The organism is Verrucomicrobiota bacterium (assembly GCA_034440155.1).
In the GTDB taxonomy this organism is placed as follows: Bacteria; Verrucomicrobiota; Verrucomicrobiia; order JAWXBN01; family JAWXBN01; genus JAWXBN01.
In genome coordinates, this window is the sequence record JAWXBN010000097.1 from 1 (window position 1) to 41,035 (window position 41,035).

Annotated in this window: 40 protein-coding genes; 13 read left to right on the forward strand and 27 right to left on the reverse strand. The window is 47.9% G+C overall.

What is annotated here, in order from left to right; genetic code table 11:
- From SGI98_10065 to SGI98_10080, 4 genes are all read left to right on the forward strand, one after another.
- Window positions 1-335, forward strand: a 335-nt coding sequence (locus SGI98_10065; GenBank protein MDZ4743747.1) for a peptidylprolyl isomerase, incomplete at its 5' end; no start/stop codon positions are given.
- 85 nt (window positions 336-420) lie between these two features.
- Window positions 421-999 carry a prepilin-type N-terminal cleavage/methylation domain-containing protein gene (locus tag SGI98_10070; GenBank protein ID MDZ4743748.1) on the forward strand — a complete coding sequence of 193 codons (579 nt, stop codon included), beginning with the start codon at window positions 421-423 and terminating at the stop codon, window positions 997-999.
- 4 nt (window positions 1,000-1,003) lie between these two features.
- Complete coding sequence (locus SGI98_10075) at window positions 1,004-1,867, forward strand: prepilin-type N-terminal cleavage/methylation domain-containing protein (protein ID MDZ4743749.1); 864 nt, start codon at window positions 1,004-1,006, stop codon at window positions 1,865-1,867.
- A gap of 167 nt (window positions 1,868-2,034) precedes the next feature.
- Window positions 2,035-4,179: a hypothetical protein gene (locus SGI98_10080; protein ID MDZ4743750.1), complete on the forward strand. Its 2,145-nt coding sequence runs from the start codon at window positions 2,035-2,037 to the stop codon at window positions 4,177-4,179.
- A 30-nt stretch (window positions 4,180-4,209) separates the two neighbouring features.
- Here the strand turns inward: SGI98_10080 and SGI98_10085 are convergent, their stop codons facing one another.
- The 4 genes from SGI98_10085 to ilvE form a co-directional block, all read right to left on the reverse strand.
- Entirely contained in the window at window positions 4,210-6,042 is a 1,833-nt protein-coding gene (locus SGI98_10085) for a bifunctional homocysteine S-methyltransferase/methylenetetrahydrofolate reductase (protein MDZ4743751.1), read from the reverse strand.
- 86 nt (window positions 6,043-6,128) lie between these two features.
- The gene (locus SGI98_10090) at window positions 6,129-8,627 is read right to left on the reverse strand and encodes an ATP-dependent Clp protease ATP-binding subunit (GenBank protein ID MDZ4743752.1); all 2,499 of its coding nucleotides are present in this window, start codon (window positions 8,625-8,627) and stop codon (window positions 6,129-6,131) included.
- Window positions 8,627-9,736, reverse strand: a complete 1,110-nt coding sequence (locus SGI98_10095) for a protein arginine kinase (GenBank protein ID MDZ4743753.1) — start codon at window positions 9,734-9,736, stop codon at window positions 8,627-8,629. The genes SGI98_10090 and SGI98_10095 overlap by 1 nt, the downstream gene beginning before the upstream one ends.
- Window positions 9,737-9,864: 128 nt before the next feature.
- Entirely contained in the window at window positions 9,865-10,734 is an 870-nt protein-coding gene (ilvE, locus tag SGI98_10100) for a branched-chain-amino-acid transaminase (GenBank protein MDZ4743754.1), read from the reverse strand.
- Window positions 10,735-10,863: 129 nt separating this feature from the next.
- Here ilvE and SGI98_10105 point away from each other — a divergent pair, with 129 nt between their 5' ends.
- The gene (locus SGI98_10105) at window positions 10,864-11,109 is read left to right on the forward strand and encodes a hypothetical protein (GenBank protein ID MDZ4743755.1); all 246 of its coding nucleotides are present in this window, start codon (window positions 10,864-10,866) and stop codon (window positions 11,107-11,109) included.
- On the opposite strand, the gene SGI98_10110 is transcribed toward SGI98_10105, so the two are convergent.
- Genes SGI98_10110 through SGI98_10120 form a run of 3 tightly spaced genes read right to left on the reverse strand, consistent with a single transcriptional unit; the run spans window position 11,106 to window position 13,447 of the window.
- Window positions 11,106-11,759 (reverse strand): ABC transporter ATP-binding protein, encoded by a 654-nt coding sequence (locus SGI98_10110; GenBank protein ID MDZ4743756.1) that lies wholly within the window; start codon window positions 11,757-11,759, stop codon window positions 11,106-11,108. The genes SGI98_10105 and SGI98_10110 overlap by 4 nt on opposite strands.
- A gap of 9 nt (window positions 11,760-11,768) precedes the next feature.
- Entirely contained in the window at window positions 11,769-12,659 is an 891-nt protein-coding gene (pdxA, locus tag SGI98_10115) for a 4-hydroxythreonine-4-phosphate dehydrogenase PdxA (protein MDZ4743757.1), read from the reverse strand.
- 8 nt (window positions 12,660-12,667) lie between these two features.
- The gene (locus SGI98_10120) at window positions 12,668-13,447 is read right to left on the reverse strand and encodes a phosphatase PAP2 family protein (protein MDZ4743758.1); all 780 of its coding nucleotides are present in this window, start codon (window positions 13,445-13,447) and stop codon (window positions 12,668-12,670) included.
- A 391-nt stretch (window positions 13,448-13,838) separates the two neighbouring features.
- On the opposite strand from SGI98_10120, the gene SGI98_10125 reads away from it, so the two are divergent.
- Together SGI98_10125 and SGI98_10130 are read left to right on the forward strand one after the other, a co-directional pair.
- Window positions 13,839-14,531: a GNAT family acetyltransferase gene (locus tag SGI98_10125; GenBank protein MDZ4743759.1), complete on the forward strand. Its 693-nt coding sequence runs from the start codon at window positions 13,839-13,841 to the stop codon at window positions 14,529-14,531.
- Window positions 14,524-15,282, forward strand: a complete 759-nt coding sequence (locus SGI98_10130; GenBank protein ID MDZ4743760.1) for a polysaccharide deacetylase family protein — start codon at window positions 14,524-14,526, stop codon at window positions 15,280-15,282. Before SGI98_10125 ends, SGI98_10130 begins: the two co-directional genes overlap by 8 nt.
- 64 nt (window positions 15,283-15,346) lie before the next feature.
- On the opposite strand, the gene ybeY is transcribed toward SGI98_10130, so the two are convergent.
- The 20 genes from ybeY to SGI98_10230 form a co-directional block, all read right to left on the reverse strand.
- Window positions 15,347-15,763 carry an rRNA maturation RNase YbeY gene (gene ybeY, locus SGI98_10135; GenBank protein MDZ4743761.1) on the reverse strand — a complete coding sequence of 139 codons (417 nt, stop codon included), beginning with the start codon at window positions 15,761-15,763 and terminating at the stop codon, window positions 15,347-15,349.
- On the reverse strand, window positions 15,699-17,339 hold the full coding sequence (locus SGI98_10140; protein ID MDZ4743762.1) for an HDIG domain-containing protein: 1,641 nt from the start codon (window positions 17,337-17,339) through the stop codon (window positions 15,699-15,701). Before SGI98_10140 ends, ybeY begins: the two co-directional genes overlap by 65 nt.
- A gap of 66 nt (window positions 17,340-17,405) precedes the next feature.
- On the reverse strand, window positions 17,406-18,176 hold the full coding sequence (locus SGI98_10145) for a menaquinone biosynthesis protein (protein MDZ4743763.1): 771 nt from the start codon (window positions 18,174-18,176) through the stop codon (window positions 17,406-17,408).
- Between the two features lie 96 nt (window positions 18,177-18,272).
- The gene (gene mqnE, locus SGI98_10150) at window positions 18,273-19,379 is read right to left on the reverse strand and encodes an aminofutalosine synthase MqnE (protein ID MDZ4743764.1); all 1,107 of its coding nucleotides are present in this window, start codon (window positions 19,377-19,379) and stop codon (window positions 18,273-18,275) included.
- Window positions 19,376-20,281 carry a UbiA-like polyprenyltransferase gene (locus tag SGI98_10155; GenBank protein MDZ4743765.1) on the reverse strand — a complete coding sequence of 302 codons (906 nt, stop codon included), beginning with the start codon at window positions 20,279-20,281 and terminating at the stop codon, window positions 19,376-19,378. Before SGI98_10155 ends, mqnE begins: the two co-directional genes overlap by 4 nt.
- 172 nt (window positions 20,282-20,453) lie before the next feature.
- On the reverse strand, window positions 20,454-21,044 hold the full coding sequence (locus SGI98_10160; GenBank protein ID MDZ4743766.1) for a Maf family protein: 591 nt from the start codon (window positions 21,042-21,044) through the stop codon (window positions 20,454-20,456).
- Between the two features lie 175 nt (window positions 21,045-21,219).
- Window positions 21,220-21,666, reverse strand: a complete 447-nt coding sequence (locus SGI98_10165) for a GatB/YqeY domain-containing protein (GenBank protein MDZ4743767.1) — start codon at window positions 21,664-21,666, stop codon at window positions 21,220-21,222.
- 54 nt (window positions 21,667-21,720) lie between these two features.
- Window positions 21,721-22,170, reverse strand: coding sequence for a hypothetical protein (locus tag SGI98_10170; protein MDZ4743768.1), 450 nt, complete (start codon window positions 22,168-22,170; stop codon window positions 21,721-21,723).
- 16 nt (window positions 22,171-22,186) lie between these two features.
- Complete coding sequence (locus SGI98_10175; GenBank protein MDZ4743769.1) at window positions 22,187-22,693, reverse strand: hypothetical protein; 507 nt, start codon at window positions 22,691-22,693, stop codon at window positions 22,187-22,189.
- Window positions 22,690-23,295 carry a sigma-70 family RNA polymerase sigma factor gene (locus SGI98_10180; protein ID MDZ4743770.1) on the reverse strand — a complete coding sequence of 202 codons (606 nt, stop codon included), beginning with the start codon at window positions 23,293-23,295 and terminating at the stop codon, window positions 22,690-22,692. Before SGI98_10180 ends, SGI98_10175 begins: the two co-directional genes overlap by 4 nt.
- Window positions 23,296-23,398: 103 nt before the next feature.
- On the reverse strand, window positions 23,399-25,168 hold the full coding sequence (locus SGI98_10185) for a tetratricopeptide repeat protein (GenBank protein MDZ4743771.1): 1,770 nt from the start codon (window positions 25,166-25,168) through the stop codon (window positions 23,399-23,401).
- 1 nt (window position 25,169) lies between these two features.
- Complete coding sequence (rlmN, locus tag SGI98_10190; protein MDZ4743772.1) at window positions 25,170-26,222, reverse strand: 23S rRNA (adenine(2503)-C(2))-methyltransferase RlmN; 1,053 nt, start codon at window positions 26,220-26,222, stop codon at window positions 25,170-25,172.
- Window positions 26,223-26,271: 49 nt separating this feature from the next.
- Complete coding sequence (locus SGI98_10195) at window positions 26,272-26,982, reverse strand: glutamine amidotransferase (GenBank protein MDZ4743773.1); 711 nt, start codon at window positions 26,980-26,982, stop codon at window positions 26,272-26,274.
- Between the two features lie 257 nt (window positions 26,983-27,239).
- Entirely contained in the window at window positions 27,240-27,473 is a 234-nt protein-coding gene (locus SGI98_10200; GenBank protein ID MDZ4743774.1) for a DUF2283 domain-containing protein, read from the reverse strand.
- Window positions 27,474-27,733: 260 nt separating this feature from the next.
- Window positions 27,734-30,439 (reverse strand): aconitate hydratase AcnA, encoded by a 2,706-nt coding sequence (gene acnA, locus SGI98_10205; protein ID MDZ4743775.1) that lies wholly within the window; start codon window positions 30,437-30,439, stop codon window positions 27,734-27,736.
- 125 nt (window positions 30,440-30,564) lie between these two features.
- On the reverse strand, window positions 30,565-31,695 hold the full coding sequence (locus SGI98_10210) for a PfkB family carbohydrate kinase (GenBank protein MDZ4743776.1): 1,131 nt from the start codon (window positions 31,693-31,695) through the stop codon (window positions 30,565-30,567).
- An 84-nt stretch (window positions 31,696-31,779) separates the two neighbouring features.
- Window positions 31,780-32,283 (reverse strand): hypothetical protein, encoded by a 504-nt coding sequence (locus tag SGI98_10215; GenBank protein MDZ4743777.1) that lies wholly within the window; start codon window positions 32,281-32,283, stop codon window positions 31,780-31,782.
- A 175-nt stretch (window positions 32,284-32,458) separates the two neighbouring features.
- The gene (locus SGI98_10220) at window positions 32,459-32,626 is read right to left on the reverse strand and encodes a hypothetical protein (GenBank protein MDZ4743778.1); all 168 of its coding nucleotides are present in this window, start codon (window positions 32,624-32,626) and stop codon (window positions 32,459-32,461) included.
- A 128-nt stretch (window positions 32,627-32,754) separates the two neighbouring features.
- Entirely contained in the window at window positions 32,755-32,883 is a 129-nt protein-coding gene (locus tag SGI98_10225) for a hypothetical protein (GenBank protein ID MDZ4743779.1), read from the reverse strand.
- Between the two features lie 47 nt (window positions 32,884-32,930).
- Window positions 32,931-33,131 (reverse strand): hypothetical protein, encoded by a 201-nt coding sequence (locus tag SGI98_10230; GenBank protein ID MDZ4743780.1) that lies wholly within the window; start codon window positions 33,129-33,131, stop codon window positions 32,931-32,933.
- A gap of 275 nt (window positions 33,132-33,406) precedes the next feature.
- On the opposite strand from SGI98_10230, the gene smc reads away from it, so the two are divergent.
- From smc to SGI98_10260, 6 genes are all read left to right on the forward strand, one after another.
- On the forward strand, window positions 33,407-37,132 hold the full coding sequence (gene smc / locus SGI98_10235) for a chromosome segregation protein SMC (GenBank protein MDZ4743781.1): 3,726 nt from the start codon (window positions 33,407-33,409) through the stop codon (window positions 37,130-37,132).
- 212 nt (window positions 37,133-37,344) lie between these two features.
- Complete coding sequence (locus SGI98_10240; GenBank protein MDZ4743782.1) at window positions 37,345-38,421, forward strand: hypothetical protein; 1,077 nt, start codon at window positions 37,345-37,347, stop codon at window positions 38,419-38,421.
- Between the two features lie 52 nt (window positions 38,422-38,473).
- Complete coding sequence (locus tag SGI98_10245; protein MDZ4743783.1) at window positions 38,474-39,220, forward strand: inositol monophosphatase family protein; 747 nt, start codon at window positions 38,474-38,476, stop codon at window positions 39,218-39,220.
- A 436-nt stretch (window positions 39,221-39,656) separates the two neighbouring features.
- Entirely contained in the window at window positions 39,657-39,890 is a 234-nt protein-coding gene (locus SGI98_10250; GenBank protein ID MDZ4743784.1) for a hypothetical protein, read from the forward strand.
- A 34-nt stretch (window positions 39,891-39,924) separates the two neighbouring features.
- A complete protein-coding gene (locus SGI98_10255) occupies window positions 39,925-40,299 on the forward strand; it encodes a PIN domain-containing protein (protein ID MDZ4743785.1) in 375 nt (124 codons plus the stop codon).
- 102 nt (window positions 40,300-40,401) lie between these two features.
- On the forward strand, window positions 40,402-41,035 hold a 634-nt coding region (locus tag SGI98_10260; protein MDZ4743786.1), incomplete at its 3' end, for a M20/M25/M40 family metallo-hydrolase.

Genomic DNA, 41,035 nt, shown 5'->3' on the forward strand with positions numbered 1-41,035 from the left:
ATACAGGCTCTGATTTTGCCAGCTTAGCCCAAGCTTATTCAGAAGATTCAAAAAAAGACCAAGGGGGAGATTGGGGCTGGGTGGACAGGAATACCCTCCGGAAAGAAATCTCTGATGTAGCTTTCCGCCTCCGCCCCGGCGAGATTAGCCACGTGATTATACTCGATGAAGGATATTACATCATCCAGATCGAAGGTTTCAAAAAAGGCGGTACCCAATCCCTCGAAGAAGTGCGTGCTCAGATCGAAGGACAAATTCTCCAAGAACAACGTCTCGAACAACAAAGAAAATGGATCGACCGCCTGAAACAAAAAGCATTTATCAAGATGTTTTAAGGAGATAATCCATCCCCTAAACACGAGTAAATATTTTTAAAAAGTATTTCTTGACTTTTGTATGAAAATTATAGAGGGTATATACATGAAGGCCTCAAAGAAAAATTTAGACAAGGTTTTTGATACCTTACCACTTAGTGATCATTCAGGCTTTACCCTAATCGAAGTAGTCATCTCGATTACTATTATGGCTATTGCTGCCATAAGTGTGACTGCAGGATTTATTTACACTCAAAAATCAGCGGTAAATGATGCCTACAATACGGGTGCTGTAAGAGTTCTTCAAATGCACGTAGAAAGAATCATGGCTATGTCTGTAGCAGATCTTGTAGCGCAAGAAATTATTACTTATAACTATAGCGGTCTGAGGGTTACGTCACTTTCCTCCACTGATGCCCAAAATCAACTCACAAATGCGACATTAAAGCCATTTATAATCTATTCAGGTTCACCCGCGGTAGCTTCTACCCTTTATGCTACAGAAGATGCGGTAATTGCTTATTCGACCCTGATAACCGTGGCTGTTGTGCCTGTTACCGGTACTTTTAATGGGGCTAGTTATACAAAAAACTTCAAAAAGGCTACTGTTACTACTTATTGGCAAAATATGCGCGGACAAACCATGTCAAGTTCAAATGTTATCATGAGGTCGGATGGAAAATAATATTATGAAACAATCATCATCCAAAGCCTTTACCTTGATTGAGGTGATTACCTCTCTGAGTATTTTCTCGATCTGTATGGCTATGGCAATGAGTGCATTTTTCGCCACTTCTAAAATATTCTATTTTACGCGGGTTCTGGATCTGGCCCATAACCAAGTACGAGGTGCAGCAGATAAAATATCGACATTAAACCGTCAATCAGTTTATTACCCCACTATTTACTCGAATACATCATCCTCCTACAATCCTGGTCTTGCTATTTCTAGTAATATAATAAATGAGATACATACTTCAGGAGGTCTACAAATCACAAATGTGCTCCGTTTCGGTAATGAAGTGCGCATCATGTATGAGGGGTATGGGTTGACTCTTTCCGGAGATGTCGCCATCGGGGCAACCCAAATCACCATTTCAAATACCGGCACCTTGGTATCTGTAGCCTCGGTTCCCACTGTGTTTTCTACAATAACAGCTTCTAATTCCGTGAGTAATCCAGATAATAATCTACGTCTCACACCTTCAACCATCAACAATGCCGGGTATGATTCGTGTTATATTGTCATGAATAACTCCCTTGCAAATGCTGCTATTACGAACGTTATCTCGACTAACCCAAATGTAACGATTTTTCAATTAGGTGCTCCTTTTACAAACTCCGCAAATGCTCCTGCACCATCGGGTGCCCAAATTTACGTTGGGAAAACTGGCCGGTTTATTGTATTAAATCAAGAACTCCGTTTTTACCCTGCTTTAAACAGTTCTCAATATGACACTCTCATGGTAAATGTGACCAGTGGAAGACCATTTACGTCACTCAAGGATCTGATACGACTTCTGCTACGACTCTCAATAGAGGACCTCTCCTGACCATTGATTTGGCTTATTCATCACCGGGGGATATTACCGGAAAAGGCGTTTACCGTATTGTTACTCGTTCATGCATGAGGACTGATCCTTCATCAAAAAACAGTAATACGATCGCAGCAGGTGGAATAAATTCTGAAGCGGATAACAATGACAATTAAGGAGGCGTTATGAAACAAATAAACTCGAATAATACTCATGGCTCAACACTAATCATTGTAATGGGAGCAGTCGTGTTACTCGCTGCGTTATTAGGAACTGCGGCTTCCCTGAACCAAAATTCAAAACTATTGGCAAGTCGTTCTACAGAAGTGATTGATACCACACTGGCTGCCGATACAGGAATGCAACGCATGTTTGGCGAAATGGATGCGCTATTATCAATTCCTGGTAGCTTACCTGATAATGTGACATTCACGACATTATACAATAAATTCAGCGCAACTAATGTTCCCCTCGATATCTTTCCTGTATCACAATATAGAGTACTTAATTATAATGTTATTCCATTAACAACTAATGGAATTCCAGCAAACATCCCTGATAGTAATATTGTTGATGGCAAGTCGTACCGGTTTTTAGGTGTTGTCTGGGTACAAAGTATAAAAAATCCCGCAGTTATATCTAAAATCCAGCAAGAAATGCAATTTATCTTCCGTCCACTGTACCAATATGCCATCTTTTATAATCCTGATTTAGAAATGTTTAACGGCCCAGCCATGGTCATAAGTGGAAAAGTACATGCAAACGGTGGAATCAATCAATTTAACTCTGGACAACTCACATTTAATGGAGGCGTTACCTCCGTGAATAGTGTAACGAATAGAGGACTTCCCTCTACGAGAGGTGCATCTAGAACGACCGCGGCCACTACTCGGACATATAATAGCGGTCCTCCAAGTTTAACAACAAATAAAAAGCTACCAGGAACAGATGTACCGACAAATAGTGCATTTATGGGAGTGAACCCAAATATGAGCACAAATGGGGCAATAGAGTTGATCCAAAGACCGATATTAGGAAGTGTTAACGGCACAAACTTTACTCGTTATGGGGCATTAACAAATGCTGCTGAAGCGACTGATGACCCGTATGCTCCTATACTTGGGGTGCCGTTAACCGATGAATCCCAAGTAAATACAAGGTTATTTTATAAAGCTGATCTCAGGATACTTGTGGATAATGCGAGAATCCCTCAGTTTTATACGGGTGAGGTTACTGAAAGTAATCCTAATGGCTCGCAAATCCCTATGCTCCTGACAAATACAGTCGTCTCGACTAATGGCGTCACTAATTTGGTTGTTCTCACAAATCAAACCTATTTGACACTCCTAAACTCTGTCACTACCACCAATAGAATCAGTGATTTCCGTTGGGCTGGAGGTATGACTTCAAACACGGGCTCTGCTGGGATTACAAATATTCGAACAACTGAGTTTGATATTTCACGGATAGTACATACAAATAATGGAAGTGTTCACTCAAATCTCACGAGTTATAATACAACGAACATATTAGGTACGACTATTGTTACGAATACCACTCCCATCCCAGAATTTAACGGCCTAGTATATATATCTAATACAGAAGGGAGTTCAACAAATAAACAGGGTGTCGTACTGAGGAATGGTACTTATCTACCAGATAAAGTGATTAATAACGGGGTTACAAATATTAACAGGATTAATCTTGGACTTTCTGTCGTAACTGATAATCCCTTATATATTATTGGTGATTATAATACCGGAAGGACTGGGACTCTTGTTGGATCAAACAATAATCCTAATAATAAGGACACCACATTTAATCTGACTAATTCCACATCTGTTGGTTATACGAGACGTCCGGCATCTGTCATGGCCGATGCGGTCACTATTCTCTCCCAGAACTACATATCAAAAATGACTAATGCAAATTATAATACAAGAACAACTCCCGTAACTACTGTAAACACTGCCATTTTAGCCGGGTTTGTTCCCTCAACAATTAGCTCAAATAGTGTTGCCGATGGATTTCTCTCTGGAGGTGTCCATAATTTCCCAAGATTCCTAGAGAACTGGAATAATGTTAAATTAGTAATTAACGGCTCGCTTGTGAATATATATAATAGCGAACAGGGTACCTCCCCATTCTATTGTAATCCAGGTAGTAGTGAAACACCAACTAATATATCTGCATCTTCATTTGCACAATATTATAGTGCTCCCACACGCGTTTGGAATTTTGATGTTAACTATCTGGATCCCACTAAGCTCCCTCCAGGTACTCCTATGGTTCGGGATTTTACCTTAGGCCAATGGGCTAAGCTTCCGTAGCAGTAGTACTTTTCAAAAAAAGAAATTCTACTATTCTTGAGCTCTCACCCAACGTGAGAGCTCAGCTGTCATCTCATAACGCAAGAGAGGGGTGATCAGGTAGATTCCTTTGAAATAACTTAATATCTCAGAGGCGATCTCTGTGCAAAGTGCATGGCTCACAGGGAGGGCGGCATCACCTTCCTTCCCTTTCATCTGCTCACGTATCCCCTCTGGGATACTGATGCCGGGTACTTCATTATGGAGGAACTCAGCATTCCGGTATCCGATCAGGGGCATGACCCCGACGAGAATGGGTATGCCTAAGTGTTTTGTCTTTTCATAAGTAATTTTAACCAGTGCCGGATCAAAAACCGGTTGGGTCATAGCAAATTGCGCACCGGCCGCGATCTTTTGTTCGAGTTTACGGACCTGGGAGTCGATATTTTTGGCATTAGGATTAAAGGCACAGCCGATGGTAAACCGTGTCGGTTTCTTAATATCTTTTCCCGCGTGGTTAAAGCCTTCATTAAGCCTTTTAATCATCTGGATAAGGGCCACCGAGGCCACATCATAAACCGATGTCGCGCTGGGATGATCCCCGACTTTTGCTGGATCCCCTGTCAGGGCGAGGACATGGTGTATCCCGAGTGCAGACATCCCCATCAGCTCGGACTGGATCCCGAGGATATTCCTGTCACGACAAGCCAAGTGCAGCATAGGCATCACCCCTGCTTGCTGGGTCAGGACCCCCATGGCCAGATTACTAATCCTGAGGATCGCCAGGGAATTATCCGCCAATGTCACCGCATCGGTCCCTGCCTCTTTTAAAGCCTTTGCCCCATCGATAAACTTGCCTGTATTCATCGTCTTTGGAGGATCAAGCTCGGTGACGATCAATGTCCTTTTCTTGATAATGTCCAGGATCGTCTCATCCTCTTCCTGTACGCTTGCGGAAAGAGGCTCAATAATTGATTTCTTTTCCGTGAAAACCTTTTCGTGCACCGGCTCTTGTTTACCGATACCCGCGCGTAATGCCCTTATATGAGCTGGGGTCGTCCCACAACATCCACCGACGATCGACACTCCCTCCTCCAAAAAACGTTTGGCAATCGCTGCAAAATACTCCGGTGGGGTCTCATAATGGAACCGCCCATCATGGAATTCCGGTCGCCCTGCATTTGGATATACTGCTAATTTCCTCCCCGCATGGAGGGGCACTTGTTTTAGGATATTCGCCGCAGCCCGGGGTCCGGTCACACAGTTAAACCCGACGACATTTGCCCCCATTTTCTCGAGTTCGTCAAATAAACCGATTACAGGTTCCCCCGATGAAAAGCGCATGGACTCACCACAGGTGATCATACAAATGGACGGGATCACCGCACTCAGGCGGCGTAATGCCTCCAAGGCAATTTTGATCTCAGCAGGGTGAATAAATGTTTCGAGGATAATCACATCGACGCCACCATCAATAAGCGCGGCAATTTGCTCGGTAAATGTGGAACGCACCTCATCCACCTTGTCCTTGATAAAGACCTCCGTCATCCCCGTCGGGCCGACCGAGCCTGCGACAAAACCCTGCCCTGCAGCAATCACCGCCTGGCGCGCAATTTGCACCCCCGCTAGATTGATCGCCCTCACCTGCTCGTGGAGCCCATGTTTATAAAGACGAAAATAATTTGCACCAAAGGTATTCGTCTCAATCAACTGGGACCCTGCCTCCAAATACTCACCGTGAATACCCGTAATCAATTCATGTTTCGTCAGGTTTAACTCTTCCAAACAAGACTCATAGGATATCCCTTTTTCAAAAAGGTAAGTTCCCATCGCCCCGTCCCCGACCAATACATTTTGATTAATAAATTCTAAAAAATTACTCATAGCACATTACAAAAAAAATGTTCCGTGTTTCCACGGAACAATGATTGATCGTTATATAAATTTTCATTCCTCCAAGCAAGCTCGCCCTAGGAAGCCGCGATTTCGAGTTGGGTAAAGGTGAATTTACCGTCTTTGACACCCACTTCTATCGGCTCATGAAGGCGCAATTGCTCCTTTAATATTTCTTCAGCCAATGGATCCTTGAGTAACGTCTCGATAGTCCGGCGAATCGGTCTGGCTCCGTATTGGGGATCAAACCCCTTTTCGAGAACTAGATTTTTGGCCTCATCATTGACATTGAGCACATACCCTTTGGAAGTGATCCGCTCGGTCACCTTTTTGATTTCAATACTGATAATCTTAATCAGGTTCTCTTTATTTAATGAGTGGAAAACGATAATATCATCCATACGGTTAATAAACTCTGGGCGGAATGCCTTTTTAGCTTCCTCCATGATTTTACCCTTCATATTTTCATAATCGGCACTTTCTGTGGACACACCAAATCCCATGGATGTCTGTTTCCTGAGCATATCAGCTCCGACATTTGATGTCATAATGATAATCGTATTGCGGAAGTCCACCTTGCGCCCGAGTCCATCAGTGAGCACTCCATCTTCAAGGACTTGGAGCATGATATTTAACACATCAGGATGCGCTTTTTCGACCTCGTCAAAAAGCACGACAGAATACGGGCGACGACGCACTTTTTCGGTCAGCTGGCCGCCTTCTTCATATCCCACATATCCGGGAGGTGAGCCGACCATACGCGATACGTTGAATTTCTCCATGTATTCGGACATATCCACTTGGATCAATGCATCCTTATCCCCAAACATGAACTCCGCAATCTCGCGGGCCATAAGTGTCTTACCCACCCCTGTCGGCCCGAGGAATACAAATGTACCGATCGGGCGTTTGGGATCCTTTAAATCGGCACGGGAACGGCGTAAAGCTTTTGATATCGCCGAAGCGGCCTCTGGTTGCCCAATGACTTTGTCTTTGAGGAAATCCTCCATCTGGAGCAGTCGTAATTTATCCTCGGCACTCATCCTGTTCAGGGGTACCCCTGTCCATTTTGAAATGACATGCATGATATCTTCTTCACCAATAATCGTGCGTGACTGGTCACGCTTGGTTTTCCATTCTTCAATAAATTTATCGAGGTCTTCTTTTGTTTTCTTTTCCCTGTCCCTTAATGAAGCCGCCTTTTCAAAATCCTGGGATTTGATCGCATCTTCTTTCTCGACTTTGACTTTTTCGATCTCCGTCTCCATGATTTTTAACTCCGGGGGGCGGTTCATACTCGCGATACGGGCGCGGGCCCCTGCTTCATCCATGATATCAATCGCCTTATCCGGCAAAAACCTCCCCGTCAAATAACGGTCGGAAAGTTTTGCTGAAGCTTCTAATGCCCCATCAGTGTAATGGGCTTTATGGTGATCCTCATATTTTGGACGTAATCCTTTTAAAATTTCAATGGTTTGATCCACACTCGGTGCTTCGACGATGACTGTCTGGAAACGCCTTTCTAAGGCTGAGTCTTTTTCAATAAATTTACGGTACTCATTTAATGTCGTGGCTCCGATACATTGCAATTCAGCGCGGGAAAGCGCAGGCTTAATGATATTCGATGCATCCATGGCTCCTTCGGCAGATCCCGCCCCGACGATGGTATGGAGTTCATCAATGAACAAGATGACGTTTTTGACACGGCGTATCTCATCCATGACGGCTTTGATCCGTTCCTCAAATTGGCCACGGTATTTTGTTCCTGCTACCATGAGGGCTAAATCCAAGGTAATAACTTTTTTATCAGCCAGAATGTCTGGCACCTCACCGGAGGATATCCGCTGGGCGAGGCCCTCCGCAATCGCAGTCTTTCCCACACCGGCTTCCCCGAGAAGCACAGGATTATTCTTGGTACGGCGGCAAAGGATCTGGATGACCCTCTCGATTTCATTAGCCCGTCCGATGACGGGATCGAGCTCTCCTTTTCTAGCCATCTCTGTCAGGTCACGCCCAAAAGCTTTTAAGGCCGGTGTCTTTAAATCCTTTTTGTCCCCTGATCCAGCAGGTGGTATATTCCCAGCGGAAGCGACTCCCGGGGTTTCCCCATCGAAATTACCCGACTCACCACCTTGGGCAAAGTTAGGATCCAGTTCCTTAAGGATTTCATTTCGGGCCCTATCGATATCCACATCCAGATTTTTTAAGACTCGGGCAGCCACACCATCACCCTCACGCAAAAGGCCGAGAAGAATGTGTTCTGTCCCGATATAAGAATGGTTCAGTGCCTTAGCTTCTTTACCCGCCAGAGCCAAAACCTTCTTTACACGCGGGGTATACGGGATATTCCCTGAAATCTTTGTCTCCGGGCCGGTGCCGACCTGTTTCTCGACTTCCATACGGACTGTCTCAAGATCCAAACCCATTTTTTGAAGGACATTCACAGCCACACCCTGACCGAGCTTTATCAACCCGAGCAAAAGGTGTTCAGTCCCGACATAATTATGATTAAAACGTTCGGCCTCCTTGCGGGCGAGTGCTAGAACCTGTTGTGCACGTGGAGTAAAATTATTCATCATTCCCCCTCCTGGATTGTCTCTTGTTTACTGGTTATGTGAACCTTTGGGCTCGGTGTAGAAAGTAGTTTGCCCCTGATGATTCCAGCACGTAATACATCCCTTTCCTCGGCGGAAAGTTTACGTGATTCACTTTTCTGCAAATGGGCTGGCTGGGTCGCGATGAATAAATCATCAATCAGGGGCCTTAAGCTTTCTGCGAACATCTCCATGTCCACTCCCATTTTCATAATTGAAAGCAAATTTGTCGCTTCTTTGGAAGTCATCGTATAGGCATTTGTCAGGACACCATAAGCTCGTCCCACTTGATCATTCACCGTGGCGACTTTACTTTCAATGAGTGTACCCCGGGCATTGTCTTCGTGCTCGATTATCTGGGCGACGACTTTTGTCAACCGGTCGATTATTTCCTGCTCCGACTCACCCAGGGTCGTCTGATTGGAAATCTGGAAAAGATTACCACTGGCTTCGGTCCCCTCCCCGTATAATCCGCGGACAGCCAGTCCGAGTTTATTCACAGCCTGTATGATCTGGTTAATCTGCTCGGAAAGCACTAACCCTGGCAAATGTAACATCACGGAAGCCCTCATTCCAGTCCCGACATTTGTCGGGCATGCCGTGAGGAACCCTATCTTCGTGGAAAAGGCGAAATCCAAGGCCTCATTGAGCTCGTCATCGACTTTATCGATCGTATTCCATGTTTTTAGGAGGTTAAATCCGGTATGGATCGACTGCATCCGTAGGTGATCCTCCTCATTAATCATGATACTCAAGGTCTCGTCTTTATTGATCACCAGCCCGCTTCCCATGTTCTTGGCAGCGTGTTCACGGCTTACGAGGTGTTTTTCGACTAAAATCTGTTTTTCCAGAGCTGTGTATTGATCCATGGAGCTACTGACTTTCGCTCCTTTCATCTCAGGTAATGCTTTCACGCTGGGTTGGATTGTTTCAAGAACCTTGATCCTATCCGCCTTTTTAGCCCACCCTGGAAAAGCCACCCCGCGGAGATTACGGGCCAAGCGGATACGGCTGCTCATCACGATTCTCTGAGCTGATTGCTTGAAAGCAGGATCATCGAGCTGACTTTTAGATGTTTTGGTCTGTTTCATGGATGCCGATTAATCAAGAGCATTTAATTTGCCATAAATGCCGCTTAATACATTAATTTTGTCTGTCATAGAGAAAAGCGCAAATGCTTTCTTTATAAATATTTGAATCAAAAGAACTAAACCATACCCTAAACGATAGGTTCACCCTCAACTTTCGTCAGCTCTTTGAATGCAGCGATCATTTTTTTTGTCACTGTCCCCGGTTTTCCTGAGCCGATTTGTCTCATATCCACCTTTGTGACAGGGACAATTTCTGCCGCTGTGCCCGTGATAAACATCTCATCGGCATTATAGACATCATACCGGGTCAACTGGCTTTCGACCATTTCAATATTAAAATGAACAGCTAAATCAAAAATGACGTCACGAGTAATTCCTTTTAATGCGCCTGCACTGCTCAACGGGGTGAATATTTTACCTTTATTCACCAAGAAAATATTATCCCCGGTGCATTCAGCCACATAACCTTCATTATTCAGCATGATCGCCTCTTCACAACCACACTGGCGGGCTTCGATCTTCGCAAGAATGTTATTCAGATAATTCAAGGATTTGATGGATGGATTTAATGCGGCGTGCGACATACGGCGCGTGGCCACAGTGGCGATCGTTAATCCCTTATCGTAATATTCCTTTGGATAGAGTTGGATTTTATCGGCGATAATGAATACGCTGGGCTTCACACAATTCCATGGACTTAAGCCTAAGTTCCCCACTCCTCGGGTGACCACCAAGCGGATGTACCCGTCATAAACTTTATTCATCTTACAGGCCTTAACCGTCGCCTCACAAATTTCCTTATGACTCATGGGAATCGTCAGCAAGATCGCTTTGGCAGAATAGAATAAACGCTCGATATGTTCTTTCAGTTTAAAGACCCGTCCATGGTAAGCCCGAATGCCTTCAAACACTCCGTCCCCATAAAGTAATCCATGGTCAAAAACGGATATTTTCGCATTCTTCTGATCAACAAATTTTCCATCCAAATATATCTTCATTTCGCCTCCTGTAATACAGCTTATTTGAACCGAAAAACATGATGACCCGCAAGGGAAATTCCGCAAGCATTCGCACCCTATGATTGACAGCTTGAGATTTTGGAATTTTCCGTTATAGATAATCAAACCATGACCTTCCCCTCATTACCCCGACTCATCCTGCTCGCTGTCCTTATGCTCCATATTTCTGGGTGCGCTGGCCCGACCACGGTGGTAGAAGGTAATGGGTATGGCGATTATAATGTCATGAATGTCCCTGGTGGACCTGCGGGCGAAAGATACATGGAAAATCTCCCCCAAAATAATCCTGCTAACTGGAATGACGGCATCATGCCGTATAATCCCGACCCGGATCCGGGTGAATCAATGGATTAGACGAATTTACCGTCCCTCATCTGGAGCTGGATATCACCCTTCTCGGCTAATTCTTTTTCATGGGTCACTAATAGGAGTGTTTTTTTCTCCCTCCTGACTAACCCGATCAATAACGAGGCAATTTGCTCTGCATTACCGCTATCCAGATTTCCGGTGGGCTCATCGGCGAAAATAATATCAGGGTCATTGATCAGGCACCGCGCAATAGCGACCCGCTGCTGTTCGCCTCCCGAGAGCTCCAGCGGTTTATGGTTCTTTCTCGACCCTAATCCGACCTCCTCCAATAATCGAGCGGCACGATCGAGATCATGTTTTCCTCGGATCATAGCGGGAAGATGGACATTTTCGAGTGCATCAAGCTCGGGCAAAAGCTGGAAAGCCTGGAAAATAAACCCAAACCGGTTATTCCTCAAAAAACTCAATTCCCCGGATGTCATCGTCCCCAAGCTACGTCCTTCTAAAAGAATTTCGCCACTGGTCGGTTTATCCAGAGCTCCGAAAAGCTGGAGAAGCGTGCTTTTTCCCGCCCCGGAGGCCCCTCTGATCGTGGTGACTTTACCCTGAGTGATTTTCACATCCACCCCCTTGAGCGCATCGACTTGCACCTTACCGAGGAAATATGTCTTAAAAACATTTCGAGACTCTAACATAGAAACCCTTTATTTCTTCTTCATCCTGCCAGTGGCGAGAGCCGCGGCGAGATTAATCGCCGAAATCATGCTCTCGGGACTGGCTTTACCTTTGCCCGCAATATCAAATGCCGTGCCATGATCCGGGGAGGTCCTCACGACCGGCAGTCCTAGGGTGACATTGACCCCTGTATCAAATGATAACATCTTCAAGGGGATCAGGCCCTGATCATGATACATGCATACCACTGCATCATAAACACCCCGTAACGCATAATAAAAGGCTGTATCCGGGCTCAAGGGACCAGATAAATGAATATTACGCCCGAGCAATTTGCGCGCCTGTGAAATAGCCGGGGCGATGATCTTCGCCTCTTCATCCCCGATTTCCCCGGCATGGGGGTTCAGCCCCAAAACCCCGATTTTAGGTTTTTGAATTCCCGTAAACCGGCAGAACTCTGTTGTCAGTAAAATGATATCCTTGATTCTTGAGGGGGTCAGTGCCTTGCTGACATCTTTGACGGGCAGATGCGTCGTCACGAGGCTCACCCGGAGTTTATCACTACAGAGCATCATCGCAAATTTCTCAGTCCCACAGGCATCGGCGAGGAATTCAGTCTGCCCGGGAAACTTGAACCCCACCGACTTTAAAGCCGTCTTATTCACCGGAGCGGTCACCAGTGCAGCAATTTGCCCGTTCAAAGCCTGACGCACACCTTCCCCGAGGCTTTCTAGTGCAAATTGCGCGGACATACGGGAATATTTTCCCGGAGCAATCTGCGCGGGGATCTCGTCATGCAGGATCACTCGATAAAGGAAACCTTTATCCAGACGCCCGCTAGACAGGGACTTTTCTACGATCTCAGGACCGATCCCGGCAAGATCACCTAATGTAATCCCTATCACAGGTTTTGCGGCCATCACCTTTTTCATTTCACGATCTCCGGCTCGATCACATCGGGTTTTTTCAGGCGCGAAACCAAGCTCCGCCGTCCAGCCAGTCCAAAACATATCCCTGCCACAATCCCCATCATACTCCCCACAAGTATATCGCTAGGGTAATGCCTCTCCAGGGCCATTCGTGACCAACAAACAAATCCAGCTCCGATACAAAGGGGAATGCCCACCGGAGGGCTGATCACGAGGATTGCAACCGCTGTCCCTACAGATGTACTCGCATGCCCGCTGGGGAAACTCTGGTAACGATTCGCTTTTCCAGAATAATGAATCACCGAATTTAAAAATCCTTGATCGTCTGTTTTCTCAAACTTCAAGACGGCACCCGGCCCGTAAAACCCGTCCTCGACCTGTACAAACGGACGGGGGCGACCTACGGTCATGCGCATGCAATTTGTTCCAATCCCGGCAAATACCGATGCCAGAAGGCAGGCCAAAGCCATCATTTGCAATTTGCGTGAACGCCTCACATATCCCCAGACAAGAAGAACCAAGATTAAAAGGAGGCTGCCGGTAGGCCAATCCCCCCAATAACTGAACTCCCCAGCCATCCGTCGGAGAAAGGACCCTTCTGGGACAACAAGAAAACGGGACACTTGACGGTCAATACCCGTATCTTTGAGAAGTAACATCAGTAAAATACCGTCACCAAGCAAAAGGGCGAACCATATCCACCAATTCTTGAATACCTGCCAAGCCCCGGACAGGAGCAAAAGTAGATCCCTGATAATTTGATTGATGATCGCTGACATAATCTCGCATGAAAGTGACTTTCTCCCCTCAGACTGTCAAGGATCGATAATCCTCGTGTTGCCTCGAAAGTAAATGACACCGAAGGGGGGGAGAGGATTAAAGTGGCACGGGCGGCTCGCCCGTGGGATCGGAAAAACACGGCCAAGATGGCCGTGCCACTCTCCGCGACCATCAGGATCCGCTCGGTTATGCCCGCTGACAATCATCCCCTCCGACTATCCTCCGTCCGGAGCAATTTGCACCACGAAGATCACAAAAGGCAGATTCTTTTCTATATATCCTCCGCAGTGTCATAATTTATGAGGCAATTCGATTCGGTCCCTTCCCCATTGATCCCTATTTTCTTGCCAGCAGATGGGATGTTCCCTTTTCTAGGCAATACATATTGTCATGAGCGAAAAAATCACCACACCCGATGCCCGGTTTTCAGTCCGTAAATACGCCCCGGAAGACAGGTCTATCGTCAGGAAAATTTGTGCGGATACCGGATTCCTCGGGAACCCGATCGACCCTCTTTTTGAAGACCGGGAACTCTTCGCCGATTACCTGACCGATTATTACCTCTCGGAAGAGCCTGAATCATCATTCATCCTGGAAGTCGAAGGCGTCATCCGCGGTTATTTACTCGGAAGCAGGAAAGCCATTGCCCAGAAAAAATACGATCAACTCCATATTCCCCTCCTCGCGGTCAAAGGCCTCTGGCGCTATTTCACCCGCCCCTATCATCCTGCCACAAAAAAATATGTCCAATGGATCCTGAAGAATTCCCGGAAGGAACAACCGCTCACTCCGGAGAATACCCCCCATTTCCATATCAATCTCCTCGCTGATGCCCGTAAAGTCGGCACGACCCGGGCCTTAATTGACGCCTATCTCCAATACCTCGCACAATGCGGGGAAAAGGCTGTTTTCGGCCAAATGATCACCTACGAGAGTCGCCGGGGCGAAAGAATGTTCGAGCGTTACGGGTTCAAGCTCATTGATAAAAAGAAAGTGTCGAAATTTGACGGGCTTTCAGGGGAACAGGTTTATCTGTGTACCGTCCTAAAAAATCTCGACCAAGGTGTGAAACTCTATGACTAGGGCGGAGGGGACTCCCGTTTCAAAAAAACTCGTCGTCTCCATCCACGACGTTTCCCCGCTCACTCTAGAGCCCGTGCGCAAAATGCGTGAGGAATTAAGAATCTGGGGTGTCGATAAGTGCAGCCTTCTGGTCATCCCTGACCACCACAAAAAAGGCCGGACGATAGATTCCCCCGAAACCCTTTTCTGGCTCCATGAAGCTGCTACCCGAGGCGACGAGATCGTCCTTCATGGCTACAATCACCTAAAATCATCCGCTCAATCCTCCCGCCCGTGGGACTTCCTGATCGCAAATTATTATACTGCCGGTGAGGGGGAATTCCAATTACTCGATTATGAAACAGCCCTGAGCACTTTAGAAAAAGGGGCCAGTGAATTGCGGAGTGCGGGATTCGATCCTCAAGGATTTATCGCGCCCGCCTGGCTCTGTGGACGAGAGGCCCGTAAGGCAGTGGGTGATTGCGGCTTTTCTTACACGACTTATCTGGGGGAGATTTACGACTACCCACACAACAAAAGTATCCCCACCCAGTCCCTCGTCTGGAGCGTCCGAGCCGGTTGGCGCCGCCAAATGTCCCTCGTCTGGAACCGATCCTTATTCTCACGGAATATCTCCCAAACCATCCTCCGCATCAGCCTCCATCCCCCCGACATGATCTACCCCCAAATCTGGACCCAAGTGGAGTCCCTGATCAAAAAGTCTCTGGTGACACGTATTCCTGACACATATTTGAATTGTATAAAATCCTAATATTTTTTCCACTGTGTTTAATAGTGCTGAAACCTATTCTACGCACGGCACCAAGTCCCGGATTTCAAGCCAAGCCGAGCTTTACTAATAACTCCGACTCCATTTTGCGCATCTGTGTAATCTGTTTTTTCGTACGGTCATCGTAACCGGCGAGGTGGAGGATGCCGTGAACCATATAAAGGATGAGTTCCTTGTCAAAAGTATTGCCAAATTCAAGAGCCTGTCTTTTGCACGTGTCCACGGAGATGATCAACTGGGCGTACTCTTCCCCGAGAGGAAAGGTAATCACATCCGTAGGGGTCGGATCATCCATGTATTCTCCATGGATTTGCGCAATTTGCGCGTCATCAACGAAGGTAATCTCCAATTCCTGGTGGGGAATCGGCTGTAGGTCCACAGCTTTCAAAGCCGCCCGTTTAAGTTTGGGCAGATTTAAATAGAGCGACTTTACCCTCTTCGAGAGGCTTATCTTTGTCTTCATCAGGTTTGGGGTAGTTTATACGCGCATGAAGCATATTTGTCAGCATGAATACGAGCTTACCGCGGATGATATTCAGTTCACCTAAAGTCAGGTCGGCCTGATCAAATTGGCCATCATGGATTTTGTGTTCGATAATCCCGTTAATCAAATCCTCGATCCGTTGGGGCGTAGGCTTTTGGAGGCAGCGGGAAGCAGCCTCCACCGCGTCACAAATCGAGATAATGGCTGATTCCTTCGAGTGCGGTTTTGGACCAGGATAACGGTAAGTATTCTCATCAACATCAGGCACATCATCACAATTCATATCGAGGATTTTGCTGCCCAGAGTGGCATCTTCGGAAAGCCTTTTTGCCCGGTGGTAAAAATAAGTGATCAGGCTCGTCCCGTGATGTTCACGGATGACATCGATAATCTCCTTGTTCAGCTTGTACTTCATGGCTAGGTCCACCCCTTCCTTTACATGGGCTGAGATAATCAAGGCACTCATTTGGGGATTGAGTTTATTATGGGGATTACGTTCAACATTCGAGTTCTCGATGAAATATTCAGGTTTCACCATCTTCCCAATATCATGGAAATAGGAACAGACACGGCACTCCAAGGCATTGGCCTTCACCGCTTCAGCCACTGACTCCGATAAATTGGCGACATTAAGGCTGTGGTGGTATGTGCCGGGGGCGCTGATCGACATTTCTTTGAGTAATGGATGATTAAAATCACAGAGTTCCAACCATGAAATATTCGTCGTGATTTTAAAAATATTCTCCAAGAGGGGCAGGATACCACCGGCTAACAAAGCGGTCATGAACCCGATAATAACCCCCCACAAAGCCTGCCGCACCGCCATACGCAGCTCGGGGGACTCCGTAATCCCATGCCCCCATAATGTCGAAATATGGATACCGTGGATCAAACCAAAAGCACAAGCGCACAAGAGAGAGGTCAATCCCACCCAGATACCTGCACGGATAAGATCGGACCTTTTCCTGACATTACGGGTATAATAAACACCAATAAAACCGGTCAACAAACCTATGATCAACATCTGGAAGCTATTATCAAAAATAATCGCTGTGAGTACACTCAAGAAAATCACAATAAATGTCCCCGCCCCTACCCCCATCAGTGTGGTAATCAGAAGTGGAGCCAAAGCTGTCGGCACCAAAAAGACCGCCATCGGAAGCGGCTGCTGAAATGTCGGCAGGTCATCGACCATATAAGGGCCTACATATAAAAAGAGGAATTTTGCCAATAATAAATTCCCCAACCCTGTCACAGTGACTAAGAGCACCTTGGAATTCCGGTCAATGACATCCTTCAACTGGAAATTCATGTAAGCAATCGCCACAATCATCACCATCAGAGAAAGAAAAAGCCGTTCCTTGATCTGATAAATATCACCATCATGCACTAAAATCATCGCAGTGGAAATAAAGGCTAATGCGCCAATACAATACTTGATAATTATGCTCCTCTCAAAAAAGGCACTAAAACGACCCTCCTCATAAACTCGCCTCATTTCCGGTGCTTCAAATTTTTTATGTAGCCCCAGTAGACCCAATAGTTTCCTGACCATAATGAATAATTTAACCTAATTTAGATGAATTTACTACAGGTGAATACGTATAAAGGTTTTGGCAGCCTAGTCAAAATTTATATAATTTAATTGACTTTCAACATTGATTTTTTTGTCTTCCATTAAAAACTTCTGGAATTGATGGAGCCCCTCTTTTTCCTCTTCATTCAAATCATAATAGATATTCTTCGTCAGGTAATTCATGGCCAACCGGGTGGATGAGAATACATGTTTCCCCGCACAAATGGCATCGAGATGAGCCAACCCCTCTTCCTTTGCCCTCTTCAAAGTATCAAAAACCTCCCAATTACAGGTATTTTTCCGCGCCGCCCACACCGCATATACAAATGGCAACCCCGTAAACTCCTTCCAGACCGCCCCTAAGTCCGTAATTTGCCAATCGTCCCCTTTTAACGAATCAATAAATTTTAATGCCTGGTCGCCAATCAGCATCACAGCATCACCTGCGTCAGTGGCTCCATCGCTGTCGAAGGGAATATACTCGGGCTTAATCCCGAAAAAGCGTTCACAGACAATCTTGACCAATGTCGCCGAGGTTTTCGAGTGGATATCCACATTCACCGCGCGTATTTCTTGGACCGGTATGCGATGCGCTAATACGACACTTTGAACCGGTCCCCGGCTGGAAATCGAAAAACCGTCGAGGATATCGTAAAGCCCGGGCTCCTCCAAGACCTCCATGACCGGCACGAGCCCGATATCGATTGCACCCTCGCGTAATTTGCACGCCAGATCCGCCGGATGCAAGAGCAGGACATCATTGAGCCCGTGGATCAAAGGTTTTGCATTAAAGTAAGGAACACTCGCGATTTTCATATCAATATTTCTCGGGCAACAGGTTATCACCCTCCTGCGACCCCCTAATCCCTCACCAAACAAATAAAATCAGGATAATGCGGTGAATGGGAAGGTTCAAACCATGGCCGGAACCGTTGCAGAGTTTTTCACCTTGTTATAATGGCTATCCCGTTGCCAAGGAATGCGCCCAGCTTCTTCAATGGCCTTGATCAAGGTGTATTGGGTCTGTTCTTGAGGGGTGCGTGAACCCGCCATGTGGAAGATTTTCTCCTCCACAATCGTCCCGTGTAAATCATCTACCCCGTAACTCAGTGAAATTTGTGCGAGACTCAGGCCTAGCCCGATCCAGTAACCGGTAATATGGTCGAAATTATCCAGATAAAGCCGGCTCACCGCCAGTGTGCGCAGGTCATCCCATCCCGTTGACGGTTTGATATGCGAAAGTTTATTCCCCTCGGGATGGAATGCCAGCGGGACAAAACCGGTGAATCCTTTTGTCTCATCCTGGATCTCCCGTAACCGGCGCATGTGGTCGATCCTATCTTCCAAAGTCTCGATATGCCCGTAAAGCATTGTGCATGTGCTCCGTCCACCCATCCTGTGCCAAGTCTTATGAATATCCGCCCACTCATCGGCAGTTTCTTTTCCACGGCAGATTTGCTCACGGACTTTTGGATTAAATATCTCCGCGCCACCCCCTGTGAGCGAGCCCAGCCCCGCCTCGCGCAATTTGCGTAGGGTATCTTCCACAGTGAGTTTTGCTTTCCATGAAAGATGCCGGATTTCCACGGCCGTAAAACATTTCAGGTGCAAATGACTATCGAGGGCCTTGAGCGAACTCAGCATATCCAGATAGTACTCAAATGGCAGGGAGGGATGTAGCCCCCCGACAATGTGCAGCTCGGTAATCCCCAAGACCAATGACTCCCTGGCCATTTGAACCACCTCAGGAACTGTATATTCAAACGCCTCCGGATCATTCTTGCGTTTTGCAAAGGCACAGAACTGGCAATTCAGGATACAGACATTTGAATAATTGATGTAACGATTCAGGATAAATGTCGCATCATTGCCGTTCTTTTGTTCCCGGACAAAATTCGCCATGGCCCCGAGGGCATTAATATCAGGGTTACTGAAGAGACGAAGTGCGTCATGGTCGCTGATACGCTGTCCCTGGGAGACTTTCTCCCAGATATCCCCCAGCCCTGCTTTTTGAATCATTTTCTCCATACAATCACATCCCATAATATCGTTATGAACACGATGACACTGATCCATCCATTAGCCTTAAGGAAGGCATCATTGATCGCCCGTGTATCAAGCTTGCGTGCCCGTGCGTGTTGGTAAACTAATAAAACGGCAATCACAGCCAGTCCTATCCAATATGGCATATGAAGCCCTGAAATCAAACCGAACAATAAAAGAAATACCCACATAATAAAATGTAACCACCGAGATATCGACAACGCCTTCGGGATTCCCCATTTGACCACGAGGGAATTTAACCCCGTCTTCCGGTCAAAATCGTAATCCTGTGTCGCATAAATCATATCAAATCCCGCCACCCAGAAAAGCACCGCCAGCGCCAAGATAAAAGGCTGCCAAGCAAACAAATCACCCGTGACGGCCACCCATGCCCCCACCGGAGCCACCGCCAAGGCCAGCCCGAGAAAAAAGTGGGAGTAACTCGTAAACCTCTTTGTCAGGGAATAAAAAAAGACAATGCCCAAGGCCACCGGAGATAAAATCAAGCAAAGCACATTCAATATCCCGCTACTGGCGACAAATAATACCGCCGAAACCAATACCAAGGTAATCCCTTGCTTTTTGGTCACCAAGGTATGCCGCCTCTCTGTCCGGGGATTTTTCCGGTCGATCGACCAGTCCGCCACTCGGTTGAACCCCATCGCAGCCGTTCGAGCAAAAACCATACAAAGCAGTATTCCGACGAATTTCACCCCTAGCCAACTCCAAAATCCCCACGGCCCCGTAAAAGGGTTTTGCCCCACAAAATACGATACGGCTAGCGCCCCGCTGGCAAATGCAAATGGTAACGCAAAAACCGTATGTGAGAACTTCACAAACTCAAGGAGACGAATAAAAAGTGAACTTTTTTTATCCATACGTTTTATCGACTAAAACTCCTAACTCGATCATATTAAGGCCCCTCAATATCAAGAAAAATTCTTTTTAAAGTTATTCGTCAGGATTCCCTAGAATAAACAGGGCAATCTCTATAACGGTATGTCATTTTCATAAAATAAAATATAATGTCATTAAAAACGAATAATCAAACTATATCTGATTGTCTCTGATTTTAAGAAGCCTTGTCAATACCGACTCGATCGGTAGCCCGATAATATTCGATTCGGGGCCGTCAAATGAAGAAACAATCATCTCCCCATATTCCTGAAAACCGTAGGCCCCGGCTTTATCGAGGGGATTCACCAGTCCGAAATACCGCGCAATTTGCGCACGCGTGAGAGGCTTGAATGTCACGGCTGTACGAACCGCATAATCTTCCTCATACCCTTTTGATTTCTGCCCCAGATACACCCCTGTCCAGACCTCATGGGTGCGCCCGGCCAGCTGCTCAAGCATACGCACGGCATCGGACATATCCGAGGGTTTATTCAGTACGTGCTCATCGAGAAATACACTCGTATCCGCCGCCAAAACAAGCCGAGCCGGATAGATCTCTGAAACCACCCGCCCTTTCCGGCAAGCATTATCCTGGACAATTTGCTCGGGGGTCAGGTGTTCAAGCTTCAAGGGTTCATACTCCTCCACATCGATTTTAATCATCTCGAAATCAATGCCCACCTGCCTGAGCAAGTCAGCCCGCCTTGGGGAACTCGACGCTAAAATAATTTTCTCTTGTATCAACACGCTCCCGTTTCTACCACCTCAGCTTTCCCGTGCCGAGCGAAAAAAAAGGTGGCTGATGCCCAGAAGAATGATCGGGGGGAGCCTTTGCAGCTTCCCCCAGTGTAAACCCCAGTCCAAGAAAACGGGATGAGGACTTTTTTTGGGGGGGGAGGGAAAAAGAGTCTCTTTTTTCTTAGGAAAGATTTTTCCCGACAATGGTGCTGACCATCTTTCCATCAGCGCGTCCGGCGACTTTAGCCTGGACAGCTTTCATGGCTTCACCCATTTGTTTTTTGGTCGTCGCCCCGATCTCTGCGAGGGTTGCTTTCACGATTTGCTCGAGCTCCGCCTCGGACATTTGCGCAGGGAGGAATTTCTCCAAGACACCCATCTCCTCTTTTTCCTTGTCGACGGCACGTCCGGCCGTTTCATAACTAGCTATCGTATCCTGACGCATTTTGATCTGCTTACGGACGGCTGCCATCACGATCTCATCGGTGACTTCGCCACCCGCCCCACCGAGTTCGATCGCAGCATATTTAGCGGCGCTTTTGAGCATCCTGAGAGTATCCAAGACCACCGTTTGCCTGGCGATCATCGCTTTTTTGATCTCCGCATCCACTTGTTGACTCAATGACATAAATTTTCCTTTTTGTATGAAGAGAAAGTGCCTTTTTCACCCTACGCCGTCAAGCTATTCACTCTTCTGGTCATCCACTTGGATGACCAAAAGCAAGAGGCCCTTATCGTAAAGGGGGCCTTTGATGTAGAGGGGGGTGCCGCGCTCGAAATTTACCACGGTTTCCACAATACTCTTATCTTTATGCCAGAAATTAACGCGGAGCTTGTAGATGTCACCTTTATGTTCGAGCTGCTCGATTTTTAATGAGAAATCCTTGCCCAAGGGGGGAAAGTCACTTTTGGTCTTTTGCAAGGGTGAGGTCGCCTGTTGGGCCACCCGTGCGTAACGGTAACCGAATGTCTTGTCGATAGTCGCCATCACAGCTTTCGATATCCGGGAATCTTCCTTTTGGGCGGGCGGTTCATTAAAACAATAAACGAGTTGCGCGACAAAATCCCCCGCATGCACCATGTGCATACTCATCAGGCCCACCAGTGATATCAAAAAAAACTTCTTCAGCATAAAGCGCCCCCTTTTTTTACGATGCGTCCTTGAGAATATCAGGATTCGCAGGCAAATAATCAAGACCTTCTATCCAGATCACCGTCACACCCGATTTCTTTGATTGGATCGGGGTCACGGACACTTTATCGAGTGAGGTACGTGCGTCCAGCACCTTAGCATACCTCTGAGAATGGTTAAACTCAGGAAGTAACATCACACTACAAACAACCAAAAGAATGGCAAATGCAGGTGCCCAATAAAGGCCTAATACTCTCAAGATGGATTCTTTGCTGAAACGATTCCTTTTACGGGCTTCTTCCCCCGCAATTTGTTTCTGAACCTGGGACCAGAAGAATTCCGGTGTGGCATCCGTCTGATGCCGTTTTCCGCTTGAACGGAGCAATTTGCTCATGTCTTCTTGTATTTTGATCTCACTGGCTAGCTCCGGATCATTTTCGGAGACACGTTTAATAAATTTATGGTCGACACTCCCGGTCTGTTGATCGACATAAGCCGCTGTTTTTAGAATTTCTTTATTCATGATACCACCCCCTTTAATAATTTTTTCAGGTGTTTTCTCGCATAATAAATGCGCGACATGACCGTCCCTGTCGAACATTCCATTATCTTTGCGATCTCTTGGTAATCCAACTCGTCGAATTCCCTCAAGACCAAGACCGTGCGGTGCTCGGGACTGAGCTTTGCCATCGCCTCATCGATCCTGTTACGGAGTTCCTCCTTTTCTAGGGACTCCGTTTGTTTAGCCTGTACGACTAACTGGCTTTCCACCGGTGCATCCGATTCCTCCGAGGGGATTATCTCGTCAAAATCCACCATTGCATACCGGTTATGCTTTCTGAGGTGGTCGATCCCGAGATTATGCGTAATCCGATACAGCCACGTGAAAAACGCCGATTTACCCTCAAATTTCGCTAGATTTAACCAAGCCTTCACAAAGACCTCCTGTGCGAGGTCTAACGCATCCGTCTCATTCCTCACGATCGTCATGGCCAGATGGAAAACCCTCTGGTAATACTGCGTCACGAGCCGCCCGAATGCCGCCTGATCACCCGCCTTCGCCTTCGCGATCAACTGCGCATCAGTCTCATCCGGTTGCATCTCTTTGTATGACGGGTCAGGCATGGTATCTATTCATTGATAAACAATAATTTATTCATCCACAATAGTTAAAACTCCATCTTGATCAGGATAGTCGAGGGCAAGAAGTATCTTAATGAACCCATTTTCACCATTCCGGTGAGAATATATTCTGATTTTCGTATAAATCCCCATTCTGTGTGGATTTACGAATGTTTTCGTTAATTTTTTTCGTCATTCCTTCGGCCTTTGTCCGTACAGACGCTTGTTCTTCACCAGATAGAGAGGCGAGTAATTCTTTTTGTTTAACCGGAGCCTCTATATTTCCGGCTTTTGATGCCACCTCTAACCATACAAAAGCTTCATTTATATCTTTAATCACTCCCTCACCCTTAAGATAACAGTCCGCTAAATGCATCTGAGACTTTTCATGGCCCAGATCAGCTGCTTCCCGATACCAAATCACCGCCTTATGCTGGTCAATAGACACGCCGTAACCATGGTAATAAATATCTCCCAATGTGTATTTCGCCTCCAGACTTCCCGCAGTGCCAGCTTCTTGTAAGAGTCTTACTCCTTTTGGAATATCCACTGGCACGCCTTCTCCATTTATGTAAACCTGGCCTAGCAACATTTTAGCTGTAACACTCCCTTTTTCATCGGCCTTTGTAATCCATTCAAAAGCTTTCTGATAATCCCGATCTCCACTTATTCCCTCGTAATAGTTCTTGGCCAGTTCCATCATGGCAATCTCATCCCCATCCGTTGCCAGCTCCTCAAGTATCTTTAAACCTTTTTTCGTATCAGTAATTTCACTCTCTTTTGTTAATAATAATCTCCCAAGCTCTCGTTTAGCCAAGACATCCCCCGTTTCAGCGGCTTTTTCATAATACTGATAACTCTTCTCAAAATTCTCATGATCTTTATGCAGTTTACCCAAAAGGAGATAAACTTTGACTGTAGACTGATCTTTCACCAGCTCGTCAGCATATTGAAATGCTTTCTTTTCATCGTAATACTTTGAGGTTTTTTCACCATGAATGCGGACCAACTCGTAGAGAGCTGCTGACTCTCCTTTTTTCGCAGACTTTGCAAATAGCTTAAGGGCTTTCGCTTCATCTTTTGCCACATACTTCCCCTCCATCAAATAACATCCCGTCTTATATTGTGAATATGGATGTCCTTTTTCTGCTGCCGACTGATAATATAAATAGGCGGTTTTATCTTGTTTCATCACCGTCTCATAAATATACGCCGCCCTGAAAATCGATTTTAGATCACCGACTTCCGCCAAATGAAGGTAACATGACAACGCTCGGTTATTGTCTACCTCCACTCCATTACCATCCTCATAAAACAGTCCTAAATTATAAATCGCTACATCATTATTCTTTTCAGCTGCTTCATTCATCCAATAAAATGCGAGGGCTTTATTTTGAGTTGTCCCTTCTCCATTGAGATAGGCCAGTCCTACGCCGACCATGGCCGACGTATCTCCCTTCTTGGCTGACATCAGGTTGTAATAAAATGCCATCGAAAGGTCCTTTTTAATCCCTTTCCCAGATTGATACATACTCCCGAGCATTGCCAGTGCATATGCATTTCCCCTGTCTGCAGCTAGCTGATACCACTTGAATGCCTCATCATTATCCGTTTTGACATGGTCACCAAAAAAATATGCTGATCCCAAACGTATATATGATCTCAGGTTACCCTTGGCCGCAGCCTTCTTATAATCTTCGATTGCCTCAGGATACTTGCCTTTTTTCCATAACAGTTCCCCCCTGATCACATCATAAACCCCACATCTCGACAAAAAGACACCGAAAGAGACGAACAATACAAAATTGATTATTAAAAAAATCTTTACTGTGGTCGCCGTACGGAACCGGATTTTTTTAACTCTTCCAAAAGGCATACTACGCCGATTTCATTTCCTGGAGGCGGAGCTGGCCGCAGGCGGCGTCGATGTCGTGGCCTTTTTCAAGGCGGAGCGTCGCGGTGACATCGTAGGAACGGACCTTTTCGGCAAAGGCAATTTGTCGCGCCTCGGTGGGCCGGGTCCATTCCAGCCCGTCGACTTTATTGTAGGGAATCAGGTTCACCTTGACCTTGAGGTTACGACAGATTTTTCCGAGGGCATCGGCGTCCGCTGGGGAGTCATTGACCCCGGCTATCAGGATATATTCAAAGGTAATCATCTGACTGCGGAATTTCAGGTATTCACGGCAAGCACCCAAAAGCTCTTCCAACGGGTATTTTTTATTCACCGGCATGATTTTATCCCGAGTCTCATCTGTGGCCCCGTGGAGAGAGATGGCCAGACGGATCTGCTGGGGTTCCTGCGCCAAGCGTTTGATTTCAGGAACCAGTCCGCTGGTGGAAAGGGTCATCTTGCGGGCGCCTATCCCCACACCCCATTCGGCATTCAGAATCCGGATCGCCTTGAGCAAATTGTTGTAATTTGACAGCGGCTCACCCATTCCCATAAAAACGATATTATTGACTTTATGCCCGCCATGCTCTTCAGCGGCCATGACCTGCCCGACGATTTCGTCGGGGAGCAAATTGCGTTTCCACCCGTCGAGCCCACTGGCACAGAATTTACACCCATAAGCACACCCGACTTGCGAGGACACACAAAGCGTGTGGCGGTCGGATGTCTCGCCGTACAGGGCGGGATTTGCCGGGATCAATACACTCTCGATCATCTGGCCATCGGCGAGTTTCCAGAGGAATTTCTGGGTGGTGTCTGCCGAACCCTGCTTGCGGACGAGCTCCAGATTACCCAGCACAAAGTGCTCGGAAATCTTTTTCCTCATCTCGACAGGCAAATTGCTCATGGCATCAATGCTTTTTACCCGTTTCTTATAAATCCAATCCAGAATCTGCCCGGCCCGGTATTGAGGTTCAAATTGTTCCCCTACCCAACCCTTTAATTCCGTGTCCAAAAGTGATTTTAAATCCGTCATGTGGCGTTTAACCTAAACGACTCTTCGCCAAGTGGAAAGAGCGATTTTTTTAAATGATCATCCGCGCAAATCGCTCGATGATCCGGTTACTCTCTGGTGTCGGGACCACTGAGGCAAGGGCGGCATCGACATTCACCCCCTCTTCTTTCAGGGCCGCCGCATCCTCCTCGATATAAAGGCGCATGATGTCTTCGGTAAATTCTGGGTGGAACTGTACCCCCCAGACACGCGGGGCAAATTGCACGATATGATGGGGTTCAAATCCATTTGCCCCGAGCACTTTTGCCCCGTCCGGTAAACGGAGGGCGGTTTGTGAATGGCTCGCATGGACTTTTATCTGGCGCGGAAACTGGCCAAAAAGCGGGTCTCCAGAAGCTTCAGGGGTGAACTCCACTGAGAAAGTACCCTCTTCCGTCCCACGGGGATGATACCCGACCTGTCCCCCGAGGGCATGGGTCAGTAACTGATGCCCGTAACACACCCCGAGCACGGGCACGCCCCGGGCGATGACTCCCGGCAGCCACGACGCCATTTGCTCACTCCACGGCTCTTTGTCCGTGACCATACAATGGGCCCCGCTGATAATCACCGCACTGATACTCTCCGCTGGCGGGAGAGGATCCCCTTCATAGGCGGCACAAACCCGGGCGTGCCCGGCCAATGGACCTAAAGCATCCAGATACCATTTCTCCACGTCCCCGCAATTTGCTCGAATCCGTGGGAAAGTCGTCCCGGCCTTAATCATTAAAATCGGTTTCATCATTCACCCCCTTGCAGCAGTCCAAATGCCAGAATCCCGTATAATTCAAAAGTATTAACCACTGTGATGGGCGAGCTTACAAGAGGATCAAAAATGAACATTCTCAAGGAAACACAAGGGAGAAAAATCACTCCCGCCCCGACACAATCATTATGACCACGCTCATGACCATCACTAACACAATCAACCTGATCCATTTTTGGTCAAGCGTTCTCTCCGTCGAACGTCAAAGTGAGGTGGAACGTTAGTCGTTATCACTATCGCGTTGTTGGCTTTTTGACCGCTATTTCTTGAGAATTATCAATTTCTATAAAAGATAACTCCTTGATCTTTGCTTGTGACTTCGCATGCTCAATTGTCATACTGACTAAATTTCCTTCAGCATCTAAATCTATATAAATATTGTCATTTACTTCTTTAGTTTCTGAAATCTGAAAATCGCTAAACTCAACAAGTGCTGTATCCGTGTCTGAAAAGGATTTTATTTTCATTTTTTAGGCTCTTCGGGATTTTGAGTGGGTGAATTAAGGGTCATGAAGGATTTTTGCTCGGTGGATATCCTGCCATTTTGTGGATATTTCCACATGAGAAAAATTCCTTTACGACTTTTTAACTGCTGATATCAGCACTCCGTCCCCGCCAGATCGGGGGATGGCAGAGATAAGAAAAGATTACGACAAGATCATTACCGCCCCCTACACAAAAAAATCTGTGTGAATCGGTGAAATCTGTGGATCATCGTGGCTCGGACTCACGCCTTGGCGACGAGCTGGCGCAGGACGTAGGGGAGGATACCGCCGTGGCGGTAATACTCGACCTCGATGGGGGTGTCGATCCGGCATTTGACCGTGACATCCTCGCTCTTCCCGTCCTTGCGGATGATCCGGAGAATGAGTTCACTTTGTGGTTTGACATCATTGGTCAGGCCGACGATGTCGAATTTCTCCGTACCATCGAGCCCGAGAGTCTGTGCAGAGACCCCGTCATGGAATTGCAAGGGGAGAACCCCCATCCCGACGAGATTCGAGCGGTGGATACGTTCAAAGCTCTCTGCGACGACGGCTTTAACCCCGAGGAGGGCTGTGCCTTTGGCCGCCCAGTCGCGGGAGGAGCCGGTTCCGTACTCGTGCCCGGCAAAAATAATGAGTGGGGTTGTTTTCGATTGATAATGTTCCGCCGCATCATGGATAAAGACTTGTTCCCCTTCACCGTAGAGCTTCGTCACGCCACCTTCGATACCGGGAACCATGAGGTTTTTGATACGGACATTAGCAAAGGTGCCACGGGTCATGATCCGGTCATTACCCCGGCGTGAACCGTAGCTATTAAAGTCTTCGAAGGTGACCCCCTTTTCGATCAAGTGTTTACCAGCTGGGGAATTCTGCTTGATCGCACCAGCGGGTGAAATGTGGTCGGTCGTGACACTATCCCCGAAAATGCCGAGGGCGTGGGCCCCTTCGATCGGCGCAATTTGCCCGGGCTGGGTCTGGAACCCGATGAAAAAGGGAGGTTCCTGAATGTAGGTACTCTTCTCGTCCCACTCAAAGACGTCTCCTACCGAGGACGGGATTTCGTTCCATTTCGGATTCTGGCTGACGAAATCGCTGTAAAGTTTACGGAAGACTTCCGGTTTCATGGCTGAATGCATGAGGTCGGCGACCTCCTTGATCGTGGGCCAGATATCTTTCAAATAAACGTCCTGTCCATTATTACCTTTCCCGATGGGGTCTTTGGACATGTCGATATCCACACGTCCGGCGAGGGCAAATGCCACCACCAAAGGAGGACTCATGAGGAAGTTTGATTTGATATTCTGGTGGACACGGGCCTCAAAATTACGGTTACCACTGAGGACCGAGGCCGCGACGAGGTCATTATCCACGACCACCTTTTCGATCGATGGGTCGAGGGGGCCGGAATTCCCGATGCAGGTCGTGCAGCCGTAACCGACGAGGTTAAACCCAAGCTGGTCAAAGTAGGGCTGGAGCCCGGTCTGGGTCAGGTAATCGGTGACTACACGTGACCCCGGTCCGAGGGAGGATTTGACTGCGGGATGGGGTTTTAACCCGGCCTCGACAGCTTTTTTCGCGACGAGACCGGCGGCGAGCATGACACTGGGATTTGAGGTATTTGTACAGCTCGTGATCGCGGCGATCAAGACACTGCCGTGCCCGATTTTGCCTTTACCGTGGCCATAACCATTCACTTCAGCGGATACTGATTTGAAATTTTCCGCTTTGTGTCCGAATCCTCCATCAGCCACGGGCTTTGAGAATGCACTGACAAACTCTTCTTTGAGTCTGGGCAGCTCGATACGGTCTTGGGGACGTTTTGGTCCGGCGACAGAAGGCACGACTGTATCGAGATCGATTTCGATGACCTGACTGTAATCCACCTCGCCCTTTTCTGGGATACCAAAGAGTCCTTGGGCCTTATAATAATTTGTATAATCGGTCAGGTGCATTTCCTCGCGTCCGGTGGCGCGGAGGTAATTCACACATTCCTCATCAACGGGGAAGAATCCCATGGTCGCCCCGTATTCAGGAGCCATATTCGCAATCGTCGCACGATCCACGACGGGTAAGGCCTTCGCACCGGGCCCGAAAAACTCCACAAATTTGCCGACGACTTTTGTCTTCCGTAAAAGCTGGGTGACGGTCAGGGCTAGATCAGTAGCTGTGACACCCTCGCGCAATTTGCCCGTGAGATGGACACCGACCACGTCAGGGGTCAGGAAATAAACCGGTTGCCCGAGCATTCCCGCCTCAGCCTCGATCCCGCCCACGCCCCAGCCGACAATGCCCAGACCATTAATCATGGTCGTGTGTGAATCGGTCCCGACGAGGGTGTCCGGATAAAAGACCCCGTCTTTTTCGAGGATGCCTTTGGCGAGGTATTCGAGATTTACCTGATGCACGATCCCGATACCGGGGGGCACGACCTTAAAGGTTTCAAAAGCTTGCATGCCCCACTTGAGGAATTCATAACGTTCGCGGTTACGTTTAAATTCCAGGTCGAGATTCTTTTCGTATGAATCCTTGTCCCCGGCGAAATCCACCTGCACCGAGTGGTCCACGACCAGATCGACAGGAACGAGGGGCTCGACCACCTTTGCATTCTTTCCCATGCGAGAAATGGCCGAACGCATCGCTGCTAGATCGACCAAGAGTGGCACCCCGGTAAAATCCTGGAGGACGATCCTTGCCACGACAAAAGGAATTTCATTCACGCGGGATTCGATAGGTTTCCATGCGGCGAGATTTTTGACATCCTGCTCGGAGATTTTTAGCCCGTCACAATTCCGGAGCACGGACTCCAAGACGATCCGGATGGATACAGGCAAACGGGAGATTTTACCGAATCCTTTGGATTCGAGTTCTGCCAGCGAATAAAAGTTCCCCTTTTTGCCGTTGCTGAGGTCAAAGGTTTTCCGAGAGAAATCAAGTGGGTTAGCCATAGGTTTTATCAAGTTAATATGTGAGTGTGACAAAATGGCTAAAAATACCCGTCTCTTCAAATAAAAAAACGGGGTTCAGCTAAAAAAACAGGAAGTATCTACCTGAAAATCTCTTTTAAAGCCGCTTAATCGGTCTTTCCATCAGCCCAGGCACGGACAAATCCGACTAATTCCGCGCAACTTGCACTGCGGGCTTGGCGCACAAAAAATCCGGAGGTGGCATTCCCCATGGTCAGACGGGATACAGGATCGAGCCCGAGGAGCTGGGCGCAGCAGTAACCGGCATTAAAGCGATCCCCTGCCCCCGTACTTTTCTTTGGATTCGCACAATACGGACCGTCAGCAGAATACTGGCCTGTATTATCCGCCATCGCCGCAAATTTCACACAATGGGTGACCACCTCAGATATACCGAGACTCTCCCGGATCTGCGCGGCTTGGGCGGCGACAGCCTCGGGGTTATTTTCGGCGCTGGGCAGGCCAAGCAAGCCGGCGACAATATTTCCTTCATTCCCATTCACTCCGAGGATCGTGCGTCCATATTTCTCAAAATCCTTCAGGGCCACTAACATCTCGGCGATATCCTCTTTGGCGCGGCTACTGGGATCGACTAAGTCGAGGAATATCCACGGGCGTTGGGTTAACTTACGATAAACCTCCTGCTGCAATTTACGCCAGACAGCCGTCATGTGAGGATAAAGTGTCCAGTTCGTCATCGCGATCAAACCCGCTTTTTTACATTCCGCCTCGAAAACACCGTCTGCAAGCACCTGATCGATCAATGCCCCGTCGAGCTCGGCGAGCTGGGTGACGGCACTGAGCATGACTTTGCCGTCTTGGAATTCAAAGGCCAGAGTGCGCCCATAAGATTTCCCCCATGACACACACATTTTGCAGCGGGCGGCAAAGTCATCAAAAGCCGGATGCCGGGGATTCCCCAGTGTCGCAAAGTTATGCAGAGGTACTCCTAAGCTGATCAGCCCGTCCCCGAGATTAACCGAACATCCGCCCGGGTCATTACGGTGGATCACGATCTCACGCAGACTCGAACGCCCCGCAGCGGCTTTGATCATGGAGCCAAACGTATCGATGTCCTTAACATGGGTCCAGTCGGCATGACCTTTGCGTTCATGCACCACATTGATCATTTCATCGACGAACCCGTCAAAACCGCTGACCACATGGAAGTTTTTGATTTTTTCCGCATTTTGTCCAAGAGTGGCGGCGAGGGAGTAGAGGATATCTTTCTGGCTCATATAAATAAGTGGTTAGTGCTTCTTTTCCTTTCAAGAAACACCCAGAATAAACACCCTTAGAGTCCTGTCACGGAAAAAACGCTCCTATGAAGGATGAAACCGGAGGGTGCTCCCGTGAATCACCATATTATCCATCTTGTGGTAACACGAAAGCTCGAGTTCTTTGATTTCTCTGAGTCGAGTCGCTATACTAAGGGCTTTTTCAAATCCCATTTTCCTTACTGAAAAACATTTGGAAATATATTTTCCCGATATATCACGCCAGCGCGCGATTACCCCGGTTATTTCGACACTGTCATCATGCACTCTTTTGACAAAACCCACACCGACCTTGCCGGTTTTATTCCGCTTATTTTTGCTGAGGCTATACGGGCGGGGGGAAGGAGGCCCCGCTTTCTCTAATAGATAGTCACGCCAAATCGTCGCTGCCTTCAGTGACAAAGCCTCACCTCCAAATGTACGGTGTGAAAAGCTTTTGCGGTAAATAATTTCTGATCTTTGGATCCTGACTTCAAACCTGCTGTGACGGTCGCAAATGAATTTTGTTTCGCTGTTTCTTGTGAATTCTAGATGAATTGGTTGAACCATATTTCCTCCGTTAGAAACACGCTAACTTAAAAAATATATTGACGAAAGAAGTCTTCTACAAACGGTAGTAAATATTCTTTAAACGGTGTTCTTAGCAATTATTACCTATTTCAAAAGAAGAACTTATGATCGTAAATAGACTAAATAAGCAGGGGAAAACCTGATTAATAGATAATTAATTGACACCGACTTCCCAAACGAGGTCACCGTCCATTTGATCTTTGTCCTGTCCCCTCACTCCCCCGTCATCTTTCAGGTTTAGGCTGACGGAATAAAGGCGGTATGATAGGGCACTGATCCGCTCGTAACGCCGGGGGTTCCCGTCGATTCTATCCGTAGGCACATTGAGCGCATACTCTGGGACAAGTTGCTCTAACTCCTCGGGGTAAGTTTTATTTTTCAGGTAATAGCGGTATTGCCCGAGATTCCTAAAACCACCGCAATCTGCGCGAAAGTCATTTCCTGCCAGAGCTACAGCTCCACCACGGCCCTCTGGTCTTCGGGGTGATGTCGTCCAAAGGCCCCGGAGAGTACATGGCGCAGCAGATCGGTATCGGCCTGTCCGGATTCCTCAAAATAAGAAGGCCTCCCAAGCCTCATGTCGTGCCGTGCGCGAACCCCGACGCCGGCACAGGTCCATGGCTTTATTATGCGCGAGCCGGAGGAGAAAAAAAAGCCGCTTCGTCATCCGCACCGTCGAGCAAATCGCCTTTGCGTGCGAGCTTAAGGAAAACCTGCGGGAGGACATCCTTTGTATCGCCCTCATTCCGTAGAAAACCCGTCAGGAAGGAATAAAGCCTCTGGCTATGCCTCTCGTAAAGCGCTTCAAGTGTCCGGATTTCCGCCATCTTCGACCAAAGGACGTTCTACCCCTTCCTCTTTGTCTAAGCAATTTGCTTTTTTCTCTCGAAAAATCCCCCCCTGAATTCCTTATACTGCGAAGCATTTGATAAAAACGGATGAATTCCTCCCGTCTTACCGTGTCCTTTAAAGACCTAAAAATAAACAATTTGCATCATATTTACCTATTTTTAATGAATAAGTCTGAAGGGATTTTATGTGGTATTTTACCCCTCATATTGCGTCAGAATGGAAGAATACCACTATTAGTTGTGTATTTTTCTTGAAATCCTTATTCGGAGCACTAGGCTTCGCACCCATGTATCTCAAGACCCTTTCGATTCAAGGATTTAAAAGTTTTGCCGACAAAACCGATTTGCATTTCCCCTCGGGAGTCACCGCGATCGTAGGACCAAATGGTTGCGGAAAAAGTAACGTTCTCGACTCGCTCCGTTGGGTTTTGGGTGAACAATCCGCCAAGGCCCTGCGCGGTTCATCTATGCAAGATGTCATTTTTAATGGAACAGACACCCGTAAACCCCTCGGGATGGCCGAGGTCGCGCTCACCTTTTCGGATTGTGGGGATGAACTCGGTCTCGAGTATAACGAGGTCACCATCTGCCGCCGCGTGTACCGTGACGGTGCCAGCGAATACGAGATTAATAAAGTCCCTTCCCGGCTCAAAGATATCCAGCAGCTCTTTATGGATACGGGTGTCGGCCGCAGTGCTTACTCGATCATGGAGCAAGGAAAGATCGATAAAATCCTCTCCGCCAAACCCGAGGACCGCCGCGAGGTCTTTGAAGAAGCCGCCGGGATCACCCGTTACAAATCCCAGAAAAAAGAAGCCCTGCGTAGGCTCGAGTACACCGAGGCCAATCTCCTGCGCCTCACCGATATCGTGAAGGAAGTCCGCCGCCAGATCGGCTCCCTCCAACGCCAAGCCGGTAAAGCCCGCCGTTATAAAGAAATCATCGAGAAACTCCGCGTGGCCGAGACACGCCTCGCCCGCCTGCGTTATGAGAAACTCTCCCTCGAGATTAATGAATTTGAAAGCAGCGCCCAATCAATCAAATCCGATTTCGAACAGCTCTCGCTCACCTTAGAAACTCAGGAAACCCAAGTCTCCGACCACCGATCAGAGCTCGACCTCATCGAGCAACGTGCCACCGAGGCCCGCCAACAACACTCCGACCTCCGCCACCAGATCGACCAGGCCCGTTCCATCGTCCGGGTCAATGCAGAACGTATCTCCGAGGCCGAGAGTTTAATCGAGCAATACCGCATCGACATATCTGGTAATGAAGAAAAAATCAACATTCAGGAGTCTTCCCTGATTGAAATCCAAGGCCAGCTCGGTGAATGCCTCAGCCAGCTGACCCATGCCACTGAAACCCTCCGCGCTCAGGAATCCCGCGTCGAGGAAATCGCCCGTGGTGTCCGGAGTAAAATCGCCGAACAAGACACCCTCCGCCGCGAAATCCAGGAAATCGAAAAGACCACGGCGAATCTCCAAGCCCAAGCCACAGCCCTCGATAACCAATTCCACGCCCTAGAAGTCCGCCGTGACAGTCTCACCAGTGAAAGTGCGCGCCTCGAGGAGGCCAAAGCCTCTTCTGAAATCCGTTTATCCGAGCAACAGGCCTCACGCGCTTCTTCCCAACAAAATGTCGAAACTCTCGCCGCGCTCATTTCCGAAACCGAAGCCGAGATGGCCTCGAAACAAAGTGCCTGGCAGGACACCACCCAAAAGCTCAATGACGCCCGCAAATTGCTCGCCGATTATCAGGGCCGCATGGACATGCTCGCGCAACTTGCGCAGGAGCTCGAAGGGTACTCCACCGGCACCCAAAGTGTCCTGAAAGGCACCGCCCTCCAGGAAGCCACTAGCTCTCTGTGTGGCACCGTCGCCGATCATATCAAGGTCGCCCCGGATTTCATCAAAGCCGTGGAATCCAGCCTCGACACCCATCTCCAAACGATCCTCGTCCGGGGAGCCGCGATTTCCGGACGGATCATCGAGGCCCTCAAAAATCAAAAGCTCGGCCTTGCCACTCTCAAAGTCCTCGACTTGCCTGATTCCGTTATTTCTACCTGCGCCCTGCCCGAAGGCGGCATTTGTTGGCTCAATGATAAAATCCAGATGGATGACGAGGTCACCCCGTTCCTGCGCTCGCTCCTCGGCCACACGGTGCTGGTCGCTGACATCGACTCAGCCTTGCGCTTACGCGCGGCTCATGCCGCACTCGACTTTGTCACACTCAGTGGTGAAACCGTCAGCCGTCTCGGAGTCATTCGTGGGGGTGAGACCGGTGAGGTCGCCAGCACGATCCTCACCCGCAAAGCCTTGCAGGAAGAGCTCAATACCAAAATCCTCGAGGTCGATTCCCGTGCCGCGCAATTTGCGCTGGAGTCCGAGTCCCTCGCTGAACAACGCAAAACCCTAGGTGAGGAGGTCTCCGGCTTGCGAGGTGAGCTCCGTACAGCCGAAAACGATCTCCTGACCAAAACCAACGATATCCGTCATAACACCCGTGAAATCGAGGAACACGGCCGCCGCCTCGAGCAAATGGCGGCAGAAGTCCAGAGTTGCTCAGAGAAAACCGCCCAACTCGCCGCGCGCAAAGAGCAAATCTCCCACGATGTCGAGGCAGCCAGGGTGCGTGAATCTGAAAAGAAAAATGAATTTGAACGTGCCCAGGCCGAGCTCTCCGCCCTCAGCGAGGAAGAGTCCACCGCACGGGCAGAGCTGATGGAAAACAAAGTCACCCACGCGACCATCCAGCAAAGAAAACAATCCTTAGAAACCCAAGAAGCCCCGATTCGCGCCCGTGTCATCGAGCTGAATGAAGCCATCACCAACCGCCAGAGTGATATCGGAAAATTTAATGACCGCGTCACCTCCCTGCGCCTCCAAAGTGATGAGGCCGAAAACGGCCTCGGTGCCGCTGATGAGGAAATCCGCGCGATCCAGTCCCGGATCGATGAGCTCGGCACACACAAACTCGCTGTCCTCCAAAAAATCGAGGCTGCGGATAATGAACTCAAGGGAAAACGCCGCCTGCAATACGAACTCCAGACCAAACGCGGGAGCATGGACGTGCAAATCGCTCAGAAACGCATGATACTGAATACCCTGAGCGAATCGATCACCAAAAAATACCAAGTCAAAATCGAGGAAATCCAGCTCGAGATGCAGATTATCGGGGAAGAAATTCCTTCATCCATGGATGATCTCCAACCTTTTGTCGATGATCTCCAAGCCAAGATCGACGATATGGGCCCTGTGAATATCGAGGCGATCGCCGAGTATGACGACCTCGAGAAACGTCATGATTTCCTCACAAAGGAATTTAACGACCTCGAAGCGGCGAAGGCTAACCTGTGCGAGGCCATTGCTCAGATCAATAAGACGACAGAAAAAATGTTTACCGACACTTTCCACGCCATTAAGGCAAATTTCCAAACCCTCTTTGTCGAGCTCTTTGGCGGTGGTAAGGCAAACCTCATTCTGGCCGATGAAAATGATCCGCTGGAGTGCGGCATCGATATCGTCGCCAAGCCCCCGGGCAAACAGCTCCAGAGCATTTCCCTCCTCTCCGGTGGTGAACGCACCATGACCGCGGTCGCCCTACTTTTCTCCATGTACATGGTCAAACCCAGTCCCTTTTGTGTCCTCGACGAAATGGACGCTCCCTTGGATGAATCTAATATCAACCGTTTTATAAAAATCCTGAAACGTTTTGTCGGGCAGTCTCAATTCCTCCTGATTACCCATAATAAACGGACCATCTCGATTGCCGATGTGCTTTACGGGGTCACCATGCAGGAAAGTGGTGTCTCACGCCTCGTCTCCGTGAAATTTAATAAATCGGAAGTCCCCGTCCACGGGCACACCCTCGAGGGCGAAATCCCCACGATCTCCGAAAGCATGGGTAAACCCCTCGACACCCCGCAACTCGCCGCGGCCACAGCAGCGGCAGAAGCGACCGAAACTGCCACAGCATAAGGATACGGTAGGAACAGGTATTTACGGGGGGGGGAGCAGGAGTCTATCTATCGATAATAAGTGCTCTGGTACCTTTAGATTCATCGCGGCTATAAAACTCTATACCATGCATAATCCTGCTATTAGAATTTAAAGCAAACAGAACGGTATTTGTCCTGATTCATCTGAGTATAATCATATCCTGTCATCCGCGAGGCTGATAGATTGTCTTCATGAAAAAGATCCCATTTCAACAACGCTTAGATGATTTGAATGCCTTTTGGTCTGGCAATAAACCCTCTAGCATCCCCTATACCTTTTATGGGTGGTTCCATAAAGATGAGATCTACACTGATCCGTCAAGCAGATTGAGTCATGTATGTGAACACGGATTCATACCTGTTCGTCATATTATCCCGTACAAAACCGTTCGGAAAAATCTCACGGAAAGAATCGAGAAATACGAGGAAAACGGCACTCAGATCACGCGGATTAACTGGGAAACGCCTGTGGGAAATGTCTGGTGCACTTGTGCTGAAGGATGGAATAAGGATTTCTGGCTGAAGACCCCGGAAGATTACAAGGTCATGACTTATATCATGGAGAATACTGTCGTGGAGCCTGATCCTGAAAGTTATTATCAAATCAAGAAAACGGCCCTTTCCATCCAAATGGCTCCCATGTTATTTATTGAGAGGACCCCTTACCAACATATCATCGTCGATTATGCGGGACTCGAGATGTACGCGCTCCAGGTCGCTGATATGGAAGAAGAAATGATTGATCTTTATCATGCCATTGAGAGAAACTTTGCTCAGAGGATAGAAATCGCCGCAGAAATCGATCCTGATGTCCAGTATGTCACCGTTCTGGAAAATTACACAGCCGATCAAAGCGGGCCTAAACGATTCGATAAATTCCTCAAGCCAATCTACGAAAAATATTTCCCCACCCTCCAAAAGGCCGGGAAAGTCGTCGGCACCCATTATGACGGCAAAACCAAAGGCTGCCGCGATCTCATCGCGAAATCTCCCATGGACCTGATAGAGTCCCTGACCTGTCAGCCTGAAGGGGATCAATCACTCGCTGAAGCCCGCGCCATTTGGCCCGACAAACTTTTCTGGGTGAATATTAACCTCGAAAATTATGGTCTGCCGGATCAACAGCTCAGCCAACGGGTGCATGAAATGATCGATGAGGCTTCCGTCAAAGGCAAACAACTCGCCTTCGAGATTTCCGAGGATTGGCCAGCTAATGCCTTCGATAAAATCCCCGTCGTCTTGGACGCCATTCAAGAACATACATTCTAAAGATCATGGTTTAAAATTGACAGAACCGCGCAAATTGCGGAACTTGGCTCGCATGTTTCTTTCTACAGCGATCACGGCAGCACAGGAAGCGGGAAAATTGCTCCGCGCGAATTTCGGCACAGAACTCGTGGTTAATGAAAACCATGCCCACGACATAAAGCTCGAGCTCGATATCCAAAGCCAGAAATTAATTGAATCCATCCTCCTTAAAAACCATTCCGATCATGCGATCTTTGGTGAGGAAGGAATCCTCGGGAATCAATCAAGCGAATACCGCTGGATTATCGACCCCATCGACGGCACGGTGAATTTCTCTTACGGTATCCCACACTTTGCCATTTCCATCGGGCTCGAGAGGAACGGAGAAATCATCCTAGGGGTCATCTATGACCCGATCCTCGATGAAATGTTCACCGCTGAAAAAGGCAAAGGTGCCTCGCTTAACGGAAAACCGATCAAAGTCAGTAACCGCGACCAACTCAAAGACTCCATCCTCGTCGTGGGTATGAGTAAATATAATGACAGTATCGAAGCGGGGCTGAAATTAATCGGTTACTATTCCTTGAATTCGAAAAAACTCCGCAATATGGGTTCCGCCGCCCTCGCCATGGCATGGATCTCCTGTGGACGTTTGGACGGTTACATCGAAAAGAATATCGGCCTCTGGGATGTCGCCGCCGGGAAAGTCCTCATCGAAGAAGCCGGAGGCTCCGTTGACCTCTCCGACAATGCCCCCGATAAAAACCTCAAAATCATCTGCGGCAACGGCAAACTCCCCCTGAGTTTCACCGCTGCTTGATCTTTGGTCCTGAAAATTTTCAGGCCTTTTAAAATGCTTCGTGGTGGAATTTGCTTAATGATTTTCCAAAAGTGGATTGGACTGATTAATCCCCAGATCGAGCCTTTTTCGCTCTGTTTTCCTTAATGAGTTTAACCAGCTCCTGGCTCCGTTTCTGGGCGAGAGATATCTTTTCGGGTGATAACTTCTTTTCAAGACGATTACAGTCATTTACTGCATTTGCATTACCCGATTGAGCCGCCAAACTCATCCAAACCAGAGCTTCAACATCATCCTTATCAACACCTACGCCCTTCTCATATAACCATCCAAGATTATCTGCGTCTTTCCTGATGTACATCACTCCGAGAGATAAGGAAAAATACACCCTATCGTGAGTAATCAGAATTCATGAGTATTGATTACTTTCGCATGATTGAGACGGCATTCTCTATCCATGTCAAATCTACAGGTGAAAGGCATCGACCCGGGGCTTTACCGTCAGCTGGGTAAACGTGCCAAAGATGAGAATCGTTCCATCAGCCAAGAGGTCATTCACATCCTCAAAACTCACCTTTCCCACCCCCATAAACTTAATCTGAAAGCAACAGAGGCATTCCTCTCCCTAACCGGGGCATGGAAAAAGTCATTTCAAACATGCGTTCTTCAAGGAAAAACAGAAAGCCCTTAAAAAATGTATTTGATTGATTCAGACACACTCATTTTTGCATTTAAAGGGAATCCGACCGTTATCTCCCACTTCCAATCTGAAAAAAAATGACCCAAAGGGTATCTCTGTCGCGAGTTACGGGGAACTCCTTTGCGGGGCGCGGACATCATCTAACACCCTGAAAAACATCTCTCTTGTCAGGCAATTATCAGAAATTTATCCTATAGAACCTGTCGCTCCCGCGATTATGGAGACATTTGCTGAACTCAAGTCATGCCTTGAAAAGGCTGGGGAGAGACTTGATGATTTTGATCTTTTGATCGCTGCCACAGCGCTCAATCATAACTTGATTTTAGTGAGCAATAATACCCGTTACTTTACACGAATAAAAAATCTCCCCTTAGAAAACTGGACCATTCCTGTGATCTAAATAATTTCTCCCTTTTTTGTTTTTCAGTGAGAGAAATATCCCCTAGCTTCATGAGGTATCAGAATTCCAATCCCCGAATCATTTGGAGCCCTTTAAAAACCTATGAAAAAGCCGTCGAACGTCGTTGCACTCCTCCAAGATCTCGTTTCCATCTGTAGTGTTAATCCCGATGGGGATCCCGGGGTCCCCAGAGAAAAAGCTAACGAAGCGCAAATTGCGGAGTATTTGTCCGGTTATTTCAAATCCATCGGACTGGACACTAAACTCCAGACCGTTTATCCAAACCGCCCCAATGTGATCGGATCGACCAAAAGTACCAAGGGCAAACTGCCCCGGATCATCCTCTGCCCTCATATCGACACCGTCAGCGTCGGCGGCATGACTATCGACCCTTTTGATCCAAAAATCAAAGCTGGAAAACTCTACGGTCGCGGTTCATCCGACACCAAAGGCCCCTTGGCCTCCATGCTCTGGGCCTTGACCGAGGTCCTAAAGAAAAACCCGCAAGACTTAAAATACGAGGTAGTCTTTGCCGCTGTCATGGGTGAAGAGGCTGGTAATGACGGGATCAGGCACCTGATGAAATCCGGGATCAAAGCCGATTTCGCCATCGCGGGTGAGCCCACCAGTATGAACCCGGTTTACACCCACAAAGGGGCCCTCTGGGCGAAGCTCACTGCGCAGGGTAAAGCCGTCCATAGTTCCCAGCCCCAGAACGGGAAAAATGCCATTTACC

Coding starts and splice junctions, on each gene's coding strand:
- SGI98_10090 (MDZ4743752.1), bottom strand. CDS start 8,627: ATGAATAATTTTACTCCACGTGCACAACAGGTTCTAGCACTCGCCCGC.
- SGI98_10085 (MDZ4743751.1), bottom strand. CDS start 6,042: ATGAGTAATTTTTTAGAATTTATTAATCAAAATGTATTGGTCGGGGAC.
- acnA (MDZ4743775.1), bottom strand. CDS start 30,439: ATGGCTAACCCACTTGATTTCTCTCGGAAAACCTTTGACCTCAGCAAC.
- SGI98_10240 (MDZ4743782.1), top strand. CDS start 37,345: ATGAAAAAGATCCCATTTCAACAACGCTTAGATGATTTGAATGCCTTT.
- SGI98_10110 (MDZ4743756.1), bottom strand. CDS start 11,759: ATGTTAGAGTCTCGAAATGTTTTTAAGACATATTTCCTCGGTAAGGTG.
- SGI98_10120 (MDZ4743758.1), bottom strand. CDS start 13,447: ATGTCAGCGATCATCAATCAAATTATCAGGGATCTACTTTTGCTCCTG.
- SGI98_10145 (MDZ4743763.1), bottom strand. CDS start 18,176: ATGAAAATCGCGAGTGTTCCTTACTTTAATGCAAAACCTTTGATCCAC.
- ybeY (MDZ4743761.1), bottom strand. CDS start 15,763: ATGAAGACAAAGATAAGCCTCTCGAAGAGGGTAAAGTCGCTCTATTTA.
- SGI98_10225 (MDZ4743779.1), bottom strand. CDS start 32,883: ATGAGGCTTGGGAGGCCTTCTTATTTTGAGGAATCCGGACAGGCCGAT.
- SGI98_10195 (MDZ4743773.1), bottom strand. CDS start 26,982: ATGAAACCGATTTTAATGATTAAGGCCGGGACGACTTTCCCACGGATT.
- SGI98_10070 (MDZ4743748.1), top strand. CDS start 421: ATGAAGGCCTCAAAGAAAAATTTAGACAAGGTTTTTGATACCTTACCA.
- SGI98_10155 (MDZ4743765.1), bottom strand. CDS start 20,281: ATGGATAAAAAAAGTTCACTTTTTATTCGTCTCCTTGAGTTTGTGAAG.
- SGI98_10175 (MDZ4743769.1), bottom strand. CDS start 22,693: ATGAATAAAGAAATTCTAAAAACAGCGGCTTATGTCGATCAACAGACC.
- rlmN (MDZ4743772.1), bottom strand. CDS start 26,222: ATGACGGATTTAAAATCACTTTTGGACACGGAATTAAAGGGTTGGGTA.
- SGI98_10210 (MDZ4743776.1), bottom strand. CDS start 31,695: ATGAGCCAGAAAGATATCCTCTACTCCCTCGCCGCCACTCTTGGACAA.
- SGI98_10105 (MDZ4743755.1), top strand. CDS start 10,864: ATGACCTTCCCCTCATTACCCCGACTCATCCTGCTCGCTGTCCTTATG.
- SGI98_10095 (MDZ4743753.1), bottom strand. CDS start 9,736: ATGAAACAGACCAAAACATCTAAAAGTCAGCTCGATGATCCTGCTTTC.
- SGI98_10215 (MDZ4743777.1), bottom strand. CDS start 32,283: ATGGTTCAACCAATTCATCTAGAATTCACAAGAAACAGCGAAACAAAA.
- SGI98_10075 (MDZ4743749.1), top strand. CDS start 1,004: ATGAAACAATCATCATCCAAAGCCTTTACCTTGATTGAGGTGATTACC.
- SGI98_10250 (MDZ4743784.1), top strand. CDS start 39,657: ATGTCAAATCTACAGGTGAAAGGCATCGACCCGGGGCTTTACCGTCAG.
- pdxA (MDZ4743757.1), bottom strand. CDS start 12,659: ATGGCCGCAAAACCTGTGATAGGGATTACATTAGGTGATCTTGCCGGG.
- SGI98_10185 (MDZ4743771.1), bottom strand. CDS start 25,168: ATGCCTTTTGGAAGAGTTAAAAAAATCCGGTTCCGTACGGCGACCACA.
- SGI98_10200 (MDZ4743774.1), bottom strand. CDS start 27,473: ATGAAAATAAAATCCTTTTCAGACACGGATACAGCACTTGTTGAGTTT.
- SGI98_10140 (MDZ4743762.1), bottom strand. CDS start 17,339: ATGGTCAGGAAACTATTGGGTCTACTGGGGCTACATAAAAAATTTGAA.
- SGI98_10245 (MDZ4743783.1), top strand. CDS start 38,474: ATGTTTCTTTCTACAGCGATCACGGCAGCACAGGAAGCGGGAAAATTG.
- SGI98_10230 (MDZ4743780.1), bottom strand. CDS start 33,131: ATGGCGGAAATCCGGACACTTGAAGCGCTTTACGAGAGGCATAGCCAG.
- SGI98_10125 (MDZ4743759.1), top strand. CDS start 13,839: ATGAGCGAAAAAATCACCACACCCGATGCCCGGTTTTCAGTCCGTAAA.
- SGI98_10130 (MDZ4743760.1), top strand. CDS start 14,524: ATGACTAGGGCGGAGGGGACTCCCGTTTCAAAAAAACTCGTCGTCTCC.
- SGI98_10080 (MDZ4743750.1), top strand. CDS start 2,035: ATGAAACAAATAAACTCGAATAATACTCATGGCTCAACACTAATCATT.
- SGI98_10165 (MDZ4743767.1), bottom strand. CDS start 21,666: ATGTCATTGAGTCAACAAGTGGATGCGGAGATCAAAAAAGCGATGATC.
- SGI98_10170 (MDZ4743768.1), bottom strand. CDS start 22,170: ATGCTGAAGAAGTTTTTTTTGATATCACTGGTGGGCCTGATGAGTATG.
- mqnE (MDZ4743764.1), bottom strand. CDS start 19,379: ATGATTCAAAAAGCAGGGCTGGGGGATATCTGGGAGAAAGTCTCCCAG.
- SGI98_10180 (MDZ4743770.1), bottom strand. CDS start 23,295: ATGCCTGACCCGTCATACAAAGAGATGCAACCGGATGAGACTGATGCG.
- ilvE (MDZ4743754.1), bottom strand. CDS start 10,734: ATGAAGATATATTTGGATGGAAAATTTGTTGATCAGAAGAATGCGAAA.